The 56,157-nt window shown below is 61.5% G+C and carries 54 protein-coding genes (2 of these 54 running past the window's edge); 28 read left to right on the top strand and 26 right to left on the bottom strand.

The genetic code is table 11. The annotated features are described in order from the left end of the window. The 3 genes in view from SFY93_RS20465 to lptF are tightly spaced (at most 50 nt apart) and all read right to left on the bottom strand, a layout consistent with a single transcriptional unit that may run on beyond the window. Window positions 1–2,390, bottom strand: partial view of an LPS-assembly protein LptD gene (locus SFY93_RS20465; RefSeq protein WP_320444390.1) — the 5' portion only. 52 nt of this gene lie to the left of the window's left edge; only the first 2,390 of its 2,442 coding nucleotides appear in the window; its start codon is at window positions 2,388–2,390; its stop codon lies off the left edge, out of view. Window positions 2,391–2,440: 50 nt separating this feature from the next. Beyond that, window positions 2,441–3,538 carry an LPS export ABC transporter permease LptG gene (lptG, locus tag SFY93_RS20460; protein WP_175366134.1) on the bottom strand — a complete coding sequence of 366 codons (1,098 nt, stop codon included), beginning with the start codon at window positions 3,536–3,538 and terminating at the stop codon, window positions 2,441–2,443. After that, window positions 3,535–4,704: an LPS export ABC transporter permease LptF gene (gene lptF, locus SFY93_RS20455; RefSeq protein ID WP_320444389.1), complete on the bottom strand. Its 1,170-nt coding sequence runs from the start codon at window positions 4,702–4,704 to the stop codon at window positions 3,535–3,537. Before lptF ends, lptG begins: the two co-directional genes overlap by 4 nt. A 505-nt stretch (window positions 4,705–5,209) precedes the next feature. Between lptF and SFY93_RS20450 the strand changes: the two genes are divergently transcribed. The 3 genes from SFY93_RS20450 (at window position 5,210) to SFY93_RS20440 (ending at window position 7,852) form a co-directional block, all read left to right on the top strand. Next, on the top strand, window positions 5,210–6,712 hold the full coding sequence (locus SFY93_RS20450; RefSeq protein ID WP_320444388.1) for a leucyl aminopeptidase: 1,503 nt from the start codon (window positions 5,210–5,212) through the stop codon (window positions 6,710–6,712). Window positions 6,713–6,721: 9 nt separating this feature from the next. After that, window positions 6,722–7,174 (top strand): DNA polymerase III subunit chi, encoded by a 453-nt coding sequence (locus tag SFY93_RS20445; RefSeq protein ID WP_093758304.1) that lies wholly within the window; start codon window positions 6,722–6,724, stop codon window positions 7,172–7,174. An 84-nt stretch (window positions 7,175–7,258) separates the two neighbouring features. Next, window positions 7,259–7,852, top strand: a complete 594-nt coding sequence (locus tag SFY93_RS20440; protein WP_414716937.1) for a hypothetical protein — start codon at window positions 7,259–7,261, stop codon at window positions 7,850–7,852. 37 nt (window positions 7,853–7,889) lie between these two features. Here SFY93_RS20440 and SFY93_RS20435 read toward each other — a convergent pair whose 3' ends face one another. The 3 genes from SFY93_RS20435 to SFY93_RS20425 form a co-directional block, all read right to left on the bottom strand. Beyond that, on the bottom strand, window positions 7,890–9,752 hold the full coding sequence (locus SFY93_RS20435) for an ABC-F family ATP-binding cassette domain-containing protein (protein ID WP_320444386.1): 1,863 nt from the start codon (window positions 9,750–9,752) through the stop codon (window positions 7,890–7,892). A gap of 85 nt (window positions 9,753–9,837) precedes the next feature. After that, window positions 9,838–10,014 (bottom strand): hypothetical protein, encoded by a 177-nt coding sequence (locus SFY93_RS20430; protein WP_175366131.1) that lies wholly within the window; start codon window positions 10,012–10,014, stop codon window positions 9,838–9,840. Between the two features lie 180 nt (window positions 10,015–10,194). Further along, window positions 10,195–10,473 (bottom strand): sulfur globule protein precursor, encoded by a 279-nt coding sequence (locus tag SFY93_RS20425; RefSeq protein WP_320444385.1) that lies wholly within the window; start codon window positions 10,471–10,473, stop codon window positions 10,195–10,197. A gap of 279 nt (window positions 10,474–10,752) precedes the next feature. Between SFY93_RS20425 and ndk the strand changes: the two genes are divergently transcribed. Both ndk and SFY93_RS20415 read left to right on the top strand, forming a co-directional pair. Beyond that, on the top strand, window positions 10,753–11,175 hold the full coding sequence (gene ndk, locus SFY93_RS20420; RefSeq protein ID WP_068731078.1) for a nucleoside-diphosphate kinase: 423 nt from the start codon (window positions 10,753–10,755) through the stop codon (window positions 11,173–11,175). 83 nt (window positions 11,176–11,258) lie between these two features. After that, window positions 11,259–12,092, top strand: coding sequence for a TerC family protein (locus SFY93_RS20415; RefSeq protein ID WP_089263957.1), 834 nt, complete (start codon window positions 11,259–11,261; stop codon window positions 12,090–12,092). Window positions 12,093–12,167: 75 nt separating this feature from the next. On the opposite strand, the gene SFY93_RS20410 is transcribed toward SFY93_RS20415, so the two are convergent. Then, the gene (locus SFY93_RS20410; RefSeq protein ID WP_414716936.1) at window positions 12,168–13,334 is read right to left on the bottom strand and encodes an autotransporter outer membrane beta-barrel domain-containing protein; all 1,167 of its coding nucleotides are present in this window, start codon (window positions 13,332–13,334) and stop codon (window positions 12,168–12,170) included. Window positions 13,335–13,797: 463 nt separating this feature from the next. On the opposite strand from SFY93_RS20410, the gene SFY93_RS20405 reads away from it, so the two are divergent. Next, window positions 13,798–14,001 (top strand): cold-shock protein, encoded by a 204-nt coding sequence (locus tag SFY93_RS20405; RefSeq protein WP_089263958.1) that lies wholly within the window; start codon window positions 13,798–13,800, stop codon window positions 13,999–14,001. A 123-nt stretch (window positions 14,002–14,124) separates the two neighbouring features. On the opposite strand, the gene SFY93_RS20400 is transcribed toward SFY93_RS20405, so the two are convergent. Beyond that, the gene (locus SFY93_RS20400) at window positions 14,125–14,508 is read right to left on the bottom strand and encodes a hypothetical protein (RefSeq protein ID WP_320444383.1); all 384 of its coding nucleotides are present in this window, start codon (window positions 14,506–14,508) and stop codon (window positions 14,125–14,127) included. A 285-nt stretch (window positions 14,509–14,793) separates the two neighbouring features. Here SFY93_RS20400 and SFY93_RS20395 point away from each other — a divergent pair, with 285 nt between their 5' ends. Both SFY93_RS20395 and SFY93_RS20390 read left to right on the top strand, forming a co-directional pair. Then, the gene (locus SFY93_RS20395; RefSeq protein ID WP_320444382.1) at window positions 14,794–16,761 is read left to right on the top strand and encodes an adenylate/guanylate cyclase domain-containing protein; all 1,968 of its coding nucleotides are present in this window, start codon (window positions 14,794–14,796) and stop codon (window positions 16,759–16,761) included. Window positions 16,762–16,818: 57 nt separating this feature from the next. Further along, the gene (locus tag SFY93_RS20390) at window positions 16,819–17,400 is read left to right on the top strand and encodes a TetR/AcrR family transcriptional regulator (protein ID WP_320444381.1); all 582 of its coding nucleotides are present in this window, start codon (window positions 16,819–16,821) and stop codon (window positions 17,398–17,400) included. On the opposite strand, the gene SFY93_RS20385 is transcribed toward SFY93_RS20390, so the two are convergent. Together SFY93_RS20385 and SFY93_RS20380 are read right to left on the bottom strand one after the other, a co-directional pair. Next, on the bottom strand, window positions 17,401–18,351 hold the full coding sequence (locus tag SFY93_RS20385; RefSeq protein ID WP_320444380.1) for a fatty acid desaturase: 951 nt from the start codon (window positions 18,349–18,351) through the stop codon (window positions 17,401–17,403). Window positions 18,352–18,371: 20 nt separating this feature from the next. Then, complete coding sequence (locus SFY93_RS20380; RefSeq protein WP_320444379.1) at window positions 18,372–19,409, bottom strand: alpha/beta fold hydrolase; 1,038 nt, start codon at window positions 19,407–19,409, stop codon at window positions 18,372–18,374. A gap of 350 nt (window positions 19,410–19,759) precedes the next feature. On the opposite strand from SFY93_RS20380, the gene SFY93_RS20375 reads away from it, so the two are divergent. Together SFY93_RS20375 and SFY93_RS20370 are read left to right on the top strand one after the other, a co-directional pair. Then, the gene (locus SFY93_RS20375) at window positions 19,760–20,584 is read left to right on the top strand and encodes an alpha/beta fold hydrolase (RefSeq protein WP_320444378.1); all 825 of its coding nucleotides are present in this window, start codon (window positions 19,760–19,762) and stop codon (window positions 20,582–20,584) included. 265 nt (window positions 20,585–20,849) lie between these two features. After that, entirely contained in the window at window positions 20,850–22,826 is a 1,977-nt protein-coding gene (locus SFY93_RS20370) for a DNA/RNA non-specific endonuclease (protein ID WP_320444377.1), read from the top strand. A 44-nt stretch (window positions 22,827–22,870) separates the two neighbouring features. Here SFY93_RS20370 and purN read toward each other — a convergent pair whose 3' ends face one another. Further along, window positions 22,871–23,527 (bottom strand): phosphoribosylglycinamide formyltransferase, encoded by a 657-nt coding sequence (gene purN, locus SFY93_RS20365; RefSeq protein ID WP_414716935.1) that lies wholly within the window; start codon window positions 23,525–23,527, stop codon window positions 22,871–22,873. Between the two features lie 7 nt (window positions 23,528–23,534). Further along, window positions 23,535–24,608, bottom strand: coding sequence for a phosphoribosylformylglycinamidine cyclo-ligase (gene purM / locus SFY93_RS20360; protein WP_320444376.1), 1,074 nt, complete (start codon window positions 24,606–24,608; stop codon window positions 23,535–23,537). A gap of 168 nt (window positions 24,609–24,776) precedes the next feature. On the opposite strand from purM, the gene SFY93_RS20355 reads away from it, so the two are divergent. From SFY93_RS20355 to SFY93_RS20335, 5 genes are all read left to right on the top strand, one after another. Further along, window positions 24,777–25,331 carry a CDP-alcohol phosphatidyltransferase family protein gene (locus SFY93_RS20355; RefSeq protein WP_068731090.1) on the top strand — a complete coding sequence of 185 codons (555 nt, stop codon included), beginning with the start codon at window positions 24,777–24,779 and terminating at the stop codon, window positions 25,329–25,331. 46 nt (window positions 25,332–25,377) lie between these two features. Further along, complete coding sequence (locus SFY93_RS20350; RefSeq protein WP_320444375.1) at window positions 25,378–26,055, top strand: P-loop NTPase family protein; 678 nt, start codon at window positions 25,378–25,380, stop codon at window positions 26,053–26,055. Between the two features lie 157 nt (window positions 26,056–26,212). Next, the gene (locus SFY93_RS20345; RefSeq protein ID WP_320444374.1) at window positions 26,213–28,414 is read left to right on the top strand and encodes an RNA degradosome polyphosphate kinase; all 2,202 of its coding nucleotides are present in this window, start codon (window positions 26,213–26,215) and stop codon (window positions 28,412–28,414) included. 12 nt (window positions 28,415–28,426) lie between these two features. Next, the gene (ppx, locus tag SFY93_RS20340; RefSeq protein ID WP_093758318.1) at window positions 28,427–29,932 is read left to right on the top strand and encodes an exopolyphosphatase; all 1,506 of its coding nucleotides are present in this window, start codon (window positions 28,427–28,429) and stop codon (window positions 29,930–29,932) included. Between the two features lie 138 nt (window positions 29,933–30,070). After that, window positions 30,071–30,364, top strand: a complete 294-nt coding sequence (locus tag SFY93_RS20335; RefSeq protein ID WP_089263970.1) for a hypothetical protein — start codon at window positions 30,071–30,073, stop codon at window positions 30,362–30,364. A 93-nt stretch (window positions 30,365–30,457) separates the two neighbouring features. On the opposite strand, the gene rnd is transcribed toward SFY93_RS20335, so the two are convergent. The 3 genes from rnd to SFY93_RS20320 all read right to left on the bottom strand — a co-directional run bounded on the left by rnd (window position 30,458) and on the right by SFY93_RS20320 (window position 34,913). Then, window positions 30,458–31,606 (bottom strand): ribonuclease D, encoded by a 1,149-nt coding sequence (gene rnd, locus SFY93_RS20330; protein ID WP_320444373.1) that lies wholly within the window; start codon window positions 31,604–31,606, stop codon window positions 30,458–30,460. A gap of 101 nt (window positions 31,607–31,707) precedes the next feature. Next, entirely contained in the window at window positions 31,708–33,183 is a 1,476-nt protein-coding gene (locus SFY93_RS20325; protein WP_320444372.1) for a protein adenylyltransferase SelO, read from the bottom strand. A 50-nt stretch (window positions 33,184–33,233) separates the two neighbouring features. After that, window positions 33,234–34,913, bottom strand: a complete 1,680-nt coding sequence (locus tag SFY93_RS20320) for a methyl-accepting chemotaxis protein (RefSeq protein ID WP_320444371.1) — start codon at window positions 34,911–34,913, stop codon at window positions 33,234–33,236. Between the two features lie 509 nt (window positions 34,914–35,422). Between SFY93_RS20320 and aspS the strand changes: the two genes are divergently transcribed. The 3 genes from aspS to SFY93_RS20305 all read left to right on the top strand — a co-directional run bounded on the left by aspS (window position 35,423) and on the right by SFY93_RS20305 (window position 40,225). Next, window positions 35,423–37,195, top strand: a complete 1,773-nt coding sequence (gene aspS / locus SFY93_RS20315) for an aspartate--tRNA ligase (protein WP_320444370.1) — start codon at window positions 35,423–35,425, stop codon at window positions 37,193–37,195. A 67-nt stretch (window positions 37,196–37,262) separates the two neighbouring features. Further along, the gene (locus tag SFY93_RS20310; RefSeq protein WP_089263974.1) at window positions 37,263–39,572 is read left to right on the top strand and encodes an NADP-dependent malic enzyme; all 2,310 of its coding nucleotides are present in this window, start codon (window positions 37,263–37,265) and stop codon (window positions 39,570–39,572) included. A gap of 197 nt (window positions 39,573–39,769) precedes the next feature. Then, entirely contained in the window at window positions 39,770–40,225 is a 456-nt protein-coding gene (locus tag SFY93_RS20305) for a DoxX family protein (RefSeq protein ID WP_320444369.1), read from the top strand. A gap of 7 nt (window positions 40,226–40,232) precedes the next feature. Here the strand turns inward: SFY93_RS20305 and SFY93_RS20300 are convergent, their stop codons facing one another. The 4 genes from SFY93_RS20300 to SFY93_RS20285 all read right to left on the bottom strand — a co-directional run bounded on the left by SFY93_RS20300 (window position 40,233) and on the right by SFY93_RS20285 (window position 44,209). Beyond that, complete coding sequence (locus SFY93_RS20300; protein ID WP_320444368.1) at window positions 40,233–40,790, bottom strand: dihydrofolate reductase family protein; 558 nt, start codon at window positions 40,788–40,790, stop codon at window positions 40,233–40,235. Between the two features lie 22 nt (window positions 40,791–40,812). Continuing rightward, window positions 40,813–41,757, bottom strand: a complete 945-nt coding sequence (locus SFY93_RS20295; protein WP_320444367.1) for a polysaccharide deacetylase family protein — start codon at window positions 41,755–41,757, stop codon at window positions 40,813–40,815. 150 nt (window positions 41,758–41,907) lie between these two features. After that, window positions 41,908–42,483: a glutathione peroxidase gene (locus SFY93_RS20290; RefSeq protein WP_320444366.1), complete on the bottom strand. Its 576-nt coding sequence runs from the start codon at window positions 42,481–42,483 to the stop codon at window positions 41,908–41,910. A 97-nt stretch (window positions 42,484–42,580) separates the two neighbouring features. Continuing rightward, window positions 42,581–44,209 (bottom strand): L,D-transpeptidase, encoded by a 1,629-nt coding sequence (locus SFY93_RS20285; RefSeq protein WP_320444365.1) that lies wholly within the window; start codon window positions 44,207–44,209, stop codon window positions 42,581–42,583. 229 nt (window positions 44,210–44,438) lie between these two features. Here SFY93_RS20285 and SFY93_RS20280 point away from each other — a divergent pair, with 229 nt between their 5' ends. Next, window positions 44,439–44,954 (top strand): CreA family protein, encoded by a 516-nt coding sequence (locus SFY93_RS20280; RefSeq protein WP_414717153.1) that lies wholly within the window; start codon window positions 44,439–44,441, stop codon window positions 44,952–44,954. A 36-nt stretch (window positions 44,955–44,990) separates the two neighbouring features. Here the strand turns inward: SFY93_RS20280 and SFY93_RS20275 are convergent, their stop codons facing one another. Further along, window positions 44,991–45,233, bottom strand: coding sequence for a hypothetical protein (locus tag SFY93_RS20275; protein ID WP_320444363.1), 243 nt, complete (start codon window positions 45,231–45,233; stop codon window positions 44,991–44,993). 333 nt (window positions 45,234–45,566) lie between these two features. Between SFY93_RS20275 and SFY93_RS20270 the strand changes: the two genes are divergently transcribed. From SFY93_RS20270 to SFY93_RS20255, 4 genes are all read left to right on the top strand, one after another. Continuing rightward, window positions 45,567–45,728, top strand: a complete 162-nt coding sequence (locus SFY93_RS20270) for a hypothetical protein (protein ID WP_320444362.1) — start codon at window positions 45,567–45,569, stop codon at window positions 45,726–45,728. A 47-nt stretch (window positions 45,729–45,775) separates the two neighbouring features. Next, window positions 45,776–46,162 (top strand): hypothetical protein, encoded by a 387-nt coding sequence (locus tag SFY93_RS20265; RefSeq protein ID WP_320444361.1) that lies wholly within the window; start codon window positions 45,776–45,778, stop codon window positions 46,160–46,162. Between the two features lie 202 nt (window positions 46,163–46,364). Next, window positions 46,365–46,778 (top strand): nuclear transport factor 2 family protein, encoded by a 414-nt coding sequence (locus SFY93_RS20260; RefSeq protein WP_320447811.1) that lies wholly within the window; start codon window positions 46,365–46,367, stop codon window positions 46,776–46,778. Next, window positions 46,778–47,614, top strand: a complete 837-nt coding sequence (locus SFY93_RS20255; protein WP_320444360.1) for an SDR family NAD(P)-dependent oxidoreductase — start codon at window positions 46,778–46,780, stop codon at window positions 47,612–47,614. The genes SFY93_RS20260 and SFY93_RS20255 overlap by 1 nt, the downstream gene beginning before the upstream one ends. A 15-nt stretch (window positions 47,615–47,629) precedes the next feature. Here SFY93_RS20255 and SFY93_RS20250 read toward each other — a convergent pair whose 3' ends face one another. The 3 genes from SFY93_RS20250 to SFY93_RS20240 form a co-directional block, all read right to left on the bottom strand. Then, complete coding sequence (locus tag SFY93_RS20250) at window positions 47,630–47,875, bottom strand: DUF6719 family protein (RefSeq protein WP_231080496.1); 246 nt, start codon at window positions 47,873–47,875, stop codon at window positions 47,630–47,632. A gap of 13 nt (window positions 47,876–47,888) precedes the next feature. Further along, entirely contained in the window at window positions 47,889–48,041 is a 153-nt protein-coding gene (locus tag SFY93_RS20245) for a hypothetical protein (RefSeq protein ID WP_231080497.1), read from the bottom strand. 120 nt (window positions 48,042–48,161) lie between these two features. Next, window positions 48,162–49,655, bottom strand: a complete 1,494-nt coding sequence (locus SFY93_RS20240) for a MocR-like pyridoxine biosynthesis transcription factor PdxR (RefSeq protein WP_320444359.1) — start codon at window positions 49,653–49,655, stop codon at window positions 48,162–48,164. 73 nt (window positions 49,656–49,728) lie between these two features. On the opposite strand from SFY93_RS20240, the gene SFY93_RS20235 reads away from it, so the two are divergent. Then, window positions 49,729–50,484 carry a pyridoxamine 5'-phosphate oxidase family protein gene (locus SFY93_RS20235; protein WP_320444358.1) on the top strand — a complete coding sequence of 252 codons (756 nt, stop codon included), beginning with the start codon at window positions 49,729–49,731 and terminating at the stop codon, window positions 50,482–50,484. Window positions 50,485–50,682: 198 nt separating this feature from the next. Here SFY93_RS20235 and SFY93_RS20230 read toward each other — a convergent pair whose 3' ends face one another. Continuing rightward, window positions 50,683–51,468 carry a cobalamin-binding protein gene (locus SFY93_RS20230; protein ID WP_320447810.1) on the bottom strand — a complete coding sequence of 262 codons (786 nt, stop codon included), beginning with the start codon at window positions 51,466–51,468 and terminating at the stop codon, window positions 50,683–50,685. A 113-nt stretch (window positions 51,469–51,581) separates the two neighbouring features. Here SFY93_RS20230 and SFY93_RS20225 point away from each other — a divergent pair, with 113 nt between their 5' ends. Together SFY93_RS20225 and SFY93_RS20220 are read left to right on the top strand one after the other, a co-directional pair. Continuing rightward, window positions 51,582–51,980 (top strand): PaaI family thioesterase, encoded by a 399-nt coding sequence (locus tag SFY93_RS20225; protein WP_320444357.1) that lies wholly within the window; start codon window positions 51,582–51,584, stop codon window positions 51,978–51,980. A 171-nt stretch (window positions 51,981–52,151) separates the two neighbouring features. Beyond that, on the top strand, window positions 52,152–52,781 hold the full coding sequence (locus tag SFY93_RS20220; protein WP_320444356.1) for a GNAT family N-acetyltransferase: 630 nt from the start codon (window positions 52,152–52,154) through the stop codon (window positions 52,779–52,781). A 102-nt stretch (window positions 52,782–52,883) separates the two neighbouring features. Here SFY93_RS20220 and SFY93_RS20215 read toward each other — a convergent pair whose 3' ends face one another. Both SFY93_RS20215 and SFY93_RS20210 read right to left on the bottom strand, forming a co-directional pair. Beyond that, complete coding sequence (locus tag SFY93_RS20215) at window positions 52,884–53,183, bottom strand: hypothetical protein (RefSeq protein ID WP_320444355.1); 300 nt, start codon at window positions 53,181–53,183, stop codon at window positions 52,884–52,886. 126 nt (window positions 53,184–53,309) lie between these two features. Continuing rightward, window positions 53,310–53,993 carry a DUF2161 domain-containing phosphodiesterase gene (locus tag SFY93_RS20210; RefSeq protein WP_320444354.1) on the bottom strand — a complete coding sequence of 228 codons (684 nt, stop codon included), beginning with the start codon at window positions 53,991–53,993 and terminating at the stop codon, window positions 53,310–53,312. Between the two features lie 131 nt (window positions 53,994–54,124). Here SFY93_RS20210 and SFY93_RS20205 point away from each other — a divergent pair, with 131 nt between their 5' ends. Together SFY93_RS20205 and SFY93_RS20200 are read left to right on the top strand one after the other, a co-directional pair. Then, window positions 54,125–54,604 (top strand): MgtC/SapB family protein, encoded by a 480-nt coding sequence (locus tag SFY93_RS20205; protein ID WP_093758331.1) that lies wholly within the window; start codon window positions 54,125–54,127, stop codon window positions 54,602–54,604. Between the two features lie 264 nt (window positions 54,605–54,868). Continuing rightward, window positions 54,869–56,157 carry the 5' portion of a DEAD/DEAH box helicase gene (locus SFY93_RS20200; RefSeq protein WP_320444353.1) on the top strand. Its footprint extends 808 nt past the window's final position, so 1,289 of the gene's 2,097 nt are visible here — the first part of the coding sequence; its start codon is at window positions 54,869–54,871; its stop codon lies off the right edge, out of view.

Raw genomic sequence — 56,157 nt, 5'->3', positions numbered from 1 at the left:
AAGCCAAGCTGGAACATGAATGTATGGCTCAGAACGGGCGGCGTGCTCAGGTTACTCACGTAGTTGTAGGACGTGACATAATTGACGCCGAGCACGAAACAATCGTCCACATAGCCGGCACCGACCGTGTACTGGTTGATCTTGTTCGCCTCGAGATCCCAGCGTGCGCCACCGGTCACCACCCAGTTCGATGCCAGTTTGATCGAACCGGTGCCAAGGAGGCCTTCGCGGCGGGTGAGGTAGCCCAATTCCGCCTGCGGCGCGTAGTTGCCATACATCAGGCTGACCGACCAGCGATCGAAGCTTGCGCGACCCTCCGCCTCAAAGCGCGAGATGTTGCCGGTTGCTTCGTCGATCCGCGCGCGCGTGCTGACCGTGTAGGTCCGATTCGGCGAATAGGCGAGGCTGGCGACATAGTCTGATCGCGAGGTAGCCAGTCCGGAGTCCACGCCGGTGTTGGTCGTATCGGCGACTGCGAACGAGTTCAGGCCGAACAGTTGATAGGACTGACCGAACAAGACTTTGATGGAGCCGCCGCGATCGAACTGCGTAGTGGCCTGGACGCCGACATTCGCACGGCCGCCGCCTTCGACGCGATCATACCCGGAGAACTTGTTGACGCTGAACAGATTGCTCGCGTCGAAGCTCATGCTCTGCGCGTCTTCGTTCGGCAACTTACCGGCGTAGGTTTCGTTCGGACGAATGATCACCTGAGCGATGGGTTCGAGTGTCGTGGTGCCCCACGGCTGAACGTTGATGAACGGATAGCGATATTCGAGGCCCACGGTCGGCATCACCCGCAGCGCGGTCGTGTCGCCGGTCGGCAGGAAGTTGGAAACGCCGGGCTGGTTCGAGATCGAGGCATCGATTGCATCGACGCGCAGGATCGCGAACGGCGTGAAGATCTGGCCGAACGAGTCCGTATAGGAGCGGCGCCACTGAGCTTCACCAGTCACGCGGGTATAGGTGCCAGGAATGCCGTTCATCAAGCAATTGGTTGGCGTTCTCGCGAGCGGATCTGCGGAAGTCAGATTGCACAATACGTTAGTATTGGCGAGAGACGTGATCGGCGTGAATGAGGCCTGATCACGGCTCAGGCTGGTCATGTTGAACTTGTAACTGAACTCGCCGCCCAGAATGTTCTGGTTGAGCACATTGTTGTAATCGATCACCGGGTGAATGACCGGGACCTGGCTCTGATTGCCGGAGAAGCTCAGGTAGTAGATCGTGCGTGCATCGAAGAAGCTACGCTTGCCGACGCCCGTCAGATAGAGTTGCGAAACGGCTTCCGTCTGCAGATTCAAAAACGAGGCATAGGGATCCCGGTACATCGACAGCCGGTAGTCCTGCAGGAAGTTGTAATCGCTGAGTGCGACCGCGTCCCAGCCCCAGACCCATTTGTCGTTCAGCGCGAACTGGCCTTTGGACTCGACGCCGCCGCGCCAGTCTTTGTCGCCGACCGTGTTGGCGAAGGCGCTGCGATCCTGCTGATTGATGCCATAGGCACGGATCTGGTAGGCGCCATCCATCAGGCGCTGCCGGAACTCGCCTTGCATCAACAGGCCCTGCTTGCTGGTGTAGCGTGGCGAGATGGTTGCATCGTAATCAGGCGCGATTGCCCAATAGAACGGGGTTTCAACGCCGAAGCCTGTATTGGTGTTCTGCGTGAAGCCCGGCATCAGGAAGCCGGTCTTGCGCTTCACCGTCGGATCGGGCGTCGAAAAATACGGGATATAGGCGAGGGGAACGCCGAAAAACTCGATCCGGGCGTCCTCGAAATACATCATCTTTTCGGTCTGATCGTGGATGACACGGGCACCCTTGACCTGCCACAGCGGCGGCTTCTTCGGATCTTCCTTACAGGCGGCGCAGGCGGTGTAGACACCGTTCTGGAACACGGTGTAGTTGCCGGCGGTGCGCTCGGCGCGTGTCGCGGCCATGCGGGTCGCATCCGCGGTATCGACACGGAGCGAATCCACGAAACCGTCGCGGTAGTCGTCGCTGAGATCGAGCAGGTTGGCGTAGGTGATCTTGCCGTCGGCGTCCGTCATGCGGACATTGCCTTCGGCGTGCAGGCGCTTGGTCTTCTGGTCGTAGATGACCTTGTCGGCCTCGACCGAGGTGCCGTTGTAATACATCTGCACGCTGCCGACCGCGGCGACGCGCGAGTTGTTATAGTCGTAATTGACCTCGGTGGCCTGGACCAGCATCTGCCCGGTCTGGGCGGCAGGCGGCGGCTTCGGCCGGGTGGCGGGGCGATTGTAAGTGAAACTCTGGGCAGCCGCCGGGGTCGTCGCCGCGACGCCAAATGCAGTCACCAGACCCAAAACGGTTGCGAGCACCGGGGCCAGTACGCCAGACGTGCAGAAACGGTCACCGCGCATGGTCATGCGCAGCTTCCAATCAAATGCCTGCTCACGGAGGGCGGCAAACACAGCCACTATCCGTCCTCCTGGTACAACAAGGCCAAAAAGCCGGTGAGGCCGCCCACACACACAGGCAGCCACGCCGCAGCAATCGGATGCATCAACTCAGCCTTGCTCAAATCTTCCGTAACTTTCGACAGGACGTAGAGCAGAAAGCCTGCGCCCACGCCACTCAAAACCATCTTCTGGACACCGCCCATCCGAAAGAACCTCAGGCTCACGGAAGCAGCCAGCATCACCATCGCAACCAGCAAAAACGGCTGTGCGATAAGCTTATGATACTGCAAGCGATACCCCGCCGTCGCGAAACCCGAACTCTCTGAGGATTTGATATACGAAGGAAGTTGCCAAAATGACACTGTTTCGGGGGTCGAAAAACTGTTTCTGACCTGCAGCGGGGTCAGGGTCGTGGCCAGGTACATGCTGTCCTGCTCAACCACGGGCGAATCGAGGGTGTAGCGTCGCACTCCTTTGAACAACCAGCGGCCGGGCTCCAGCGACGCCTCGCGAGCTTCGATCCGTTCCTTGAACTGGGATTCGGTGTCGAACCGGAACACGGTCAGGCCGGTCAGGCGGACGCCCTGCTGCTCGCTGCGGGCGGCATTGATGATGGATTGGCCCTCGCGGTTGACCTGGTTGATCCAGAAGCCGGAGGCGTCCTGGACGCCGCCGCCCGGCGCATCGCCGAACATCTGGGCCTCCATCCGCTTCGATTCCTCGCGCAGGTTGGCCGACAGGGGATTGTAGCCCACAGTCGCCAGCACGCCCAGGATGAGAGCGCTGGCCAGTGCAGGGGAAATAAACTGCCAGGCCGAGACGCCGGCGGCGCGGGCGACCACGAGTTCGAGCCGCCGCGACAGGGCGAGATAACAAGTCATGGCGCCGATCAGGATGCAAAACGGCATCATCTTCTCGAGCAACTGGGGCACCCGGTACAGCGACGTCTGCGCCACCATCAGAGCGGAGGCCGAGGCCAGCCCGGAGGTGCGCCTGACCATCTCGATGTAGTCGACCAGCACCAGCAGCATGAAGATACTGGTGAACACGCCCAAGGCTGCCACCAGGAAGCGACCCGCGAAATACCTGCCGATGGTGTTGGTGATCATGCTCATGCGGCAGCTGGCCGTCGGAAGATGCGCAACAACCGCTCGTTGGATCTGTTGATTGCTTCCACTAGCTTCGCCGGCGGCTCCACCACAATCCCGGCTGAGATGATCCAGAAGCTGACGCCGATCGCTGTCGCCAGCAGGGCATATTGAAGCGGTGCGGCGAAGTCCGATTTCGCTGCCACGACGGAGCAGGCAAAGCCCGCCATGCGTAGGCCGAACACCGCGGCAATTGCGCTGCCCATCGAGAAGTTGCGGCTCTGCCGCGTCGTCCGTGGCGATCCCAGGAATGCAAAGGTCAAGGCGGCAAAGGCCAGCGGATAGATTGGCGCCATCAAGCGGTCGTGCATCTCGGCGCTGAACTGCCGCGGCACTTGCTTGTAAAGCGGGTCATCCACTGGCGGCACCATCAGTTCCCAGAGATATCGTTCACGAATTCCGTAGGTGACGTCCTGGCTGCGATTGGAGAACTTCGACATATCGAAAGCGTAGCGGCCGAACGCCACCATGGCGGGGTCGGTCTTGCCCGTCTCAAAGCGCTGTAAGTTGCCGTCTTCCAGGATCAGGAACGAGCCATCCTTGTTTTTCAGTACCGTGCCATGGTCGGCAATGATGGTGACGCGCTCTTTGGGATCGCGACGATCATCAACAAAAATCCCAACCAGTAATCCGCCGGGCTGACGCTCCCGGACGCGGATAGTCAGGTTCTGGTCGAGCTGCGCGAAGCGGCCTGGCTGCAGGATATTCGCCAGCACGTCGGCCGTGATCTCGGCGTCCCAGCGCTTCAGCCGGCGCATACCATCCGGTGCCAGATAAGAGCCAATGAAAGCCACGAGCAGCGATACGACCATTGTCGCGAACAGGAAGGGACGAAACAGCCGTCGCGGTGATAGGCCGGCGGCATTCATCACGATGATTTCGGAGTCGGTCGCGAGCTTGGTCAGGGTGTGGGACACCGCGATCATCAGGGCGATCGGAGCAATGATCAAAACGAGAACGGGAATCGCCAGGCTGGTGACGCCGAGGAAGGTCAGAATGGTCTGACCCTGGCTCGTCATCAGGTCGATTCCGCGCAACGCTTGCGTGATCCAGATCACGCCCGTCAGGCTGACCAGAACCACCGCAAACGACGCCAGCGTCGTGCGGAAAATATACCTGTCGATAGACCCCATCGGTCCGATCAATCCCCATTCCGGCCGTTAAAGCCGCCCGCATGCCCAATCCCGCGAGGGGACCCCCAAAAGGACATGCCGCGACCTTCACAAGCCCATCATCTCACTTAGCATCCCTTTGATTGGTCAACAAAATGGCCGGGGGATGGCTCGCTCAAGATATGGTTAATTATGTGCCTGATGTGTCCCTTGGGCCACTGAAATGCTTCGCAACCAGCGTGACGATGAGGAGACGGATCCGTCGGTGGGGGCCCATTCGTTGGCAAGACCGTCACCTGAGGCCAGAGTCGACACATTCGGACACAGGCAATGCCCGAATCGTGGGCTACGGGCGGTTTGGTTTCCCTCGGGGGAAACACAAGAAACTATCGATCCTTGGCGGTTTCGGTCAGAACCTGTCTTGACGGTTCACGCTGCGACGACAACAAAACACTTGAACCCCGCCGCACTGACCGGATTCCGCGCCGACCCCTGCGACAGCCCTGATCTTCTGGAGGAATTTACCATGTCCGACGCCGTCAAGGTCGGCTTCGTCCCGTTTGCCACTGCTGCGCGCGGTGCTCTTGTGGTGTTCTGCGACGAAACGCTGAAATTCGGTCCTGCCGCGACCAAGGCTCTCGGGGACGCCGCAGCAACTGTGAAGCGCGCGGCTACAACCAGCAAGTTCAAGGGCAAGAGCGCATCGACGCTCGACATCCTGGCCCCAGACGGCATCAAGGCGTCGCGTCTCATCGTGATCGGCACCGGCAAGCCGGCCGATCTGAGGGAGACCGATCTGCTGAAATTTGGCGGCGTGCTCGCCGGCAAGGTCGGCGGCAGCAATGAGGCGGTGACCGTCATCGCGGAGCTGGCTTCGGGTGCAATGACGCCGGAGCAGGCGGCATCGGTCGCCTCCGGCGTATTGCTGCGCGCTTACAAATTCGATCGTTACAAGACCAAGAAGAAGGATGCCGACGAGGCGTCCGGCAATGTCGCGGTTTCGTTGGCCGTGAGCGACGTCGCCGCAGCCAAGAAGGCCTTTGCGCCGGGCAATCATATCGTCAACGGCGTCGTGCTGGCCCGCGAGCTCGTGAATGAGCCGCCGAATGTGCTGTTTCCCGCCGAATTTGCGCGACGCGCCGGTGAATTAAAGAAGCTCGGCGTCACGGTCGAAGTGCTGGACGTCAAGGCGATGACCAAGCTTGGCATGGGCGCGCTGCTCGGCGTGTCCCAGGGATCAGTGCGTCCCGGCCGTATGGTGGTGATGCGCTGGAACGGTGGCAAGAAGGGCGAGCAGCCCGTCGCTTTCATCGGCAAGGGCGTGACCTTCGATACCGGTGGCATCTCGATCAAGCCGGCCGGCAGCATGGAAGACATGAAGGGCGATATGGGCGGCGCAGCCTGCGTCGTTGGCCTGATGCATGCACTCGCGGGCCGCAAGGCCAAGGTCAATGTGGTTGGCGCCATCGGCATCGTCGAAAACATGCCGGACGGCAACGCGCAGCGTCCGGGCGACATCGTGACGTCGATGTCCGGTCAGACCATCGAAATCATCAACACCGACGCTGAAGGCCGTCTCGTACTGGCCGATGTGCTCTGGTATGTGGCGAAGAAGTTCAAGCCGAAATTCATGGTCGATCTGGCGACGCTGACCGGTGCGATCATGGTCGCGCTCGGTACCGAATATGCTGGCATGTTTTCCAACAATGACGAACTCGCAGAGCGCCTGTCCACCGTCGGACAGACCACCGGCGAACGTGTCTGGCGGATGCCGCTCGGTCCGGAATACGACAAGCAGATCGACTCGCAGTTCGCCGACATGAAGAACACCGGCACGCGCAATGGCGGCTCGATCACTGCGGCGCAGTTCCTGCAGCGTTTCGTCGACGATACGCCGTGGGCGCATCTCGATATTGCCGGCACAGCCATGGGCGCGCCGAAGACCGAGATCAATCAGAGCTGGGGCTCGGGTTACGGCGTGCGGCTGCTGGATCGGCTTGTGGCCGACTATTACGAGGCGAAGAAGTAGTCTGACACGATGACCGAGGTCCTGTTCTATCACCTGCAGAACATGACGCTGGAGAGCGTGCTGCCGCCGCTGCTCGAGAAGTCGCTCGAGCGCGGCTGGCGTGTCGTCGTGCAATCCACATCAGAAGAACGCGCCGATGCGCTCGATGCGCATCTGTGGACCTATCGTGACGATTCATTTCTGCCGCACGCGACCTGGCGTGTGGCAGACGCGGCGGATCAGCCGATCATTCTCGCGATCGAAGAGGGCAATCCCAATCGGGCCCAGGTCCGGTTCCTTGTGGACAGCGCAGCGGTGCCGGCGGATGCCGACGGCTATGAGCGCATGGTGCTGGTATTCAACGGCGATGATGCCGATGCGCTCGCTGCAGCGCGCGCAGCCTGGACTGATTGTAAGGCGAGGGGCTTTACCGCCACTTACTGGCAGACCGATGAACGTGGCCGGTGGCAGCGTAAGAATTAGCTGGCGATTGGCGATCTGCTGCAATTAATGATAATTGTAGATTTCCTCACCGGTATCTACCGCTGTGTCATGGTGGTGCCGCAAATGAATGATGTTACAGGCGCTTATCGCCTGTCTTGGGGTTGCGTAATCGTGCGACAAGAAAAGCTTCATCGAAACGGTCTGCTCGTGCTGCTGCTTGCTGCGCCATTGCTTGCTGGCTGCGCCGGCGTGGGCGGTGACGCATTTTCCACGGACCTGCTGTCCAAGGATGCCGACTGGTTCTCCAAGCCAGGTCGCGTGTTCATCAAGAATGTTTCGATTGAGACGCCGCCGCTGTCGCCCGAGCAGGCCGTCAGTCCGCAGGATCTCATCAGCGCTGACGGTGCGTGCCCGGGCATGGCGCCGCGTGATGCCAACGCGCTTGCCGATGGGTCCGCAGGTGCGCCGGTTCAAACTGGCGTCGTGGCGCTCGGCCATACCGAATGCGACGTGGCGCGTGGTGCAGGCGCACCCGACAATGTCAGTCTATCGACCAGCCCGCGCGGCGATCGCGTTGCCGTGCTGACCTATCTGCGCGGTCCGCGCGCTGGCATCTATACGTTTACCGCCGGTCGTCTGACCGTAGTCGAACGCGGCCCGGAAGTTGAGCAGCCGAAGACCGCGCGTCCGAAGGCGAAGAAGCGCGCCGCGACCTGATCTTTTCGTGATGTCGAAGTAAGCGACGGCTGTGTTTTCAGCCGTTGGCTTCTTCATGCAGAGAACTCGCGCTCAGCCATTGCTCTTCGGCGCGTTGCAATGCGTCCGCCGCAGCGGCGCGCGCTTTGGTGAGTTGCATGGCCTGCTTCGGATCTTTCTTGAACAGGTCGGGCAATGCGAGTGCAGTATCGATCTTGGCGATGATGGCGGTGATCCGCTCCATCTCGGCTTCCGCTTCGGCGACCTGCTGCTTGAGCGGGACCTTCTTTTCTTTAGGCTTCGCCAGCTTTTCGCGGTCCGTGTTTGCGCGGTCGCGTGTCGGCGCGCGCATGCCGCGGGCTTGCATGACGACTTTGCGATAGTCGTCGAGATCGCCGTCGAAATTGGTGACGGTGCGGTCGGCCACGACCCAGAGCTGGTCAGCGCAGGCCTCGATCAGATAGCGATCATGGGAGACCATGATTACTGCGCCGGGGAATTCGTTGATCGCCTCGGCAAGTGCCGCGCGGCTGTCGATATCGAGATGGTTGGTTGGTTCGTCCAGAATGATCATGTTCGGACCGTAGAAAGTCGCGAGCCCCAGCAGGAGCCGCGCCTTTTCGCCGCCGGACAGACTTTTTACGATCGTATCCGCGGCCTTGCCGGAAAAGCCGATATTGCCGGCACGCGCGCGGATTTTTGATTCCGGCATGTCGGGCATTAGCTTGCGCACGTGATCATAGACGGAGTTGTCCATCACCAGCTCGTCGAGCTGATGCTGGGCGAAGTAAGCAATCGACAGTTTGTCGGCGCGGGTGATTGATCCTGAAAATGGCTTCAGCTTGTTTGCCAACAGCTTGACCAGCGTCGACTTGCCGTTGCCGTTGGAGCCGAGCAGGGCAATGCGATCCTCGGTATCGATGCGGAGTGTCACCTGATTGAGTACCGGCTTGCCGGGCTCATAGCCGACCGACACATTGTCCACCGCGAGAATCGGCGGCGACAGGATCTTTTCGGGCGCTGGGAAGACGATCTCGCGCACGTCTTGCGTTACTAGCGCCGAGATTGGCTTCATGCGCTCAAGCATCTTGACGCGCGATTGTGCCTGACGTGCCTTGGAGGCCTTGGCCTTGAAGCGATCGACGAAGTCCTGCAGCCGCTTGCGCTCGGCTTCCTGACGCTTGACGTTCTTGGCGTCGAGCGCCTCTTTGTTGGCGCGGAACTCTTCGTAATTTGAGTAAGTCCCGCGATAATGCACGAGCTTGCCACGGTCGAGATGCAGGATCTCGTTCACCGACGTATCGAGCAGGTCGCGGTCATGGCTGATGACGATGACCGTGCGCGGATAGTTGGCGAGATGATCCTCGAGCCACAGCGTGCCTTCGAGATCGAGATAGTTGGTCGGTTCGTCCAGCAGCAACAGGTCCGGCGCCGAGAACAACGTGGCCGCAAGCGCGACGCGCATGCGCCAGCCGCCGGAGAATTCGGAACAGGAGCGCAACTGGGCTTCAGCCGAAAAGCCAAGGCCGCTCAGAATCGCTGCGGCGCGAGCGGGCGCGGAATGCGCATCGATATCGACAAGGCGGGTCTGGATGTCGGAAATGCGCTCCGGATCGGAGGCGGTCTCAGCTTCCTTCAGCAGTGCGTCGCGCTCGAGATCGGCTTTCAAGACGACGGAGATCAGGCTTTCGGGGCCGTCCGGCGCCTCCTGGGCGAGGCTGCCGATACGCCAGCGGGGCGGAATCGAAATACTTCCGGTTTCGGTGGCCAGATCGCCGCGAATGGCGTGAAAAAGTGTCGATTTACCGACGCCGTTGCGGCCCACGAAACCCACGCGGGCTCCCGGCGCAATCTGTACCGTGCTCTCGTCAATGAGCAGGCGTCCGGCGATCCGGATCGAAATGTCTGTGATGGAAAGCATGCGGGGTTGTCACCGCTGCGACGCACAAAGGCAACCCCGATTTGCTCGCTGCTGGCGCGCGGAAGGTCAATTATGCCGTCAGCGGCTACCGCTTTTCGTCCTGCTGCCGCATCCGGTCGATTAACGTCTGGAGATGGGAGGGCAGGGTGTCGTCATCCGACCCGATATCACGGCGCAACCGCTCGCCGATGGCATTGCAGATCGCCACGCTGGTGGTGCGGTCGATGTGTTCTTCGCCATCATTGATGAACTGGTTCTGCATTGTCTTCCCGGCGCTCGTGGCAGTTGAATGACACTAAGGCAAGTCGTGCGGGCCGAAATTGTTTCAAGATTTATGGATTTGAGACTGTTTGAGTCAAAATTCGATGAATCGTCGATGGAACTGCCAAGAAAAAGCCCGGCCGAGGGAACGGCCGGGCGGTATTTCTCTGCTCGTGGAGCGTCAGTAGCAGCGATTGACCAGTCGCCAACGCGGTCCCCACGGGGTCGGAACGACCCGGCGGACGAGACATCCGCCGCCGCCATAGCCGTAAACCGGCCCGCCGACGAAGCGTGGTCCGCCCCAGCCGCGATGCCAGCCGCCGCCATGCCAGCCGCCGCCATGCCAGCCACCGCCGTGCCATCCGCCGTGGCCGCCCCAGGCGGAAGCCGAGGTCGGAGCCAGCGCCGCGGCGCCCAATGAGGCCGCTGCAACCAAAGTCAGTGCGATCTTGCGGAACATTCTCATCTCCTCTGGTACGGCGCGTGTTGCGCCTGCCGTGAACATGGCACCGGGGGCAAATGCCGTTGGCCGGGGTCATTGCAGGCAGTCTAGGAGGAGGAAGCTGAACCGGATCGCGCCAGCCCTGTCAGAAATGGTTCATGTGGATGACATCTAGGTAATTTCGAGCGCCGGATCTGCCAAAATGGGGCCTGCGACATTTGGACGGATCGCTTGCCGTTCCCGGATAGCGTCGATATAAGCCGCCATCTTCCAGCGACTGTTATTCAAGGATAAATCATGGCTATCGAGCGTACCTTTTCGATTCTGAAGCCCGACGCGACCGAGCGCAATCTGACCGGTGCGATCAACGCGCTGATCGAAAAGGCCGGCCTGCGGATCGTCGCGCAAAAGCGCATCCGCATGACCCGCGAACAGGCCGGCACCTTCTACGCCGTTCACAAGGAACGCCCCTTCTTCGGCGAACTGGTGGACTTCATGACCTCGGGTCCGGTTGTCGTGCAGGTGCTGGAAGGCGAGAACGCCGTCCTCAAGCATCGCGATGTGATGGGCGCAACCGATCCGTCGAAGGCTGCTGATGGCACCATCCGCAAGCTTCACGCCAAGTCGATCGGCGAGAACTCCGTGCACGGTTCGGACGCTCCGGAAACTGCAGCGATCGAGATCGCACAGTTCTTCTCGGGCAACGAGATCGTCGGCTAAACTTCCAGCCGAATTGACGACCGGTCGGCGCGCGGGGGCGCGCCGACCTTTCCAATCAAAACGAACAAACAAAGGGGCGCGCTGTGGACTGGTTGCTGCATATTCTCGATCCGGCGACGATCAAGTCGGTTTTCGTTCAGTTTCAGGTCGAAATGCAGCAGCCCGCATTTTGGGTAGCCGTCGGCAAGATCATCTGGATCAACGTTCTGCTGTCCGGCGACAACGCGCTCGTGATCGCACTGGCCTGCCGTGGTCTGGAACCGAAGCAGCGCATGTGGGGCATGATCCTCGGCGCCGCTGCCGCCGTGATCCTTCGTATCATCTTCACCGGCATCGTCGCCTCGCTGATGGCGCTGCCCTATCTCAAGCTGGTGGGCGGCCTCGCACTTATCGTCATCGCAGCCAAACTGCTGGTACCCGAACCGGAAGAAGAGGACGGCGTGAAGGCCGCCTCGCATCTGTGGGCCGCTGTGCAGATCGTGGTCGTAGCCGACATTGTCATGAGCCTCGACAACGTCATTGCAGTTGCTGCCGCTGCCAATGGCAGCGTGCCGCTGCTGATCCTCGGCCTTGCCATCAGCGTCCCGCTGATCGTCGCCGGCGCGGCGCTGATCATGGCGCTGCTGACCCGTCTGCCCGTTCTGGTCTGGCTCGGTGCGGCCCTGCTGGGCTGGGTCGCCGGCGAAGTGATCGCGACGGATCCTGCGGTCCTGCCGCTGATGCACAGCTTCTTCAGCGGTTCGGTCGGCACTGGCCTCGACAGCCTGATGTCATCGCTGGGCCTTGGCGTTCGTTTCACCAATGGGGGACATGGTGGCGAGATCGTCTGCGGTCTGATTGGTGTCGCTGTGGTGCTCGCTGTCGGAACGTTGTGGCGTCGTCGCAGCATGGCAGGGCACGCCGAGCAGGCGGCCTAACTCAATAAAAGAGCAAAGCGGGCGAGGGGCATTTGCCTTTCGCCCGCTTTTTTTGTTTCTGGAATCTGACGGTTTCTAGAACTTGAATTCGACGCCCAGCGTTCCCTGGTGGGACTGCGAATAGGCGCGGAACTTGCCGTCATAATTGAGATAGAGACGCGCGGTGTTGCTGAGGCTCAGCGACGCCGATGCGCCGGCGTCTGCGCCGTACTGGCTTTCGCCGATCCCCTGAACGGTGATGCTCTCGGCACCGAGGCTGACGGTGACGGCACTGAAGCTCTGATGCACATTGTCGACGAATTTGGCATAGCCCGACAGATCCAGAATCTTCTGATCGAATATCCAGTAACGCCCAACTTCAGCACCCATCAGGATGCGCGCGCGCTCGGCTGATGCGCCGCTTGCGTTGACAGGATTGAGGCCGCCAAGCTCCTGCATCGTGCCGGTTGTCGCGCGGGTGTATTCGAAGGCAGCCTTGGGCACGATCCGTGCCTGTTCGTAACTCCAGTAATAGCTCAGCTCGGTGAGCGCGCCGTCGATCCGCGCATTGTAGCCGGCGCTCGCGAGCCCCAGACCCGTGTCGCGGCGCGAGGTGATGTCGCCGAAGCCGTGCACCAATGCGATTGCCCAGGTCCAAGCGCCTTGGTCGACCGAAGCGTTGACTCCGATCTGTGTGAGGTCGAGCGTTGCAGACTGCAGCGCGAGCGGAACATCGATCGTGGTGTGGCTCTGGTCCACCGACAGCCCGACATTGACTCCCGGCATCAGCCGCGCGCCGATCCCGGCGACGCCGCCGATGGTCCGGCGCTTGTCGCCGACGAAATCCCCGAACGTGCTGGTATGCGCGCTAACGCCGTAGAATTCGGCCCAGCTTCGGAAGCGGGGCGTCTCGGTGGTCTCCGACGCACCGCCGCCGCCGGGATTGGCGCGCGACGCGCGGTTGAAGCCGTAGCTCGCCTGATCGCCGAGGCGCCGCAGGAACTGGCTACCGAGATCGCTGATGGCGACGCTGGCGGATTGCCCGGCATTGAAGTCGGTCGATGAGGGCACCGGTGCGGCTGGCAGCGGCGGTGTCGGCGGAGGTGTGGTTGGGGGCGGCGTGGTAGGCGGAGGCGCGACCTGGGCGGATGCAAGCGAAGGCGCAACGACAAGCGCGACGGCAAGGCCGAGTACAATGGTCCGGCGTTGCCGACTGGCAGCGGGGCTCCTGTCCGTTTGGGCGTATCGCGATGGATCGCGCATTGTCACTCGTTTCGAAATTGTCGCTGCAGTGCCGTTCGACTGCGGCAGAGCATACGCGATCCAATGAGCATTGCCGCTGCGCATTGAGCGCCTCCGGTGGCGATTGACGCGTATTGTTGTGCGATTGCCACAGCGGATTCGTGTCGCTTTTCATCACGTTATGGCCATTCACGCAGAGCGGGCCGACGATGTTTCAATCCGGCACGTCTGCTCATGGGTCCGGTCAGCGGCTTTCGATAGGTACGCTTGAACGCGGCCGGTGATATCAAAACCTCTGCCGTAAAAAGCCAAAGACTTGCGTAGCCAAAATTTTCATGTTGGAATTCTTGCGCAATCGGATTGAGGCCGTTCGACTGTGCGTTTTGCGAGCAGGACATTCAGCAGACACCGGGAAGCCCGCTTGTGGCGTGGTACGCATGATGCGTGGCCGCGTCTTTTTTGTATCTAGATCGGGAGACAGACGATGCAGAAGGGCACCGTCAAATGGTTCAACCCAACCAAGGGGTATGGCTTCATCAAGCCGACTGTCGGCGACAAGGATGTCTTCGTGCACATCTCCGCCGTGGAGCGCGCGGGCCTTAGCACCCTCAATGAAAATCAGACCATTGAATACGACCTGGTGGAAAATCGCGGCAAGGCGTCTGCCGAGAACCTCAAGGTCTCATAACTAAGTCTTGCTGTGCCGGCCCTGACATACATATGGGCCGGCCGACTGATGTAACTCCGGCCTAAGCCGGGCCTTTTGTAGCTCCGGTGCGGATCGTGCCGAGCGGGCGAGGTTATGCCCGAATTATCGCTTCGTTGGCTTCTTCGCCTTTTTGGCCGTTTTCTTGGCGGGGACAGCCTTCTTGGCGGCCTTGTCCTTTTCGGCGTTCTGAGCCTTCATCGCTTGCGCTGCTTCTGCGATCTGAAGTGCTTCAACGGCCTTACGCATCGATCGCGCATAGCTATCGGCGGCATTATCGGCGGACATCTGAAGGCGCTTGGCGGCGGCCATGCCTTGCTCCGTCGCGTCCTTCGCCAGTTGCTTGAAACGGTCCTTGGCGGTCTTGTCCTTGGCCTTGGCGGCCAGGCCCGCATAGCGATCGCGTTGTGCCTTGACGGCTGCCATGAGTGTCTTGTTTTGCTGCTTAGCAGTCTGCCGGATGATCACACCCAGATCCGCGCCCGTCATTCTTCATTTCCTTAAGTGACAGCCAGAATAGTCAATTATTTCAATTATGCAGTTGCCATTGAGGCATTGCAATCGTCGCAGCTCGTGGCGCTTGCCGGCGTACTGGACGAGGTGAGCTCATTGTCCGATGTCGTAAGCACGGATCGGGTTTCTTTACCGTAAAGATACTCGGCAATTGCGCTTGCGTGGCGGAATCATGATACCGCGAGACGTCCCGTCCGGCGCAGCCAGGTCTGGCCTGTCGATATGCGGTGCCAGATTGGCTGGCGTGTGGAGCATCCTGCGATGACGGTGCCGGCGAGATCGCGTTTCCGGATTGGCTTCAGGACGTCGATCATTGCCTTGTTCGTCGGCGTCGTCCTGACGGTCGGTCTGGCGCTGGTTTATCTCAGCTTCAGCAGGGTCAATACGATCATCCGGACCGCGGCTTCGTCGTATCTCAGCGTGGTCGCGCAGGCTGCGACCGATCGCATCGATGCGCAGCTCAAGAGCGTTCACGACAATCTGGATATCCTGCGCGGTATCACATCGGTCCAGTCCGCGGAGCTCAAGAATAACCCGCGGCTGAACATCCTGCTGGCGTCGATGCTCCGCAACAACAAGCAGCTCTTCAGCCTGTATATGGGGTATGAGGACGGCTCGTTCCTGGAAATGGACCTCATCGACCGAACGGGAGCTGGGGTGAAAGCGCGCTTCGGGGCGCCGGACGGGGCCAGATTTCGCCTGTTCACGATTGTGAAAGCAGGCGATTTTGGACCGCTTCAGACCACGACCTCCTATCTCGACGATGCGCTGCGGCCTTTGGCAAGTCTGCCCGGACCGGTCGATTTCGATCCTCGCGTTCGGCCGTGGTATCGCGGCGCCTTCGAGCCCAATGCCAGTCTGCTGACCGAGCCCTATATTTTCTATCAGACCGGTGACATCGGCTACACGCTGCGAATGCCCATTGTGGAGGGGCAGCGGGGTGTTGTGGCCGGCGATATCCTGCTCAGTGAAGCCGAGGCCATGCTGCGCAAGCAGCAGCTCGGGCATTCGGGCGTGGCCTACCTGTTTGATGATGCCGACCGGGTGCTGGCGCATCCCGAGATGTCCCGCTGGCTTGAAGCCACGAGTGTGCCGAACAAACTGTCGGAGCTGCCGCGACTGAGCGATGTCGATACGATCGGCGCTACTGCGGCCATCAAGGCGTGGCGCCAGACCGGCGTTGAGCAACAGTTCTTTGATGACGGAACCGGGCGTGCCTATGCAGCCGCATTCAGGCCCGTAGAGATGGCTGGATCGGCCAATCTTCGCGTTGGCTTCTTCGCGCCGCTCGATGAATTCTATGCCGAGATAGAGCAGGAGAAACGCACGCTCTTCATTCTCGCATTTTGCTTCGTCATCGCCGCCGTACCGATTGCGTTCTGGATCGGCAACAAGCTGTCGCTCTCCCTGCGAATTCTGGCGCGCGAGGTCGATCGCATCCAGAACTTCCGGTTTTCGTCGATGCCGCAACTGCGTTCGCCGATCCGCGAAATCGACGATCTCGGCCGATCGGTCTTCACCATGCGTACGCTGGTGCAGACATTCTCGAATTTCGTTCCCAAGCGTCTGGTTCAGCAACTGGTCGAAACCGGCACGGCCATGCAATTGGGCGGAGAGCGCCGCGAAGCGACCATCCTGTTCACGGATGTCGAGAATTTCACGGGAATGACGGAGAACGAAGATCCGACCCGGGTGATGCTCTACACGTCGCGCTATTTCGCTGCGATTTCGGACGTCATTGCTACGCATCAGGGCACGGTTGATAAATATATCGGCGATGCGGTTATGGGGCTGTGGAACGCACCCGTCGAGCACACCAACCATGTCGCGCAGGCTTGCGCCGCTGTGCTCGATTGCGTCGAAGCCAATCGGAAGCTCAATGAGGAATTCGAGCGTGAGGGCTGGCCCGTCTACAGGACCCGGTTTGGCCTGCATGTCGGCGATGTCATGATCGGCAATATCGGGTCACCCGACCGCATGAACTACACGGCGCTCGGCGCGACCGTAAATCTCGCGTCACGGCTCGAGACGCTGAACAAGGACTACGGAACCAGCGTCCTGGTCAGCGAAGCCGTCAAGGAGCGGGTGGACTCATTGTTTCTTTTCCGCAGCGTCGCCCGGATCAAGCCGAAAGGCTTTGCCGCCGAAGTGCAGATCTATGAGTTGCTCGGCACGCGAGACCAACATTCCGTCGCCGCGTCTGATCGCCACGCCAATTTCCCTGTTTGATCGATGGGGGCCGCGCTATAGTAGGCGTATGGCAGCCCATAGAGTGAAGTTGCGGAGATGATCGAGGTGATACCCGTGCGGCGGGGGCGCCCTCGATCGGTCGAGACCGAGGATGCGATCCTGGACAGCGCCTATCGCATAATGGCAGCGCAGGGGCTCGCTGCGACGACCATCGATGCGATTGCGCGGGATTCCGGCGTCTCCAAGATGACGATCTATAAATGGTGGCCGTCGCGCGAAGCGGTACTGATCGACGCATTTCTGCGGCAGGCGTCGACCATGCTACCGCTTTCCGAGAGCGGCGATCCGTTCACGCGCATCACGAAACATGCCGCCGCCTATGCCGTGGCGCTGAACAGCGATTTCGGCAAGGTACAGCTCGCTGTCATTGCCGAGTGCATCTCGCGGACCGGTTCAGCGAAGATCTTTTCCGAACGCTACCTTGGCATCCGCCGGGATATATCGCTGGCAATTATCAAAGACGGCCAGAAGGACGGCAGCATCGTTGCTGCGGAGCCAGCCGGCGATCTCTATGATCGGATCTATGGCACGCTATTTTATGAGTATGTCTTTGGATTTCGGCCGCTGACGGCCGACTATGCGCGCAAACTCGTCAAATCCGTGTTGTCGGGGCGATAGTCAGATGCCGTCTTGCCGCGCGCGGCGAAACCAGCGCCAGGTTTCGCGTGTGACGGCCCGGTAACCCCAACCGCGATGCGCGATGCGCTCGTCGATGATGGCATTGAGCCTGGGCAATGCGTGGAAGGGGACGGACGGGTAGGCGTGATGCTCGACATGGAATGGCATATTCCAGGTGAACCATTTCGTCAGCGCGTCGGTATAGGTCGTGCGGGTGTTCTCATAAGCGCTGCGGGTACGCTCGCAGCCGGTGTGTTCGGCATAGAGATAGGGCCGCAAGAATAGCTGACCGACATAGAGCGGGACGAGCCAGCACCACAGCAGCATCGTGCTGGAGAACGCGATGGAAGCGATCAGCAGCGCGAGATAGATGAGGGCATAGATGCGGGCTTCGCGCACCACCAAGCTCTGCTTGGATTCCGGGATCCACGGCGCCACGGCTTGTCCGGTCAGAGCACGGCGGACCAGCAGACGGATCCGATTGGTCAGTTGCACGATGCCGGTATAGGCGATGGCGAGTCTGGTGTCGGACGAGGGGATCGTCGCGGTGACGAGCTCCGGGTCGCGGTCGGGATCCTGTGTGAAGCGGTGATGATCCCAGTGAAACAGCGCATAGTGCTCATAGGGCAGAACGATCATCAGCGATGAGACATGGCCGAGGATCTCGTTGAGCCGCCGGTTGGTGAACACGGTCTTGTGCGCAGCCTCGTGCACCGCCATGAACAGGAAGGCGATGAGATAACCCTGGATGATGATCAGCGGGATCGCCCACACCACGCCGTAGCGGGTGGCGACCTGCCAGATCAGCGTTCCAACCAAAGCGATCAAGGCATAATGGCTGATCGAGCGAATGAGCCCCGGAAGATTGGCGCGAACCGACAGGTCCTTCAGCTGTGCGGGCGTTAGGGCGCGGGTTTCGATCTTGCCATGGCCAACTGCATCCATCGTCATCGGTTCGTCCCGTTCTCGGTTCAGGCGTTGGCGGCGAGCAGCGCCGAGACTCTCTTGTTGATGAAGGCGGCATCGACCGGGTTCTTGACCGGGTTGCCGGCGCGGTGTCCGTGCAGCGAGGGGATAGGGCACAGTTCGGCCGCGCGTGCGTTCGTCAGCAGGGGGAGTTCGTCTTCGTTGTCGCCGACCTGAAAATAATTGTCCGTCTGCCCAGGCATCAGCAGAACGCGTGCCTTGATAGCAGCCATGGCTTTCCGGAAGTCGGCACGGAATGCATCGCAGCGGCTGATATCGCCATTCTGCCAGGTCCGGAGCTGGGCCAGCAGATTATTAGCATCACGATGCGCAAAGGCGACATCCCATGATCGTGTCAGATAGTCTTCCAGCGAGGTGAAACCGGCCTCACGCCAGAGCTCATCGCGGTAGAAGCCGTGCGACATCGCCCAGCCGGCATAGACGCGTCCCATGGCGCGAAGACCGGCAGACGGCTTCGAGACAAAACGGCCATCGACAAAGGCAGGATCGGTGGTCAAAGCGGCCCGCACACTTTCGAGGAATACGGCGTTGAACGGCGAACAACGGGCGCTGCCGCAGACCACTGCGGCGCGTGCCACCATGTCCGGATAACGCGCGGCCCAGTGATAGGCCTGCATGCCGCCCATCGACCAGCCATAGACCAGTGCCAGACGGGTGATGCCGAATTGCTCGGTCAGCAGGCGATGCTGGATCGAAATAGCGTCATGATAGCTGATGTTCGGATAGGGGGCGCCAGCCAGAGCTTCCAGCGAATTCGATGGCGATGACGACAGCCCGTTTCCGAACAGATTGGGGATGACGATGAAGTAGCGGTCCGGATCGAGTGCGGCGCCCGGCGCGATCAGCCACTCAGTGTCGTAGTGTTGTGCGCCGAACGACGTCGGATAGAGGATGACGTTATCTTTGGCAGCATTGAGTGCGCCATAGGTCTTGTAGGCAAGCTGCAGGCGCGGGTGCCGCTGGCCGGATTGCAGCAGCACGTCACCCGCCTCGAAGATCTGGTAGTCGTTCGGCGTATTCATGTTGCAGCTCCGGAAGGTCCGTTGACGCTTGCCGAGGGTGCGACAAGCGATCCGCTCGACAAAATTTAATAACTGTACTATTGGTATATTAATTGGCGAAGAGCGCAATGCCGAAACTTCGGCATTGCCGCCTGAATAGCATGCAGCTGGTCGTCGCCCGTCGCCCGTCGCCCGTTGGCGGTTCGGCGACATCTTGTTTTGTATTCGAAACGTACAAGAGACTTGCGGCCCGTTAGTCTATTCACTGGCCTGTCATCGGCGCAGAGGCGGAAAGCGGCCAGGTTGTCCGCATAAGCCGCTGCGAATTCGAAGTCGCGCTTGCCCGCAACCCACTCAAAGGAGTCTGGATCATGGGAACCATCACCACCAAAGACGGCACCGAGATTTTCTACAAGGATTGGGGCACCGGGCAGCCGATCGTGTTTCATCACGGCTGGCCCCTGAGTGCGGACGACTGGGACAACCAGATGATGTTCTTCCTCAATCAGGGCTATCGCGTCATCGCGCATGACCGCCGTGGCCATGGTCGCTCCAGCCAGACCGCGACCGGCAACGAGATGGACACCTATGCCGCTGATGTCGCCGAACTCACCGATGCGCTCGACCTCAAGGACGCCGTGCATATCGGCCACTCCACCGGCGGTGGTGAAGTCGCGCGTTACGTCGCACGTGCCAAGAAGGGACGCGTTGCCAAGGCGGTGCTAGTCAGTGCGGTGCCGCCGATCATGCTCAAGACCGAGAAAAATCCCGACGGCCTGCCGCTCGAAGTGTTCGACGGCTTCCGTGCTGCGCTTGTTGCCAACCGCGCGCAGTTCTACGTCGATGTCCCGGCCGGGCCATTCTACGGCTTCAACCGGCCGGGCGCGAAAGTCTATCAGGGCGTGATCGACAACTGGTGGCGGCAGGGCATGATCGGCGGCGCCAAGGCGCACTATGATTGCATCAAGGCATTTTCGGAAACCGACTTCACCGAAGACCTGAAGGCGATCGATGTGCCGGTGCTCGTGTTGCACGGCGATGATGACCAGATCGTGCCTTATGCCGACGCTGCACCACTGACGGTGAAGCTGCTCAAGAACGGCACGCTGAAGACCTATCCGGGCTTCCCGCACGGCATGCTGACCACCCATGCGGATGTGATCAACCCGGATTTGCTGGCATTTGTTCGCAGCTAAACGAACCGGTGTGAACGACGCAGTACGTGTTGCGTCGTTCGCATTGTCTTTAACGGTCCTGCGACCGGCGCTCGCGAACTGAGCGGTCCCCCGTTGATGACCGGGATATGACAGTTCGGGGCGCCTGCCGAACAATAAATGCGTTGTCCTCGTTGCGGGAAAGTTACGATCAGGCCAATATGCAACCTTTGATAGCGCTCGCCGTGCCGACTTGGTACGGGCGCTTTGTTGGCGATGCTTTTTGGGCGGTTTGTGGGGACGCGCAATGGATTCCGGTCACGAAGCGAGTGAGTCTCAGAAAGACGTTGTTGCAACGACATCGACGGCACTGTCCGCACAGCTGGAGAAGATCATATCCAGGGCGGATTCGAGTTATGTGCCGCCTTCAGCGCGCGCCAAACGACGCAGCCGAGCCAAGGCAGATGATCGTTTTGCTATCCGCAAGAATTTCCTCGAGGCGCCGCGCAGCGATCCCAATGCGTTCGAGCGTATCATCGGCGAAAGCGATCTGCTGTCGATCAATTTTCTGGATCGGGGCAAGCGTGCAGCGGCGGCCGTGTGCCGGATCAGAGTGCCGAGTGACGGCGGGGCGTGGTACGGCACCGGTTTTTTGGTTGGACCACGACTGTTGCTCACCAATCATCACGTGCTTGGCGACGAAGACGAGGCGAGCCAGTGTGAGGCCGAGTTCGGCTACGAGCACGACATCGATGGCGTGTTGCGCGATCCGGTCTGCTTCAACCTGCGTCCGCATGAAATATTCTATACCAACGCCGAACTCGATATCACCTTTGTGGCGATTACGCCGTTGTCGGATGACGGCGTACCGCTCGACCGCTACGGTCGGCTCCCGCTGATCCCGCTGTCGGGCAAAGCAGTCGATGGCGAATGGGTCACGATCATTCAGCATCCGGGCAGCGAGCCGAAGCAGATCGCGATCCGCGCCAGCCAGATCGTCACGCTTGACCCAACCTCGGCTGTCGGGATCGACCTTAGTCAGTTCATCCATTATTCGACAGATACGCAACCGGGGTCTTCGGGCGCGCCCGTGCTGAATGACCAGTGGCAGGTGCTGGCGTTGCATCACAAGGCGGTTCCTGCGCCGAGCAAGCCCGGCGCAGTCGTCAAGGATCCGGTATGGATCGCCAATGAAGGCATTCGGATCAGTGCCATCTTTTCACTGCTCGAAAAGGAACGATTTGCAAAACGGCAGGCGGGGCTCGTTCTCGACAGGCTCGACAAGTCGCTCGGCCTCAGTCCGATGTCCCAGGGCATATCGGTTGGCGAGACGCTTCAGGAGGCTGACCGTAAGCCGCTTCAAGTGTCACGCTGGGCAGGTGTTCGTGGCTATGATGCGGGGTTTTTTAAGAGCAATCCCATCGATCTTGCGACGATCTATGCACCGCTGCTTGCCGCCGGCAAGGTTGCGCCATTGCTGGATGGCTCGGGATATGAACTGGCCTATCATCATTTTACGTCGGTGATCCATGAAGAGCGCAAGTTTCCACTGATCACGGCGGTCAATATAGCCGGGGGGAAACTCATCCATCCCGGCAAGCGAAAGGATACGTGGCGGCGCGACGCGCGGATCGCGGACGAGTACCAGCCGGACGGTGCCTTCTACGAAAAGGCCAAGGGTAACGATCCAGTTCAATTCAGCCGGGGGCATCAGGTCCGTCTGCTCGATCCATGCTGGAGCGCACTATCCGACGATGTGGAACGTCTTGAGGAAGCCCAAGCGGGTTCCGAGGATACGTTCCACTACACCAATGCAGCGCCGCAGGTGCAAAGCTACAACGATATCGACTGGGGCAATCTCGAGGACTATCTGCTGGATAAGGCGCAGACCTCCGAGAAGCGGTTGACGGTTTTTACTGGGCCGATCTATCGCGATGACGATCCCTATTATGGCAAAGGTCGCAAGGGCGGACCGTGGAAGGTGCCGCTCTCGTTTTGGAAAGTGGCGGTGTTGCAAAAGACGACAACCAAGATCGCCGCGGCGGCGTTCATCGTGGGGCAGACCCAGTATGTCCAGGCGCTGTATGAGGCCAAGGTGTTCTCCGGATTGAAGCCGTACACCGTCGATGAAATGCGCAAGCGCAGGATTCAAACCACGATCGTGGCGATCGAGGAGGCGACCGGTCTGGATTTCTCGGCGGTAAAGCCGTTCGATGCACACGGGACGCTGGAGTCGACGCGAAGAACCCGGTGGATCAACGATATGGACGACGTCGTAATCTGACCTGCGGGCTGCAGTGCGGGGCAGTGCGACCCCGGACGTCTCGCCTAGATCACCGTCGGCGAGATCAGCGTGTCGTCGCGGCTGGCGCTGGCGCCGGTACTGGTGGTGCAGGTGTCGCCGGTGATGCCAACGCCGTTGGTGGCCAACAGCCGCAACGCCTGCGGATAGATCTTGTGCTCGATGTCGAGCACGCGCGCGGCGAGGGTGTCGGGGGTGTCGTCATCGGCCACAGCCACGGCTCCCTGCATCACGATCGGGCCGGCATCGGTCTCTGGAATGACAAAATGCACCGTGGCGCCGGAAATCTTGACGCCGGCGCGCAACGCCTGACCGTGCGGATCGAGGCCGGGGAAGGACGGCAGCAACGACGGGTGGATGTTCAGCATCCGACCGTACCAGTGTCGCACGAATTCCGCCGTGAACAGGCGCATGAAGCCGCCGAGGCAGATCAGCTCGATCTTGTGCTCGTCGAGGGCCGACTGCAGCAGCTTCTCGAAGCCTGCGCGATCCTTGCCGAACGGCTTGCTCTCGATCACCAGCGTCTTGACGCCATTGGCCTGCGCAGTGGCGAGGCCGGGAGCGTCAACCCTGTTGGAAATCACCAGCGCAATCTCGGCCGGGAAGCCATCTGCTGCGGCGGCCTCGATCAATGCGGTCATGTTCGACCCGCGGCCGGAAATCAGGATGGCGACGCGACGCATCACGGCCTCACAGGTTGAGTTCGAGATGTCCGTCATAGACGACGCGCTCGTCGCCCTCAGCTTCGATGACGTCGCCGAGCAGCGACACGGTCTCGCCGCCCTCGCGCAGGATGTCCATCACCTGCTGCACGGCTTCGCGCTTGACGATGGCGATCATGCCGACGCCGCAGTTGAAGGTGCGCAGCAGCTCGAGTTCGGCGATATCGCCTTCCTTTGCCAGCCACTTGAACACCGGCAGGACGGTGAGGGAGGGCAGGTCGATGCGAACGCCGAGGTTCTTTGGCAGCACGCGCGGGATGTTGTCCGTGAAGCCGCCGCCAGTGATATGCGCGAGGCCCTTCACGGCGCCGGTCTCGCGGATCGCGCGCAAGCAGGATTTCACATAGAGCCGGGTCGGGGTCAGCAGTGCACCGCCAAGCGTCATCACCGGCGAGAACGGCGCTTTGTCGGCGTAAGAGAGGCCCGTGCGCTCGACAATCTTGCGGACCAGCGAGAAGCCGTTGGAATGGACGCCAGACGAGGCCATGCCGATAACGGCATCGCCCACGCCGATATCCTTGGTCGGCAGCAGCGTGCCGCGCTCCGCAGCACCCACCGAGAATCCGGCGAGGTCGTAGTCGCCGTCCTTGTAGAGGCCGGGCATTTCGGCGGTTTCGCCGCCGATCAGCGCGCAGCCGGATTCACGACAGCCCTCTGCGATGCCAGCAACAATTGAGGCGGTGGCTTCTGGGTCGAGCTTGCCGCATGCAAAGTAGTCGAGAAAGAACAGGGGCTCGGCGCCCTGGACCACGAGGTCGTTGACCGACATGGCGACGAGATCGATGCCTATGCCGTTATGGATGCCGGCCTCGATGGCGATCTTGACCTTGGTGCCAACGCCGTCGGTGGCGGCGACGAGAACCGGATCCTTGAAGCCGGCGGCCTTGAGGTCGAACAGTCCGCCGAAGCCGCCGATCTCGGCGTCAGCGCCGGCACGGGCGGTTGCGCGAACCATCGGCTTGATGAGGTCCACCAGACGGTTGCCGGCATCGATATCGACGCCCGCGTCCGCGTAAGTGAGGCCTTTTTTCTGGTCGGTCATGCCGGGTATCCTGCCGGAGCTGCGAAACTGTGTATTTTCGGCTGGTTACGTCGGAATCCCCGCCTGCGCAATGGCTCGTAAACGCTATCCCGATTACTATGTAGGCGGTAAGCCGGTCGGAGCCCCCAAGCTCGGATTGCGAAACAGGCCGGAGCCGGGAAGCGCCGCGTGAGTATCCCCAATTTAATCACCCTCGGGCGTATCCTGCTGGTGCCCGTGATCGTCTGGGCGATTGCCTCGAACCAGATGGAAATCGCCTTTGCAATCTTCGTGATTGCGGGGGTCAGCGATGCCGTGGACGGCTTTCTCGCCAAGCGTTTCAACATGGCCAGCGAACTCGGTGCGCTGCTCGACCCCTTGGCCGATAAGGCGCTGCTGGTCTCGATCTATGTCTCCCTGGGGATATGGGGGGCAGTTCCGCGTTGGATCGTGATTCTCGTGGTGTCGCGGGATATCATGATCGTGGGCGCCGTGATTGTGTCATGGTTGTTCGGCAAGCCGATCCCGATGAAGCCGCTGATGGTGTCGAAGCTCAATACGGTGGCGCAGGTGGCGTTCGCAGCCTTGGTCCTTGCTGCCCTCGGATTTGGTTTCAAATCCTCGCCTTACGATTTGATTTTAATGGGCTTTGTGACCGTCTTGACGCTGCTCTCTGTGTCCTTCTATCTCGTCGAGTGGATGCGACACATGAGCACCATCGAACCCGGTCAAGAGCCCCGGTAAACCGGTATTCGTGACGTTCGCCGGCGGAGCCGGCAGGAGTATTTGCGTGGTCGCCCGCGTCCAACCCCGTCAACTGGCGTTCGCGCTGCCCCATGCGGAGAGTCTGTCCCGCGACAACTTCCTTGAGGGCCCGGCCAATGCCGAGGCGCTGGGACTGATCGACTGCTGGCCGGACTGGCCGAACCGGGTCATGCTCCTTGTCGGCCCGGAAGGGTCCGGCAAGAGCCATCTGGCGGCGATCTGGGCCGAGGAGGCCGGGGGGCGCTCCACCATGGCGCACAGCCTGACGGCTGCGACGGTTCCGGCTGAGTTGGTGACCAACGCACTGGTGGTGGAGGATCTCAATGCCGGTGCCTTCGACGAGCGGGCGCTGTTCCACCTTCTTAATCTGGCACGTCAGGACAACGCCTATGTGCTGATTACGGCGCGGGTCGCCCCGGCCGCCATGGAGGTCGAGTTGCGCGATCTGCGGTCGCGGCTCCGTGCGATCCCGGTAGTCAATCTGCTGCCGCCGGATGACGGGTTGTTTCGGGCGCTGATCGTGAAGTTTTGCGCCGACCGCCAGCTCAGCATCGACGAGAGCGTGGTCAGCTATGTGGCCAGCCGCATCGAGCGGTCATTCGCCGCCGCCCGCCATACGGTGGAATTGCTGGATAGCGAGGCGCTCCGGCTTGGGCGGCCGGTGACCCGTGCATTGGCCGCGGAACTGCTGCGCGACGCCTGACTTAAGCCTTGGACGCTAAACGCGGCGCGTCAAACCGTGCCTTGACGGCGCGGCAGGCAGGTTCCTCAATGTCATCGAAGCGTCACGCAACTGACGCAATGTCCGCTGTGATTTGCCGGCACTATAGCGCTGCTTGAACTGGATGGATTGCTGCCTCATGGACTCCGCAGAAGAGATTGTTATTGAAGAGAAAAAGGGCGAAGCGAAGCCGGCAGAGGTGGTCGCGTCGGGTCCCGAGCGCTTCATCAATCGCGAGCTGTCCTGGTTGCATTTCAATCGCCGCGTCCTTGAGGAGTCCGTCAATCCGGGCCATCCGGCGCTGGAGCGCGTCCGCTTCCTGTCGATTTCCGCGAACAACCTTGATGAATTCTTCATGGTCCGCGTCGCCGGCATCAAGGCGCAGGTCCGTGAGGGAATCAGCGAGCGCAGCCCGGACGGCTTGACCCCGGCTGAGCAACTGGTGCTGATCAACAGCGCGGTCTCCAAGCTCGGCAGCGATCAGCAGGCGATCTGGCGCGACCAGCGCGGCATGCTGGCCGATGTGGGAATCGTGCTGCTCGACGGCAAGGAGGTCAGCAAGGCCGACCGGACCTGGATCGAGGATCATTTCCTCCACAACATTTTCCCGCTGCTGACGCCGCTGGCGATCGATCCGGCGCACCCGTTCCCGTTTATTCCGAGCCTCGGCTTCACCATCGCGCTGCATCTGTCGCGGGTGTCCGACGGCAAGACGATGAACGCGCTGATCCGCATGCCCGGCAAGATCGATCGCTTCATCCGCCTGCCGACCCCCGGCAAGGACGGCGCGGTCCGCCTTATCACGCTGGAACAGGCCACTGGCCTGTTCATCGCGCGTCTATTCCCGGGCTACACTGTTCAGGGGCAGGGTGCCTTCCGCATCATCCGCGACAGTGAACTTGAAGTCGAAGAAGAGGCCGAGGATCTGGTCCGGCTGTTCGAGACGGCGCTGAAGCGTCGCCGCAGAGGGTCGGTGATCCGCCTCGAAATCGAAGCCGGCATGCCGGCAGAACTCCGTGCCTTCGTGCAGCGCGCGCTGGCGACCTCGGATGACGAAATCCTGCTGGTCGACGGCATTCTCGCCATGAACGAGGTCTCGCAGCTCACGCGGCTCGATCGGCCCGATCTCGAATTCGTGCCCTATGTGCCGCGTCATCCGGAACGTGTCCGCGATCATGGCGGCGACATCTTTGCGGCGATCCGTCAGAAGGACCTGATTGTCCATCATCCCTATGAGTCCTTCGACGTCGTCGTGCAGTTCCTGCAGCAGGCTGCGCGCGATCCGGACGTGGTGGCGATCAAGCAGACGCTGTATCGCACCTCCAACAATTCGCCGATTGTCCGCACGCTGGTCGAGGCCGCCGAAGCCGGTAAGTCGGTAACGGCGCTCGTCGAGCTGCGTGCGCGGTTCGACGAAGAGGCCAATATCCGCTGGGCGCGCGATCTCGAACGCGCTGGTGTCCAAGTGGTCTATGGCTTCCTGGAATTGAAGACCCATGCCAAGCTGTCGCTGGTGGTGCGCCGCGAGGGCGGCTCGCTCACGACCTACGTGCACACCGGCACCGGCAACTATCATCCGGTCACCGCGCGCATCTACACCGATCTGTCATATTTCACATCCGACCCGATCATCGGTCGCGATGCCGCACGCGTGTTCAACTATATCACCGGTTATGCCGAGCCGAGCGACATCGAGAAGATGGCCGTATCGCCGCTGACCTTGCGCGGGCGCATGCTCGAACACATCCGCGGCGAAGCGGCATTCGCCCGCAGCGGCAAGCCGGGTGCGATCTGGCTCAAGATGAATTCGCTGGTCGATCCGGAAATCATCGATGCGCTCTATGAGGCGTCGAATGCCGGTGTATCCGTTGAACTGATCGTGCGTGGCATCTGCTGCCTGCGGCCGGGCGTGCCCGGCCTGTCTGAAAACATTCGCGTCAAGTCGATCATCGGCCGCTTCCTTGAACATGGTCGAATCTATTGCTTCGGTATGGGCAATGGCCTGCCGAGCCCGAAGGCGGCGATATACATATCGTCGGCTGACATGATGCCGCGCAATCTGGATCGCCGCGTCGAGGTTCTGTGTCCGCTGCAGAATCCCACCGTGCATACCCAGGTGCTCGAGCAGATCATGGTGGCCAATCTCAAGGATACGGAACAGAGCTGGCAATTGTTGCCGGACGGGTCGTCAACGCGTATGAAGGCAGCGAAGGGCGAGGAACCCTTCAATGTGCACAATTACTTCATGACGAATCCGAGTCTGTCTGGCCGTGGAAAGTCGCTTGAGAAATCATCCCCGCGCCGGCTCACCCGCCGTTCGGAGCGTCACCAATCCTCGTAAGGAACCAGCAACGTGGTAGCGCGTGCCAATCAACGCGCGACCAGCGTCGCCGTCATCGATATTGGCTCCAACTCGGTGCGTCTCGTTGTCTACGAGTCGCTGACGCGAAGCCTTGTTACGCTCTTCAATGAGAAGGCGCTGTGCGGTCTCGGCCGCGAAGTGCAGAGCACTGGACTGCTGGCCAAGGACGCTGTCGACAAGGCGCTGACGGCGCTGCGGCGCTTCCGTGCGCTGTGCAGGGTCATGAAGGTCGGTCGCGTCTACGCCATCGCGACCGCTGCGGCGCGCGATGCGAGCAATGGACCTGCCTTCATCACAGCAGCCGAGAAAATCTGCGGCTGCGAGATCCAGATCATATCGGGGCCGCGCGAAGCGAAGCTCTCAGCGCTGGGCGTGATTTCGGGCGTGCACAAGCCGGATGGCCTGGTTGGCGATCTCGGGGGCGGTTCGCTCGAACTGATCGATGTCAAAGGCAATGCGGTCCGGCAGGGCGTGACGCTGCCGCTCGGCAGTCTCGCATTGCAGGATGCCTCACAGAAATCACCGAAGAAGGCGGAGCGCATCGTCAGGCTGGCGCTGGCTGACGTCGCGCAGCTCAAAGCGGGCGTAGGTCGCAATTTCTATGCGGTCGGCGGCACCTGGCGTGCATTGGCGCGGCTGCACATCATCCAGAGCGGCTATCCGCTACGTGTGATGCATGGCTATTCGATCCCGGCCACCGAAGCGCTCGATTTCGTGCGCCGCTTGCGCCGGCTCGCAACGGCCAACATTCTTGCCAACATCGAAGCCATCGCCGAACAGCGTCAGCCGCTGCTCGTCTACGCGGCGCTCGTGCTTGAGTATGTCATTCGCACTGCCAAGCCGAAGACTATCGTGTTCTCGACCTATGGCGTCCGCGAAGGCTTGCTGTACGAAATGCTGCCGCAAGCGCAGCGCATGCAAGATGGTCTGGTCGGTGCCGCCCAGACCATGAACGAGTTGCTGTCGCGTTCGGCCCGCCACGCGCAGGAGCTGAGCGACTGGAGTGATCGGTTCGCCCGTGTCGCCAAGCTCAAAGAGACCGACGAGGATCGTCGGCTACGCCGGGTGGCGTGTCTGTTGTCCGATATCGGCTGGCGCGTCCATCCGGATCATCGCGGCGAGCAGACGCTCAGTCTGATCACGAACGGCAATTTCGGCTCGGTCGATCATCACGGTCGCGCATTCCTCGCGCTCTGTGTGTACTACCGCTACGCAGGATTCGGCGCCGAGAACGAGCCCCCGGAGCTGGTCCGTGCGCTTGTCTCGCCGGCACAGGTCGAACGCGCCCGTTTGCTCGGCGCGCTGTTCAGGGTCGCGCATCTCATTTCGGCGGCGCGCCCGGGCGTACTGCCCGCCACGCATTTCGCCACCAAGGATCGCAAGATGATGCTCGTTTTCGAGCATCGCATGGTCGATCTCGTTGCCGACCGCGTCGGCAGCCGCTTCAAGCAGCTGGCGCGACTGGTCGGGAAGTCTGGTTCGATCGTCAGGCGATAGCCACCGCCGCTCATTCTGAATGACACTACTGATTGCAGCGCGGCGTGACTCTCGGTTTCCGTGCGTATACTATTTTCCGGTGCGGCCGTTTTGGTCCACGCGGCAAGTACATACGATTTCCGGACCGGGAGAGTCGAAATGTCAGCCCTTCTGATCAACCTTATCGTTCAACTGATTGGCGGCGCGATTGGCGGAAATGTTGCCGGCGGTGCATCGAAGTCTGTCGATCTTGGTACAATCGGCAACACGATCGCAGGTGCAATAGGTGGCGGCGTTGGCGGTCAAATTCTCGGAATGCTGATTCCTATGCTTTCAAACGCATCGGCAACCACCGATATCGGTTCGCTAATCGGTCAGGTGGCCGGAGGCGGTGTCGCGGGTGCGGTGCTGACCGCAATCGTCGGAGCCATCAAGAACAGATCGGCGGCGTAAAGCGATCGTCATTGCGTCTCGCAGGGCGAGGTCTGGTACGCCCCGTCCTGCTGTTTGCGGCAGGCAATTAGAACGCTACCCTGGACGACGCGCCTACGCGCGATCCACCCGGATCACCCGACCTTTTTCCATCGCCAATGCAAGGCGGCCATGCTTGAGGGCCAGGGCGGCCTCGCCGAACAACTCGCGCCGCCAGCCGTGAAGGGCGCCGACATCGGCATTGTCGTCGGTGGCGATCTGCTCGAGATCGTCGACGGTGGCGATGACCTTGCTGGCGACGGCGTGACGCTCGGAGGTCATGCGCAGCAACACCTTCAGCAGCTCGACGGTGGCCGCGCCGTTGGAATTGCCGCGCGGCCTCTCGATCTTTGGCAATGTACTGGGATCGCGGGCGATGCCACGCTGGACGGCGGCGACAATGTCGCTGCCCCACTTGGAGCGATCAAAGCCCTTCGGCAGCGAACGCAGATTGGCAAGCTTCTCCAGTGAGGTCGGCGCGTGGGTCGCGATATCGCCGACGGCATCGTCCTTCAGCACGCGCGAGCGCGGTACATCGCGGCTCTGTGCTTCCTGTTCGCGCCAGGCAGCGACTTCCATCAGCACCGCGAGCTCTTTCGGCTTGCGGACGCGGGTCTTCAGCCGTTCCCAGGCGCGCTCAGGATGGAAATCATAGGTCTTTGGCGAGGTGAGAATTTCCATTTCCTCGCTGACCCAGTCGCTGCGGTCGCGCTTCTTCAGATCGGCATCGAGCTTGGCGAACACGTCGCGCAGATGGGTGACGTCGGAGACGGCGTAGTGCAACTGCTCTTCGGTCAGCGGACGGCGCGACCAATCGGTAAAGCGGTGGGTCTTGTCGGGGCGGTGGCCGGTGACGCGTTCGACGAGTTGGTCATAGGCAATGCTGTCGCCGTAGCCGAGCACCATGGCTGCGACCTGGGTGTCGAAGATCGGATGCGGCACCACGCCGGCGCGGTGCACGATGATTTCGATGTCCTGCCGCGCGGCATGGAAGACCTTCAGCACGGCCTCGTTGGCCATCAGGTCGAAGAACGACGTGAGGTCGATGCCCTCGGCAAGCGTGTCGATCACCACCGCGTCTTCCGCGCTGGCCATCTGGACCACGCAGAGCAGCGGGTAATAAGTGGTCTCGCGGAGGAATTCCGTATCGACCGTAATGACGGGGTGCTTGGCAAGTCGCTCGCACGCGGCGGTCAGCTGGGCAGTGGTCGTGATCAGTTCCATGGACGGTCCATAACGCTTTTACCAAGGCGTTCGGCCGAAAAACCTGTTGAGTCAAGGTGTTTCGGGCAGATTGGAGGTCTGCTCCGATAGAATGAGGGTGTTTAGGTGCCGCAGAAGGTCTTCAGTACGCGCTGATCCGGCTCCGGCGGCTCGGCGTAATCCGCCATCTCCGGTTGATCTTCATAGGGTTTCGCCAGCACGGCCAGCAATTTCTCGAACGGCGCGTAGTCGTTGGCCAGCGCCGCCTGGATCACCGCCTCGACGCGATGATTGCGGGGGATGAAGGCTGGATTGATCGTCTGCATGGCCTGATGGCGGGTACCGGCGTCCTGCGACTCCCGGCCGAGTCGTGCCCGCCAGTTCACGGCCCAGGCGTCAAACGCCGTCGGATCGATGAACAGTCCGCGCACGGCTTCGTCGTTGTCTGCGTCAACCGCGGCGGCGCCGAGGCGGCGGAAGGTCAGGGTGAAATCGGCCTGATTGGCTGTCATGGCGGTCAGCAGATCCTGCGCCAATGCGGCATCGTCCGGCTGGCTGGTGAACAGCCCGAGCTTCTGGCGGAGACCGGCCTGATAGGCCGTGTCGAAAATATCGGAGAATTCGCCCAATGCGGCCTGCGCAATCTCGATGGCGGTCTTCTCATCGCTGTCGATCAGCGGCAGCAGCGTCTCGGCGAAGCGCGTGAGATTCCACAGCGCGATGCGCGGCTGGTTCGCATAAGCGTAGCGGCCCATCTCGTCGATCGAGCTGTAGACGGTGGCGGGATCATAGGCGTCCATGAAGGCGCAGGGGCCGTAATCGATGGTCTCGCCGGATACCGAGCAGTTGTCGGTGTTCATCACGCCGTGGATGAAGCCGACATGCAGCCAGCGTGCGACAAGTTCGGCCTGACGGCGGATCACTGCATCGAGCAAGGCGCGAATGGGATGTTCGGCTTCGGCTGCGTCGGGATAGTGCCGGGCGATCACATGATCGGCGAGTTGTTTGACGCCGGCGATATCCTCGCGCGCAGCGAAAAACTGAAACGTGCCGACACGAATATGGCTTGAGGCGACGCGTGTCAGCACGGCGCCCGGCAGCATCGTCTCACGCTGAACCCGTTCGCCCGTGAGGACGGCGGCGAGGGAGCGCGTTGTGGGAATGCCCAGGGCCGCCATGGCTTCGCTGACGATATATTCCCGGATCACTGGACCAAGCGCAGCACGGCCATCGCCGCGGCGCGAGAACGGTGTCGGACCGGAACCCTTGAGCTGGATGTCGCGGCGCACGCCGTCGCGGTCAATGACCTCGCCGAGCAGGATCGCGCGCCCGTCGCCGAGCTGCGCCACGAAATGTCCGAACTGATGTCCCGCATAGGCCATCGCGAGGGGATCGGCGCCATCTGGCACGCGCTTGCCAGCGAGAACCTCGACGCCTTCGGGACTGGCCAGCCAGTCAGGATCGATGCGGAGTTGTTCGGTCAGTGCGCGGTTCAGCTTGATCAGCCGCGGTGCTGTCACCGGCGTCGGTGCAACGCGGGCGAAGAAATTCGCGGGCAGGGCAGCATAGCTGTTGTCGAACGGGAAGTGGACTGTCATGGCCCCAAGATGGGGGGCCATGACGTGTTAGGCAACCGCTGAAAGCGGTCTCAGGCGGCGCGAACCGTGTCGAGGAACCGGTCGACTTCGTCCTTCAGGCGATTGCTTTCGAGCGATAGCGACTGCGCTGCAGCCAGCACCTGCGTGGAGGCTGAACCGGTCTCGCTGGCGCCGCGATTGACCTCGGTGACTTCGCTGGCAACTTGGGTGCTGAGCTGCGCCGACTGCTGGACATTGCGCGCGATTTCCTGCGTCGCTGCGCCCTGTTCCTCAACCGCCGCTGCAATGGCCGACGAGACTTCGGAAATCAGTGTGATGGTCGAGCCGATCTCCTTGATGGTCTCGACGGTCTCCGCACTGGCCGCCTGCATGCCGGCGATCTGCATGCTGATTTCGTCGGTGGCCTTGGCGGTCTGCGACGCCAGCGCTTTCACTTCGGCGGCGACGACTGCGAAACCGCGGCCGGCTTCACCAGCGCGCGCAGCCTCGATGGTGGCATTGAGCGCCAGCAGATTGGTCTGTTCGGCAACAGCCGTGATGAGCTTAACGACGTCGTCGATCCGCGCGGTGGCCTGCGAGAGCTTGGCGATGCTCTCATTGGTCTTCTCGGCCTGCAGCACGGCGGTCGAGGCGATACGGTTCGATTCATGCACCTGACGCCCGATCTCGTTCACCGACGAGGTGATTTCCTCGGTGGCGGCAGCAACCGACTGAACGTTGTTCGACACGACGTGCGATGCGGATGCAGCCGAGCCCGAGAGGCTCATGGTGATATCCGATGTGCGCGTCAGCGTGGTGGCGGAGGCTTCGAGTTCGGTCGAGGCGGATGAGAGCGAACCAACCAGCTCGCTGATCATAGACTCGAAATTGCTGGTTGCCTTGGTGATGGTTTCCGCACGAGCGGCCTTGATGGCGGCTTCGGCGCCGGCCGCCTGATCCGCCGCACGCTTGGCGATGAGGGCGTCCTTGAAGATCTGCAACGCGCTGGCGATACGGCCGATCTCGGTGCTTTCGCCCTGATGCGGAATGACGGCCTCCAACTGACCATCGGTCAGCTGGCCCATTGGCTTCAGGATCGAGGCGATGCCGCCGGAGATGTCGCGCACCAGATACATGGCAGCGCCGAGACCGAGCACGACCGAGGCGCCGAGAATGACAACCATCATCCAGATCGCGTTGGTATAGGTGGCGTTGGCATTGCTGCCGGCCGCTTCGGCTCCCTTGTCGTTCAACTCGACGAGCTTGGCCAATGTGCCGTCCATGGCGCGGCCGGTCGGGACGACCTTCTTGGCGTTGATCTCTTTGGCGGCGTTCACGTCGCCCTTGTTGGCGAGGGCCTGGACGTCGTTGCCCGCGGCGATGAAAGCCTTCCATTCTGCGTCGAGCTTGTCGGCCAATTCGCGCTCTGCCGGCGATGACACCAGCGGGGCATAGGCCTTTGCTGCCTTTTCAAAGTCCGATTTGCGGGCGGCGAGGTTCTTGTCGACATCCGGACGGTCGGCATCGGCCACGATCAGGTGGTCGCGCAGCACTGCGCGATACCGCGCCGACTGAACGCGCATCTCACCGATCCAGCGGACGCTGGGGAGCCACTGCGTCTGGATATCCTGGGTTGCTGCGTTGATGGCTCGCATCTGCATGAAGGCGAGGGTGCCGATGCCCGCGATCACGACGAAAAGAAAAGCAACAATGACAAACAGCTTGGTACTGATCGAATATCTGGCGAGCACGAACATATTCCTCGGCGGTTCTAAGGCTGCGACGCCGGTCAGCCGAAATGGCGGCTGCCTTGGGTTGCGGCAGGGCAAGAAGCAGCAAGTTCCAGTTGAATCACCTGCCTTCAAAACGGGCGGGGGTTCACGGCAAGACAGTGAATGGTGGTCGTCAACGTTCAGTAAATTTTGACACAAATACCGCTTTAAGTAATTGAATCTGGTGCTGAAATACCGATGCGGCGTATCTGGGTGCCGATGGCGCGTGATCTGAGGTAACTGGTTATTGCGTGTGCAATCATGTAGTTCCCGCGTTGCGGGAGGTTTTCCGATCGCTCGATTGCATTTCGAAATGGTAGTCCGAAATTCATCGGTCGGAGGCCTGCGGTGATGCAGTCGCGGCCCGCAAATTCGGGCGATCTGATCGCCGAGCTTTGGTTGCCGCGTCGGATGCGGTCGGGTAAACCCTGCGCTTCGCGCCTGATCGCGAACCCGATTCCGCCCTCTGACGTATTTCCAGGATACCCATGCATCGCTACCGGTCTCACACCTGCGGCGCGCTCCGCGACAGCCATATCGACCAGACCGTTCGCCTGTCGGGGTGGTGCCATCGTATCCGCGACCATGGCGGCGTGCTCTTCATCGATCTGCGCGACCATTACGGCCTGACGCAATGCGTCGCCGACCCGGACTCGCCGGCGTTTAAGGTCGCCGAGACGCTGCGCTCGGAATGGGTCGTGAAGATCGACGGCAAGGTGCGTCGTCGTCCCGGCGGCACCGAGAATGCCGAACTGCCCACCGGCGATGTCGAGATCTATATCGATGCCATCGAGGTGCTCGGCCCCGCGGCCGAACTCCCGCTGCCGGTGTTTGGTGATCAGGACTATCCGGAAGACATCCGACTGAAATATCGCTTCCTCGACCTGCGCCGCGAGAAGCTGCACCAGAACATCATGACCCGCGGCGCCATCGTCGACTCGATGCGAAAGCGGATGAAGGAGCAGGGCTTCTTCGAATTCCAGACGCCGATCCTCACCGCGTCGTCGCCGGAAGGCGCACGCGACTTCCTGGTGCCGTCGCGCATCCATCCCGGCAAGTTCTACGCGCTGCCGCAGGCGCCGCAGCAGTACAAGCAGTTGCTGATGATGTCGGGCTTCGACCGCTACTTCCAGATCGCGCCATGTTTCCGCGACGAAGATCCGCGTGCCGATCGTCTACCGGGCGAATTCTACCAGCTCGATCTCGAAATGAGCTTCGTCGAGCAGGAAGACGTGTTCGCCGCGGTGCAGCCGGTCATCACCGGCGTGTTCGAGGAGTTCGCCAAGGGCAAGCCGGTCAACAAGGACTGGCCGAAGATTCCTTACGCAGAGTCACTCCGCAAATACGGCACCGACAAGCCGGATCTGCGCAACCCGATCGAGATGCAGAACACGGCGGAGCACTTCCGCGGCTCTGGCTTCAAGGTGTTCGCGCGCATGCTCGAAGACGACAAGAATCAGGTCTGGGCGATCCCCGGTCCCGGCGGCGGCAGCCGTGCATTCTGCGACCGCATGAATTCCTGGGCGCAAGGCGAAGGCCAGCCGGGCCTCGGTTACATCATGTGGCGTGAAGGCGGTGAGGGCGCTGGTCCCTTGGCCAACAATATCGGATCGGAGCGCACTGAAGCGATCCGTCAGCAGCTCGGCCTGAAGGCCGGCGATGCCGCGTTCTTCGTCGCGGGCGATCCCGAGAAATTCTACAAGTTTGCAGGTCTCGCACGCACCAAGGTCGGCGAAGAGCTCAACCTGATCGACAAGGAGCGCTTTGCGCTGGCCTGGATCGTCGATTTCCCGATGTACGAGTACAACGAGGACGACAAGAAGGTCGACTTCTCGCACAACCCATTCTCGATGCCGCAGGGTGGCATGGATGCGCTGGTCGGGCAGGATCCGCTGACCATCAAGGCGTTCCAGTATGACATCACCTGCAACGGCTATGAGATCGCGTCGGGTGGCATCCGTAATCACAAGCCGGAAGCCATGGTGAAGGCATTCGAGATCGCCGGTTATGGCGAGGAGACGGTGGTCGAGCGCTTTGGCGGCATGTATCGCGCCTTCCAGTACGGCGCACCGCCTCATGGCGGTATGGCGGCAGGCGTCGATCGTATCGTGATGCTGCTCTGCGGTACGAACAACCTGCGCGAGATCTCGCTCTTCCCGATGAACCAGCGTGCTGAAGATTTGTTGATGGGCGCGCCGTCAGAGGCTTCGCCGAAGCAGTTGCGTGAAGCGCATATCCGTCTCAATCTGCAGGACAAGTAGTCCGGCAAACCAACAAGAAGAAACGCCCTTCTACCTAACTTTTGTTTTATGACGCGCGGGAGCACGCATGTCTTCTTCATCTTCTGACGATCTCTCGCGCGCGGCGCTTGCCTATCACCGCCTTCCCAAGCCGGGTAAGCTCGAAATCCAGGCTACCAAGCCGCTTGCCAACCAGCGCGATCTGGCGCTGGCCTATTCGCCGGGCGTGGCCGCGCCGTGTCTCGCGATCGCAGCCGACCCCAATGAAGCGGCCTCGCTGACCTCGCGCGCCAATCTCGTGGCCGTCGTCTCCAACGGCACGGCTGTCCTCGGTCTCGGCAATATCGGTCCGCTGGCGTCGAAGCCGGTGATGGAAGGCAAGGCGGTCCTGTTCAAGAAGTTCGCCGGCATCGACGTGTTCGACATCGAGATCGCCGCCGACACCATCGAGCGCGTGGTCGAGGTCGTCTCGGCACTGGAGCCGACCTTCGGTGGCATCAACCTTGAGGACATCAAGGGTCCGGAATGTTTCGAGATCGAGGCGCAGCTTAAAGAGCGCATGAAGATCCCGGTGTTTCACGACGATCAGCATGGCACCGCCATCATCGTCGGCGCCGCAATCAAGAACGCGCTGCTGCTCAACGGCAAGAACATCAAGAACGTCAAGATCGTCTGCTCCGGCGCTGGCGCCGCGGCGATCGCCTGTCTCAATCTTCTGGTGTCACTGGGCGCGCAGAAGAAGAACATCTGGGTCTGCGATATCGACGGTGTCGTGCATGAGGGCCGCAACACCCTGATGGACCGCTGGAAGGCGGTCTATGCGCAGAAGACCGATGCGCGCGTGCTGGGCGATGTCATCGCCGGCGCCGATATTTTCTTGGGCGTCTCCGCTCCGGGCGTGCTGAAGCCCGAGATGGTCAAGGCGATGGCCGACAAGCCGCTGGTGATGGCGCTAGCCAATCCGACGCCGGAGATCATGCCGGACGAAGCGCGCAAGGCGCGCCCGGATGCGATGATCTGCACCGGCCGGTCGGACTTTCCGAACCAGGTCAACAACGTCCTTTGTTTCCCGTTCATCTTCCGCGGTGCACTCGATTGTGGTGCGACGGCGATCAATGAGGCGATGAAGATCGCTGCCGTCGATGCCATCGCGCAGCTTGCGCAAGACCCGCCGTCGGACGCCGTGACAGCCGGCTTCGACAACGAGACCCAGGGCTTCGGTCCGGGGTCGCTGATCCCGAGCCCGTTCGATCCACGCCTGATCCTGCGCATCGCGCCGGCCGTCGCCAAGGCGGCGATGGAATCCGGCGTGGCCTCGCGCCCGATCGCCAATTTCGAGGAATACACCGCGGGTCTTGAGCGTTTCGCGTTCCGCTCCGGTCTGGTGATGAAGCCGGTCTTCGCGAAGGCAAAGACCCAGCCGGTGCGCGTGATCTATGCCGAAGGCGAAGACGAGCGCGTGCTGCGCGCCGTGCAGGTGGTGCTGGAAGAGAAGCTGGCGCGTCCGATTCTCGTTGGCCGTCCGTCGGTCGTCGAAGCCCGCATCAAGCGGTTTGGTCTGGCGATCCAGGCCGGCCAGGATTTCGATCTGATCAATCCCGAGGACGATCCGCGTTATCGCTCTTACGTGCAGTCCTATATCGACGTAGCCGGCCGTCGCGGCGTGACGCCGGATGCGGCGCGCACGGTTGTCCGCACCAATGCGACGGTGATCGCCGCGCTCGCCGTGATCCGCGGCGAGGCGGATGCAATGATCTGCGGCGTCGAAGGCCGCTACATGAGCCATCTGCGCCATGTGCGCGAGATCATCGGCTTCCTGCCGGGCGTCAGCGATTTTGCAGCGCTGTCGCTGATGATCACCAGCAAGGGTGCGCACTTCATCGCTGATACGCAGGTGCGTCCGAATCCGAGCGCGGAAGAACTCGCGGAAATCGCGGCGCTCGCTGCCAACCACGTGCAGCGCTTCGCCATGAAGCCGAAGATCGCTTTCGTGTCGCATTCTGACTTTGGCAGCTACGATACGGACTCTTCGCGCAAGATGCGCCGCGCCGCAGCATTGCTGCGTGAGAAGCATCCGGAAATCGAGTCCGATGGCGAAATGCAGGGCGACACCGCGCTGTCGGAAGCGGCCCGTAAGATCGTGCTGCCGCATTCGAAACTCGAAGGCTCGGCGAATGTCCTCATCATGCCGACGCTCGATGCCGCCAATGTCGCCTATCAGATGATCAAGACGCTGGCCGATGCGCTCCCGGTCGGCCCGATCCTGATCGGTCCGGCGCGTCCGGCGCATATCCTGACGCCGGGGGTGACAGCGCGTGGTATCCTCAACATGACGGCGGTTGCGGCTGTCGAGGCGCAGGAGCGGGCTGGGCGTCCGCAGGCGAGCCTGTTCGGCTAGCGCGTTCAGTCAGCCTCGCGCTGGTTGGATGCTTCCCGGCCATTGCGCTTTTGGATAGTTCGCCGATCTGAAAGGCATCGCGACAAATGGATGACGGCAACGAGGTCATCCATTTGTTCGTTTGAAAAATTTGGTGGAATGATCATACTCGTCATGTATTTCGACAAGTATTCATTGCAGTCCAGCGAGGCCGACCAATGCCAGCGTTTATTACTTTCGGGCGCATTCTCTTTGCCGTGATCTTCATTGCGTCCGGCGCATCCAAATTTCTCGACCTCAGCGCAACAGCAGATGCGATCGCGAATAAGGTTATCCCGACGATCCCAGCGGTCGTGACGCCCTATGCGACGCAGCTCGAAGGGCTTGCGGGCATGGAACTGAAGCAGATTCTCGCAATCGCCGTTGCAACACTGGAACTGGTCGGCGGTATTCTCGTCGCACTGAATCTGGGCGCGCGCTTCTTCGCCCTGGTGCTGGTGCTGTTCGTGATGACCGCGACGTTCTACTTCCATGACTTCTGGAACCTGACCGGTCCCGAGGCCAAGAACCAGATGATCCACGCGCTGAAGAACCTGTCGCTGATCGGCGGCCTGTTCATGATCGCCGGTATCGGTCGCAGCACGCGGCTACCGGGCGGCTATAGCGAGGTGTAGTCCTCGTTCAGGACACCCGCCGCCAGGCCGTCACTGTAACTTCATGTGCGGCGTCGAGGATCTGAACCTCGCTCGCCTGCAAGCCGTGACAGGACAGAATGTCCTGCGGCGATCGTTCGGGGACGCCGGGGAAGCATCCCTCGCCGCCGGGCAGGCGGACATGTGGCGCCTGCGACAGCCAAAACACGTCGAGGCGATCAAAGAACATCTCGAATACGTTGGGGCCGCCGATGACGGCGACAGTGCCGGCATGAACGCCCGCATGCGCGCAAGCGTCTTCGAAAGATGCGCCGGCCGGATTCCACAGCGTGGCTTTGTTGTTTTCGGGATCGGGGCCTATGGCAGCGATGCTGCGGCTGACGATGATGCGCTTGCGCTTCGGTGAGTTCGGCTGATCCTCGAACGAATGCCTGCCGTGCACGATCAGGTCGGCACGGTCGAGACCTGCGGTGAAAAAGGCGAGGTCGCCGGGAAATTTGAGGGTATCGGGCATCACGCCACTGGCGTCGGCGAGCATGCCGTCCGCCGAGACGATGACGTAGCCGTTGAAACGAAATGCGGGCATCAGGGGCGTCGACGAGTCCTCATTATTCCGAGATCGTCTGGACGACGCTGTTCACAGGACGGCTGCTGACCGTCGGCAGCTTGGCGTCCTTGACGATCGCTTCATCATAGGACGCGATGGTCTGCACGGGCGCCTTGGCACGCATATGCACGACCTTGTAACCACCGGCCTTGAGCTTGCGCAGCAGGGTCGGTAACGCTTCGGCGGTGTGCTTCTGGAAGTCGTGCATCAGGATGATACCCTTGCCGAGCTTGTCGAGCTTGGTCATCACATTGGTGATGACCTGTTCGGACTTGCGCGTCTTGAAGTCGAACGAGTCGATGTCACAGGAGAAGATCGCCATGTTGCGGGTACCGAGATAGGTGACGATTTCCGGCGGGTGCTGCAGCGCCGGAGCGCGGAAGAACGGTGCGGGGGCTGAGCCGAGTGCCCACTTTACCGCGCTGAAGCCTTTCTCGATTTCATCGATACGCTGCTGCTGGGTCAGCTTCTTGTTGGTCAGCGCGATATGAGCCCAGGTGTGTCCGCCGACGGTATGGCCGGCCGCAGCGACCTGCTTGAGCACCTCCGGATAATAGGTGGCGTGCTTGCCGATCGGGAAGAACACCGCCTTGACGCATTCGTCGGCCAGCGTCTTCAACACGGTCGGCGTTGTAGTCTGCCATGGACCATCGTCGAAGGTCAGCACCACTTCCTTGTCGCGCAGGAAGTCGAGCTGCTTGAAATGTTCGAAGCCGAAGCCCGGACCGCCCGTCGTGTCGATCTCGACCACACGGCTGACGCCGAGCGCATCGGGATTGGCGCAGGTCGATTTGGCGGGGGCAGGTGCAGCCGCGGGCGCCGGTGGCGGCGCAGGCGTTGCCGCGGGGGCGGGGGCAGCAACACCGGCTTTGGGTGCCTGCGCCTGTGCGCCTGCTGCCCACAATGAAATAGCGCTCGCAAAAATCAGACCTGCCGCACTGCGCATCACGTCCCCCTTGACCTGCGACCAGCGTCGTCAGCGAGGTGGTCGGGCTGATCCAGATGGTCGTGACCGCAATTCTAGCGCGATTTCAGGCGGTACCGCTATGGCAACGGCCCTTATCCCCAGTCAGCGCTTGGATCGATATTGAACCGCTCAAGCCGCGGTCAGGGCGCGTCCGACTGCGGTCTTGATGCGTGTATCGGTCGGTTCGAATTCGGAGGCAAATGAGTCGACGAGGTAGCCATCGCGTCCGACCAGATATTTGTGAAAGTTCCACCGCGGCAGGTCGCGCGGCCGTGCCTCTGCCGCCCATTTATAGAACGGGTGTGCGTTCGGTCCCTTCACGACGGTCTTGGCCGCCATTGGGAAGCCGATGCCGAAATGCCCCTCGGCAATGTCGGCGATCTCCTTGGCCCCGCCAGGCTCCTGTCCGCCGAAATCGTTGGAGGGCACGCCGATAATCATCAAGCCGCGCTCGCGGAACTCGGTCCATAGCGTCTGAAGCCCGGCATATTGCGGGGTGAAGCCACATTGCGATGCAGTGTTGACCACCATGATCGGGCGGCCGGCATAGTCGGCAAGTTTGATGTCGCCACCCTTGAGGCCGGGAAACGCGAAGCCATAGGCGGTCATGCGGCTCACGGCGCCTTGCGCCGAGGCGTGACGCGCGACCGCCACAGCACTTGCCGCGCCCAATACCGTTGTCAGTATCTGTCTGCGATTGATCATCGCCATTCGTCGTAGCCCAGCCTGTGTCGCGAGCAGAGTAGCGTCATCTCCGAGATGACGCACTCAACAAGCTGTTACAGGGCCGGAGTGAACGAGGCTAGCGCAGCGGCACCACGAATTCGGTGCCCTGGCCGGTCTCGCCGCCGGCGGTAATGCCCTGATCGGACACCACGATGGAGCCGCCACTCGCGAGCGCTTCGGTAATCTGTGCCATGGCGTCCGCGGGGATCGTCAGGCGGTCAAGCGCTTCGGCGGCGCTATTCGGCAGCGGTCGGGTTTTCACTTCAACCGCGCCAGTGGATCTGCGGCGACGCGAAACATTGTCGTCCTCGTCGGCGCGACGCGGGACGGCAGGCAGCGAGACTGCGGTCCAGTGAAATGCCTTGGCATCACCCTTGTCGGTGCGGGCGGTAAAGATGTGAGTGCCGAGCGGGCGATCGCTGGGCTTGATGGCGATCGGCGTCTCGAACAGCGGCGCGAAATTCTGCCGCACATAGAGCTTGCCGTCCTTGCCGCTGACCAGCACGGCAATCTGGCCGGACCGCTTTGGCGTCGCATCGGCGGCAGGCGCCGCAGGCATCTCGGCCTTGGCTGAATCGGCGGGGCGCGTTTCGTCATTCTTGACGTCGGGCACACTGGCGGCGACCGGTGCGACATCAGCTTTTGCGATTTCCGCCTTCGGTGCTTCCGTCTTGGCAGGTTCAAGCTTGGCTGGCGCTTCCGCGACGGTCTCTGCGGATTTGATCTCGGGGGTCGGCAGTTCGACGACTTTGGCAATGGCGGCGTCGAGATCGCGGCGCGTCATGATCTCGGGCTCGGCGGCTTTGACGGCGGTTTCGACCTTTGCAGGTGTGGCGTCCGACATCACAGTCGCAGGCGCCGGTTTTGTCATCGCATTGCTGGCATCGGCGGTCTGGGTCTTGTCCTGAGTCTTGGCGCGGTCGGCGGCGGATGGCCTCAGACCGAGGTCTTGGGGCTTCGCATCTGCCGATGCCTTATCAGCCTTTGGCGATGTCTGGACGTCTTGAGGCGCCGCAGCCGCGACCGGACCCGGCGCGGCCTTCTGAGCGGCGAGCAGCGGATGCGAGATTTCCGCCGGGGAGATTTCGCCGGGCGCGATGATCACGCGGGCGCCCATGCGGGTCCAGCCCCAGATCCTGGTCGCAAAGGCCATCGGCATGCGGATGCAGCCGTGGGACGCCGGATAGCCTGGCAGCGCGCCGGCATGCAGAGCAATGCCCGACCAAGTGATACGCTGCATGTAGGGCATCGGCGCGCCGCTATAGATGTTGGAGCGGTGCCACTTGTTCTTCTGGATGATGCTGAACACGCCCATGGGCGTCGAATGGCCGCGCATGCCGGTGGAGACCGGCGTCTCCGCGAACAGGCCGTTGGCGTCGAATACCCGCAGGGACTGTCGCTCGATCGAGATGGCGATCACCAGCGGGCCGACCGGCTTTGCGTGTTCCTTGACCTGTTTCTCGAGTTTTGCGCCGAGGCGCTTCAGCTTTTTCTGGCGCTGCTGTGGTTGTGGCGCCGGCGGTTCGATCTCCCGCATGATCATCGGGTTTTCGTCGGTCCAGAACACCGCGGCCTCGGCAGGCGCCGCCACGGTCATGCCGGCCATAGCGACCAGCGCGATCCGCAGAAGGCCGCCGGAAAAAATCGTGCTGCCCAGAAAGCGGCTTTTGTCCCCTGGTTCACGCGACAATTGAAATACACCCACGTCCAATATCCTCGAATCCATCTGAAAACATTAGTCTCGCAGGCGCGAGATGGGTTCACCAGCATGAGTGATCTGGCTGCCGTTGAGTCGGGATCAGCCTAGCAAAAAAGCCTCACATTGAATTAACAGAGGGGCATCCTGGCTTCCGAATCCGGTTGGAATGCCTACATATTCTGGATCGGTCACGGAGAGTTGCATGACGTTTAATGGATCTGGCGGACTCACCAAGATGTTGCGGCGCGGCGTCCTGGCGCTTTCGGCGCTCGCGGTGTTGGCGGCTGTCCCGGCGCAGGCTGCGGACGAGCCGGATCTGATCTTCCGGCGCTCCACCGTGTTCAAATGGCTCAGCCCAAACGACAAGCTGGCGACTTACGGCGTCGATGACCCTGAGGTCGACGGTGTCGCCTGCCATTTCACGGTGCCTGAAAAGGGCGGCTTCAAGGGCTGGCTCGGTCTGGCCGAGGAGGTCTCGGACATCTCGCTGGCCTGCCGGCAGATCGGCCCCATCACGTTCAAGGCCAAGAGCGATCAGGGGGAGGACATGTTCCGGCAGCGCCGCAGTCTCTTCTTCAAGAAGATGCAGATCGTTCGCGGCTGTGACGCCAAGCGAAACGTGCTGGTCTACATGGTCTATTCGGACCGGATCATCGAGGGCTCGCCGAAGAACTCCACGTCATCAGTTCCGATCATGCCGTGGGGGCAGGCGGACGCTGCCGTGCAGAAGTGCGGCGACTTCATCAAATAAGCGAGCTATTGGCCGCTAGAACTTGGCCGTGCTTCGCTATTCAGCGGAATGGGAGACGACGCGTTTCGTGCGCAAGCGGTCCCATGACTGCTGCGGCTGTGGGTCGCGATAGCCTACGAGCTGGACCAGCTGCTGCGGATAGCACTCGTTGCCGTGCGAGCCGTAGCCCTGCTGCGACATGGCGCCTTGGCATTCGGCGCGCGGGCGAACCGTGGAGATCGGTGATCGTCCGGCGCTGATCGGGGTATCCTTGCCAACATCGTTGTTGCCAGTTCCCACGACTGCATTCCTTCTCTTCCAGGTGAACAGAAACGCGCAGTCGCCTGAAAAGGTTGCATACGCTCTCCTGAAGTCGCTTTAGCCGCGTTTAGGTTCAGTTTTGTTAAGGGCGTGCGACAGCCAGACGAACTTTCGAGACATCCTTTCCAAGGCGTTCTTTTCGAGCCGTTCGCATAGTAACCGCCCGGATTGTGTCGTCGGATGGGCGCGACGAAACAATTGAGCAGGCCGACGAAACCATTTTCCTCTTGGGCCGCAGACGTGACGAAACCGCCATTGGTTATCCATTTGCCAACGACGCGGCGGGCAGCGCTGCCGAACTGGAGACGTCAGATGCGCACCATCAGCTTCATCCTCGCTTTCGCCTTCATCCTGGTCGGTCCGTCGATGGCCGGTTCCACCGATGGTAATCTGCCGGGTATCGGCACCTTCGCTTTTACCGGTTCGCCTGTGATCAGCGCTGCTGCGCCGATGGTTGTGGCCTACGCACGCTGATTTCGATCGCGGGTGGACACCCGAGAAACAACAAGAAAAGTTTTGAAATGACCCGACCACGTGTTCTGACCGCCATTGTTGTCGCTGCCACCCTTGCAAGTTTCATCACGGGAAGTGCGGCGCAGGCGCAGATCTGGTCGTGGCGAAAATTGCCGGACCAGCGCGGCGAATTCGTCCGCCTGTGTTCGCCACATATGGTCGGGCGCTGGGCGCATCCGGAAGAGGTCTGCGGTTGCCTGCATGACCATGCTGTAGCAACGGTGGAAGACACCGATCTGCGCGAGGCGCTGCTGCGGGGCATCAGCGAGCGCGGCGTACCGACCATCGAGAAGGACTGGGTCCCGGCATCGAAGCAGTCGATGATCAGCGCGACCTTCACGCAGATCGCCAAGCCGACCCTGCAATGCATGTACGATCCGGCGCCGCTGGATTAGTACCGATCGATATCCAGCAATGGTTGATATCAAGTGATCGTTTTGTACTGCATCGTCGTACCGAAATGATCGCGGATTTCTGTCTTTCCCTCTCGTCATCCTGTCACGGCCGATGATAGCGTTTGGTTTCGCTGACCGTTGGGTCGGCGGGAACCGAGGGGTTTTTATGCGATTTGTCTCGATCGGCCTTGCTTGTGTATCAATGTTTCTCACCGGCGCGGCGTTGGCCGCAGACACCAGCAACCAGGAAGCCAACAAGAAAGTTGTCGTCGAATTCTACGAAAAGGGTCTCAACCAGAAGGACTTCGAGGCGGCATCCCGATATTTCGGTCCGCGTTATGTTCAGCATAATCCCAACGCGGCTGATGGCGTCGAGGGCTTCAAGGGCTTTATCGGGTTCCTGCGGGAGAAATTCCCGGACTCGCATAGCGAGATCAAGCAGGTCTTCGCCGACGGCGACTTTGTGATCCTGCATGTCCACGCCGTGCGCGAAAAGGGCACGCGCGGCAGTGCGATCATCGACATCTTCAAGCTTGAGAACGGCAAGATAGTCGAGCATTGGGATGCCGTTCAGCCGATCCCGGAAAAGTCCGCCAACACCAACGGCATGTTCTGATGGATATGGTCTGGCCCCAGCGCGATGATCGATTGAAAGGCAAGGTCGCCATCGTCACCGGCGCGGGGTCCCGCGGCGAAGGCATCGGCAACGGGCGCGCCGCGGCGGTGCTGCTGGCCCGGCACGGTGCGCGTGTTGCTCTGGTCGACACCGACGCAGACGCTGCCGAGGAAACGGCGCGTTTGATCGCCGCGGAAGGCGGCGTCACGCAGATCTATGACGGCGATGTCAGTGATCGCGCCTCATGCGAAGCAATCGTCGAACGCACCGTCGAAGGCTTCGGCCGGCTGGATATCCTCGTCAACAATGTCGGCCTCACGGGACCGCGCGGCGACGCCATCGAGGTCGATGATCTCGCCTGGGACAGTGCCATGCGCGTTAACGTCGCCTCGATGATGCTGATGGCGAAGTATGCCATTCCGGAAATGATGAAATCCGGCGGCGGCTCGATCGTCAATTTGGCATCGATTGCGGGCTTGCGCGGCGGCCATCCCAGCCTGCTGTATCCGACGTCGAAGTCGGCGGTGATCGGTCTGACGCGGGCGATGGCGGCACATCACGGCCGCGCCGGCATTCGCGTCAATTGCATCGCGCCTGGTACGGTCTATACGCCGATGGTGGCGTCGCGGGGCATGAGCGACGAGATGCGCAAGGCGCGCGCCGCGGGCACGCTGCTGGGCACCGAAGGGACCGGCTGGGATATCGGTTATGGTGTGTTGTTTCTGGCCAGCGATGAAGCGCGCTGGATCACGGGGATTACGCTGGCGATCGACGGCGGCGCGAGTGTGGGCCAGACCGGTTCACCGGTGCCGCCAAGCGAGCCACTGCGGCATTGATGAGCATGTCTTGGACTAGCGCGTCTTGGTGCCCGCGCGGGGAACGCATTTGCGAACACGCGTCACACCGGACGTGGTCAGCGTCGTGCCGGACACTTCCTTGATCTGGCCGGTGGGGCAAGAGCCGTCATCGACCAGAATGCGCTGGCCGAGGCGGACATCAACGATGTCCTGTTCGCGGTTGACCTGATCGATCGCCAGCGCCGGCGCTGCCAGCGCAAGCGAAGCCAGAATTCCTGATAGCCAAATTGCCGAGCGCATTGTGCGACCTTTGTTACTTGTTCTGGATCTTGAGGCCGTCGGGGCCGACATTGATCTGCAGCCCGCTGGGTTCTTTCTTGGTCTGGTAGAGATTGTAGCCGAGTACGCCGATGCCGACGACGAGCGCGCCGATGATCAGATAAAGCACGTTGCGATTGCCGGACATGAGGTCTCCGTTAGGCCGGGTCTGCCGGCGGGGCAGTTTGCCTGCGCGGATTGTAGGGATGCGCATCCGATTCTAGAAGCGCAGCGGTCGCGAGCCTCCAGTGCTGACCAGCCTTAAGTTCTAGCCCCCCGCGCGGGTTCCACGGGGCCCTGCCGCAGGCTTGCGGTGCGCGCGCAAACTCGCCGCCGAGGCTTTCGCCAGTTTTTCCGCCGATGTGACAAGCTGACGAATGGGATGGCCGGCGAAGCCGAGCACGAAGCCCGGCGCAGGGCGGGCGCGCAGATAGGTGTCAGCCAGCAACCAGCCCTCGACGCCGGCCGTGGCCTTGGCCTCTGCGGCGATCTCGAGCGGTGTCTTGGCTGCGAACTTCGCGACCAGATGCAGACCTTGCGACGGCACGGGAACCGTGAGTTGTCCGTCCGACGCATCCGTCAGCGTTGCTGCCAGCGCGTCGCGGGCCTCGCGATAGACGCTGCGCATCTTGCGCAGGTTGGCTGCGAAGGCGCCGGAGTTCAGCATGTCGGCCACCGCGCCTTCCATCAGCGTGCCGGGAAAGCGGTCCATCGCCGCGCGCGCCGTCGTGACCGGGCCGATCAGGCGCTCGGGCAGGGCGCAGTAGCCGATGCGCAGGCCTGGAAACAGTGTCTTCGCAAACGTGCCCATATAGATCACGCGCTGCAGGTGATCGATGCCGGCGAGCGACAGCAGCGGCGCGCCGTCATAGCGAAACTCGCTGTCGTAATCGTCCTCGATGATCCAGGCGCCGGCGTCCTTCGCCCAGTCGAGCAGTTCAAGCCGGCGCGGCATCGCCATCTGTACGCCGAGCGGAAACTGGTGCGACGGCGTGACATAGGCTGCGCGCGCAGATGGCGCTGTGGCGCGGCCCCTGGCGACGATCAGGCCAAACTCGTCGACCGGCACCGACACCGGCCGCGCGCCGCAATGTTCGATCGATTTTCGTGCGGCGGGGTAACCAGGGTCCTCGCACCAGATCTGTTCGCCCGGCTTGAGGGTGGCTGATAGCACGATGCGCAGTCCATGCTGTGTGCCCGATGTCAGCATGATCTGGTCGGGATCGCAGCGCAGTCCGCGCGCCGACAGAAGATGATTGGCGATGGCGGTGCGCAGCTCGAAGCTGCCGCGCGGATCGCCGTAATGCAGATGCTCGCTGCCGAAGGCGCGTAGGCGGCGGCCGGCGAACGCGCGGAAACGGCGGAGCGCCTGTTCGTCGATATGCGTGCAGCCGAGCGCAAGCGTGCCGCGCTGCGGCGGGTCGATGGCGATGGCCTTTGTCGGCTTGCTGTCGACACGCGTGGGAATGCGCGCGGCGACGAAGGTGCCGGAGCCAACGCGCGCAACGGCAAAGCCATCGGCGATCAGCCGCTCATAGGCATTGGTGACGGCGTTGCGCTGAAAGCCGGTTTGCTTCGCAAGGATACGCGATGGCGGCAGAGCTTCGCCGGGTTTGGCGACGCCGCCCGTGATGGCATGGCACAGCGCCTGATAGAGCCGATCCTGCGAGGACGATCCTTCGGTGATATGCGCGCCCGTGAGATCGAGCGGCAGTTCGGATTTCGGAATTGGCCTCGCCAAATTGGTCGGAATTTTTCGCATGGAATTGGCACTATCGCAGGCCAAATGGACGGATACAACACATTCCAACGCTTCCAATTGACAGGGAATTGCCGTGACAACACCCGAGCTGAAGACCACTGAAACGACGGGTATCGACACCACACCGTCCTATCCGCTCACGGCGCGCAATCGCGTGAAGCGACGCCATGACCGCGGCTTCTACGACCACGAGACCGTGCATAAAATCCTGGACGCATCGATGATGTGCCATGTCTCTTACGTCATCGATGGCCAGCCCTACTGCACGCCAACCTTCTTCTGGCGCGAAGGCACCAGGCTGTACTGGCACGGCAGCAGCGCCAGCCGCATGCTGAAGAACCAGACCGCGCAGCAGCGTGTTTGTCTCACGGTCGCGTTTCTCGACAGCCTCGTGCTGGCACGTTGCGGCTTCAATCATTCAGCGGACTACCGCGCGGTGATGGCATTCGGAAACGCCTATCTGGTGACCGATCCGGGTGAGAAGGAACAGGCTGGCATCGCGATGGTCGATCGTTTCTTCCCGGACCGCACGGCGAGCCTGCGCGAGACCACCGCGCAGGAGATGAAGGCGACGTCCTTTATCGCCATGGAGATCGAGGAGGCATCGGCCAAGATCCGCGCCAAGGGCGTCGCCGATGATGACGAGGATTACGAGCTGCCGATCTATGCCGAGCGCATTCCGGTGAGGACGATGATCGGTGCGCCGGAGCCGTGTCCGCGGCTGTTGCCCGGCGTCGAACGGCCAGCATCTTTGCAAGCATATTCGGAAGGCCGGCTGCTCGAAGATGCGCTGACCGATGCCTATTCTCTGCAGTACCCGAAGGGGTAAGGGCGGGGTAGCGTGGGGCGGCCTAATCGGGGCGATAAAATCGCAGTGGAACCTCGGTCATGCCCGGCCAAAGCGCGAAGCGCGGCTTCGCTAGATGTGCCGGGCATCCACGCCTTGGGCGACGAGTGAGTAAAGACGTGGATGGCCGGGACAAGCCCGGCCATGACGTGGTGAGAGGGCGGAGCACAACAGCTACGACTACTCTTCCCACAACGCTTTCACGATCGCATCCAGTCCATCCGTCAATGCCGCAGGTCCCGGCTGCAGGATCAGCGGCGATTTGATCTCATAGATGCGATTGTCGCGCACGGCCGGAATCTCGCTCCAGCCCGGTCGCTGCCGGATTTTATCGGGCACGACTTTCTTGCCGCACCACGAGGCGAGGATCACGTCCGGTGCTGCGGCAATCACGTTGTCGGGCATCACAATGCGATCCTTCGCGGCTTTCTGAAAACGCATCCGCGGAAAGGCGTCTTCGCCGCCGGCAATCTCGATCAGTTCGGACACCCAGCCGATCCCGGTAATCAGCGGATCGTCCCATTCCTCGAAATAGACGCGCGGCTTGTTCTGCCGCAAGCTGGCCGCAGCGTTGACGCTGGACAATCGCAGCTCGAATTGCGTCGCCAATTGCTCTGCGCGCTCACCTGCGCCGACCATGGCGCCGAGCGTTCGGATCATCGCCAGAATGCCGGCGATGTCGCGCTGGTTGAACACATGAACGGCGACGCCGGCGCGCGTCAGCTCTGCGGCGATCTCGGCCTGCAGATCCGAGAAGCACAGCACGAGGTCAGGATCGAGTGCCAGGATCTTCGGCACATCGGCCGAGATGAAGGCCGAGACCCGCGGCTTTTCGCGTCGCACTTGCGGCGGCCGCACGGCATAGCCGGAAACGCCGACGATGCGATCCTGTTCGCCGAGCAGATAAAGTGTCTCCACGGTCTCTTCGGTGAGACATACGATCCGGCGTGGCGGGAAGTGGCGCATCACGTCGATATGCCCGTTAACAAAGGGCTTGTCACGACATGCCGTTGTGTCGTGAAATTTCATCAAGCCCACATGATGATGGGCGAGACAAAGCGCAGGGAGTTGAGGCCAGCATGACGCCACTCGACAAGATCCACAGCCTCGCAATGCCGTTTTCCGTCTCGATGGGCGTGACCTTCACCGACGCCGATCTGGAGCGCGTCGTCGCAACGATGCTGGTGCGCGAGGACCTGTGCACGCTCGGTCACACCATTCATGGCGGCGCGGTGATGGCGCTCGCCGATGCGGTTGGTGCGGCGGCGACGGTCATCAATCTGCCGGAAGGCGCCAAAGGCACGACAACCATCGAGAGCAAGACCAATTTCACAGGTGGTGCAAAAGCAGGAAGCACTGTGCGCGCGATCGCAACGCCGATCCACCGGGGACGCAGAACGCAGGTATGGCAGACCCGGATCGAGACCGAGGATGGCAAGCTAGTGGGTGTCGTGACGCAGACCCAGCTTGTGTTGTAACCCGGTTCATTTCTTGTTAAGATTTTGGTAATCCTCGACAATTGCATGGCTCATCTGCGGTGAGCGCTGTCAGATGCGGCATCTGCGCCCTTGTATTTTATGGTGCGTCGCACAATATGAGGCGTCTAGGGAATCGACGCTTTCCTCGAGGGCAACTTGAGGATTTGGACAATGTTAGACGCAGCTACCACCATCGCCATTTCGACCCGCGCTCCGGCCCGTGGACATGTGCGTGTCCTTGCCGCCCGTGAGCTGCCGCTGTTCCGCGATCATCTTCTGCGGCTGGACCGCGAGAGCCGCCGCGATCGTTTCAACGGTTCGCTCGACGACGAATGGGTCGCGCGCTACGCCGAGAAGTCCGTCAATACCGGCACCGTCATTCTCGTTTACTTCGAGGATGGCATCGTGCGCGGCGCCGCTGAACTGCATCAGGCCGATCTGTCGCCGGACTCGCTGCCCGAGATTGCCTTCAGCGTTGAATCGATCGTGCGCCGCAAGGGTGTCGGCAGCATCCTGTTCACCAAGCTGATCGCAAAGGCGCGGTCGATGGGCTACGCCAAGCTGCGCATCACCACCGGCGCGCAGAACGACGCGATGCGGGCGCTGGCCAACAAGTTCGGCGCGCACCTGTCGTTCCGTCACGGCGAATCCACGGGTGTTATCGACCTGCGCGATCCCATGGGCGCAGGGCTCGTGGCCGAGCCGAAGACCACGGCGCTCGATGTGGCGCGTGCAATCGCCGATTATAACCGGGCCTATTGGGGTCTGTGGTTCAAGCTGGCCGGCTGGGGCAAGTCCTGAACAGGACGCAAGCTTGAGCGACGGTCGCTGCGACAAAGAAAAAGGCCTCGTGATGAACGAGGCCTTTTTTGTATCTGCGGGCGGCGCGCTCGCGCGCCGAAGTCAGATGCGCTTGTCGTTGCCGAATTTGCGCGTCACGCGGCGCTCCACCACCACCGAACGCTGGGCGCCTTGCTCGCCGGCAATGACGCGGCTCACGCGCAGTGTGCCGGTCGAGCGATTGGCCTTCTTCACTTCGGCCTGCACCGCGTCGAAGGGCATGCCCATCAGCGATGCGGCAATCTCCGCCTGCTGATCGAGATCCTCGGTGATACCCATCGCGGCGAAGATGGCTTCTTCCAGGGTCGGGGGATCGCGCCGTACGCGCCGCGTTCCGTATTTCGTGTTCCAGTCTTCGCTCATCGGTCGCCTCAGTGTTGATTTGCGATACCTAAGGGAGCAGTTGTTGCATTGCAATATGGAATTGCCGCGACAAAGCAGCCATGCAAACTTGTTCCCGGAAAATGAGAACGATTTTGATCAATAGCTTTATGACAAAGCTGGTTCCGGTGCGGTATCCCGCTGGGGTTGCGGCCAGCGTTTCAGGGCTGCGTGACCGGCATCGGTGAGCGCATAGGTGCCGCGTGCCGGACTTTCGAACCAGCCATAGACGTTGCGATGCAGGATCTTCTGCGCATCCGGATAATCCGGCGTGAGCTCGCGCACCTTGCGCGGACCGACAACGAGCATCGCTGCGCAGGCCAGCGCCTGCTGGCGATAGGCCGTCATGATCGGCGCGCGCGTGCTGCCGCCAAGGGCAGGATCGCCCAGACGCTTCTTGTGCTCGGTGATCAGGCGTGAGCGTTTTTTCGGATTGCGTCGCGGCGCGACGGTGGCGGGCGCGACCAGAACCTCGACGCCACCGGCATCGGTGATTCCCAGCATCCCGAATCCAAGCCGGCGGCACAGGTTGCGGTAGCGCGCATCGCTTTCACGGCCCTTGCCCTTGATCGAAAGCTTGGCCGCCACCCAGACTTCATCGCAGGCACCGGCGCGATCGACGGCCTGCAGGATCAATTCGAGATTGAAGCTGAGCTTGAGCTCGCCAATCACCACGATCGGCGGATCATCGCCATTCAGCGCCACGAGATCACAGCCGCCAATCTCACCTTTGACTGTAAAGCCAAGGCCTTCGAGGAAGCGTTTTACCGGGAGGTAGAGCGAGGTTTCCAAAAATTGAACGTCCTAGTCGAGGTCCATGAGACGATGCGCCGCTGCAACCGCGACTCACCGGCCGAGTTTATCCGGGTTGGCCCGCGGAGACACCCGAGGCGCCTTATCCCTTGTGCGATCGGAGACCCGCGGTGAAGACCCTTCTGGAAATGTCGGACAGCTTTCGTCTGTTGCCGCATCTAATCGCCATGTCGATCGCCTATGTTCTGGCGCTGCCCATCGGCTGGAATCGTGAGCGCGCCGAGCGCAGCGCCGGGCTGCGCACCTTTCCGCTGGTCGCGCTCGCCACTTGCGGCATCGTCCAGGCGACCGAGGGGTTTCTGAACGGTCATCCCGAAGGCACAGCGCGCATCATCGAAGGTCTGATGACCGGCATGGGGTTTATCGGCGGCGGCGCCATTTTGAAAGACAACGGCTCGGTGCGTGGTACCGCCACTGCAGCCAGTCTGTGGGCAACCGGCGCAACTGGCGCTGCCGTGGGCCTCGGCGCCTATGACGTGGCGGTCGTCATCTCGCTGTTCACCTTCCTGACTCTTTGGCTCCTGGTACCTTTCAAGCAGGAGGGGCCAAAGACGGAAGAGGACGTTAAAAAGCCTCCCAGCGAAATTTGAGTGACAAAATACCGGTGCTGGCGCAATTCTGTGAGGGTTAACCTCAATTCGCCCGATTTCGCCGGCACATGGCAGCAATGATTGGCCTTTTGCTGCGAAGCAGCGTAAAGCTCCGTCGATCCCGATACGCACCGGACTCCTGGACCCGACGTGACCGCCAACTGAAGGGCGGCAGATTCGTTTCCGTTTGGTCCCAAGTATTGATCCTGTGGATCTCAATGAGTCCGACCGCGACGCGGTCCGCTGCAACCAAGGTTTACATCTGTGTCATTTCTCTCGACTGGTCCGTCGCTCGCCCGCGCGTTGGCTGAGCGCAACTACAATGAATCCACCCCCGTCCAGGCCGCTGTCCTCGCTGACGATGCTGTCGGTCGTGATCTTCTCGTGTCTGCGCAGACTGGCTCCGGCAAGACCGTCGCTTATGGTCTGGCGATCGCCGAAAATCTGCTCGAAGGCGCGGAGAAGCTGCCGAAGGCTGGATCGCCGCTGGCGCTGATCGTCGCACCGACGCGCGAACTCGCGCTGCAGGTGCATGGCGAGCTGACCTGGCTCTATCAATATGCCGGCGCACGCGTCGTTTCCTGCGTGGGCGGTATGGATCCGCGCAAGGAGCAGCGCGAACTGGCCGCAGGCGCGCACATCGTTGTCGGTACGCCTGGACGTCTATGCGACCATCTGCGTCGCAATCGCCTCGACGTCTCCGAACTGAAGGCCGTGGTGCTCGATGAAGCCGACGAAATGCTCGACATGGGCTTTCGCGAGGACATGGAGTTCATCCTCAAGGCCACGCCGGCATCCCGCCGTACGCTGCTGTTCTCGGCGACGCTGCCGCGCGGCATCGCCAATCTCGCCAAGCAGTATCAGCAGCAGGCGTTCCGCGTCGAAGTCGCAGGCACCGAAGGCGGTCACTCCGACATCGAATATCGCGCGATCCGGATTTCGCCGAACGACGTCGAACACGCTGTCGTCAACGTGCTCCGCTATTTTGAATCGCCGAGCAGCATCGTGTTCTGCAACACCCGCAACGCGGTGAACCATCTGCAGACCGTCCTGCTGGAGCGCGGCTTCTCGGTCGTCGCTCTGTCGGGCGAACTGTCGCAGAACGAGCGTACTCACGCGCTGCAGGCGCTGCGCGATGGTCGCGCACGGGTTTGCGTCGCCACCGACGTGGCTGCGCGCGGTATCGATTTGCCCAATCTCGGTCTCGTCATTCACTCCGACCTGCCGAACGATCCGGAAGTGATGCAGCATCGTTCGGGTCGTACTGGGCGTGCCGGCCGCAAGGGCGTCAGTGTTCTCTTGGTGCCTCCATCGCGCCGTCGCCGCGCCGAGATGCTGCTCAATCTCGCTGGCACGGATGCCGTCTGGGGATCAGCGCCGACCGTCGAGGAAATCCGTGTGCTCGATCAGCAGCGCATGCTGCAGGACACGCTGTTCACTGAAGAGTCCACCGAGGACGATCTGACGCTGGCGCGCGCGATGCTCGCCGAGCGTTCGGCCGAGGAGATCGCAGCGGCGCTGGCGCGGCTGTATCGCTCGCGTCTGCCGTCGCC

Origin of the sequence: Tardiphaga sp. 42S5, assembly GCF_034044155.1 — a bacterium.
GTDB lineage: Bacteria > Pseudomonadota > Alphaproteobacteria > Rhizobiales > Xanthobacteraceae > Tardiphaga > Tardiphaga robiniae.
The sequence above is the reverse complement of the archived record's forward strand: the minus strand, read 5'-3'. Positions and strand labels throughout refer to the sequence as shown.

What these genes read in the sequence shown, in the direction of transcription:
- lptG (WP_175366134.1), bottom strand. Translation starts at nt 3,538, where the DNA reads ATGAGCATGATCACCAACACCATCGGCAGGTATTTCGCGGGTCGCTTC.
- lptF (WP_320444389.1), bottom strand. Translation starts at nt 4,704, where the DNA reads ATGGGGTCTATCGACAGGTATATTTTCCGCACGACGCTGGCGTCGTTT.
- SFY93_RS20450 (WP_320444388.1), top strand. Translation starts at nt 5,210, where the DNA reads ATGTCCGACGCCGTCAAGGTCGGCTTCGTCCCGTTTGCCACTGCTGCG.
- SFY93_RS20445 (WP_093758304.1), top strand. Translation starts at nt 6,722, where the DNA reads ATGACCGAGGTCCTGTTCTATCACCTGCAGAACATGACGCTGGAGAGC.
- SFY93_RS20440 (WP_414716937.1), top strand. Translation starts at nt 7,259, where the DNA reads ATGAATGATGTTACAGGCGCTTATCGCCTGTCTTGGGGTTGCGTAATC.
- SFY93_RS20435 (WP_320444386.1), bottom strand. Translation starts at nt 9,752, where the DNA reads ATGCTTTCCATCACAGACATTTCGATCCGGATCGCCGGACGCCTGCTC.
- SFY93_RS20430 (WP_175366131.1), bottom strand. Translation starts at nt 10,014, where the DNA reads ATGCAGAACCAGTTCATCAATGATGGCGAAGAACACATCGACCGCACC.
- SFY93_RS20425 (WP_320444385.1), bottom strand. Translation starts at nt 10,473, where the DNA reads ATGTTCCGCAAGATCGCACTGACTTTGGTTGCAGCGGCCTCATTGGGC.
- ndk (WP_068731078.1), top strand. Translation starts at nt 10,753, where the DNA reads ATGGCTATCGAGCGTACCTTTTCGATTCTGAAGCCCGACGCGACCGAG.
- SFY93_RS20410 (WP_414716936.1), bottom strand. Translation starts at nt 13,334, where the DNA reads ATGCGCGATCCATCGCGATACGCCCAAACGGACAGGAGCCCCGCTGCC.
- SFY93_RS20405 (WP_089263958.1), top strand. Translation starts at nt 13,798, where the DNA reads ATGCAGAAGGGCACCGTCAAATGGTTCAACCCAACCAAGGGGTATGGC.
- SFY93_RS20400 (WP_320444383.1), bottom strand. Translation starts at nt 14,508, where the DNA reads ATGACGGGCGCGGATCTGGGTGTGATCATCCGGCAGACTGCTAAGCAG.
- SFY93_RS20395 (WP_320444382.1), top strand. Translation starts at nt 14,794, where the DNA reads ATGACGGTGCCGGCGAGATCGCGTTTCCGGATTGGCTTCAGGACGTCG.
- SFY93_RS20390 (WP_320444381.1), top strand. Translation starts at nt 16,819, where the DNA reads ATGATCGAGGTGATACCCGTGCGGCGGGGGCGCCCTCGATCGGTCGAG.
- SFY93_RS20385 (WP_320444380.1), bottom strand. Translation starts at nt 18,351, where the DNA reads ATGACGATGGATGCAGTTGGCCATGGCAAGATCGAAACCCGCGCCCTA.
- SFY93_RS20380 (WP_320444379.1), bottom strand. Translation starts at nt 19,409, where the DNA reads ATGAATACGCCGAACGACTACCAGATCTTCGAGGCGGGTGACGTGCTG.
- SFY93_RS20375 (WP_320444378.1), top strand. Translation starts at nt 19,760, where the DNA reads ATGGGAACCATCACCACCAAAGACGGCACCGAGATTTTCTACAAGGAT.
- SFY93_RS20370 (WP_320444377.1), top strand. Translation starts at nt 20,850, where the DNA reads ATGGATTCCGGTCACGAAGCGAGTGAGTCTCAGAAAGACGTTGTTGCA.
- purN (WP_414716935.1), bottom strand. Translation starts at nt 23,527, where the DNA reads ATGCGTCGCGTCGCCATCCTGATTTCCGGCCGCGGGTCGAACATGACC.
- purM (WP_320444376.1), bottom strand. Translation starts at nt 24,608, where the DNA reads ATGACCGACCAGAAAAAAGGCCTCACTTACGCGGACGCGGGCGTCGAT.
- SFY93_RS20345 (WP_320444374.1), top strand. Translation starts at nt 26,213, where the DNA reads ATGGACTCCGCAGAAGAGATTGTTATTGAAGAGAAAAAGGGCGAAGCG.
- SFY93_RS20335 (WP_089263970.1), top strand. Translation starts at nt 30,071, where the DNA reads ATGTCAGCCCTTCTGATCAACCTTATCGTTCAACTGATTGGCGGCGCG.
- rnd (WP_320444373.1), bottom strand. Translation starts at nt 31,606, where the DNA reads ATGGAACTGATCACGACCACTGCCCAGCTGACCGCCGCGTGCGAGCGA.
- SFY93_RS20325 (WP_320444372.1), bottom strand. Translation starts at nt 33,183, where the DNA reads ATGACAGTCCACTTCCCGTTCGACAACAGCTATGCTGCCCTGCCCGCG.
- aspS (WP_320444370.1), top strand. Translation starts at nt 35,423, where the DNA reads ATGCATCGCTACCGGTCTCACACCTGCGGCGCGCTCCGCGACAGCCAT.
- SFY93_RS20310 (WP_089263974.1), top strand. Translation starts at nt 37,263, where the DNA reads ATGTCTTCTTCATCTTCTGACGATCTCTCGCGCGCGGCGCTTGCCTAT.
- SFY93_RS20305 (WP_320444369.1), top strand. Translation starts at nt 39,770, where the DNA reads ATGCCAGCGTTTATTACTTTCGGGCGCATTCTCTTTGCCGTGATCTTC.
- SFY93_RS20300 (WP_320444368.1), bottom strand. Translation starts at nt 40,790, where the DNA reads ATGCCCGCATTTCGTTTCAACGGCTACGTCATCGTCTCGGCGGACGGC.
- SFY93_RS20295 (WP_320444367.1), bottom strand. Translation starts at nt 41,757, where the DNA reads ATGCGCAGTGCGGCAGGTCTGATTTTTGCGAGCGCTATTTCATTGTGG.
- SFY93_RS20290 (WP_320444366.1), bottom strand. Translation starts at nt 42,483, where the DNA reads ATGATCAATCGCAGACAGATACTGACAACGGTATTGGGCGCGGCAAGT.
- SFY93_RS20280 (WP_414717153.1), top strand. Translation starts at nt 44,439, where the DNA reads ATGTTGCGGCGCGGCGTCCTGGCGCTTTCGGCGCTCGCGGTGTTGGCG.
- SFY93_RS20270 (WP_320444362.1), top strand. Translation starts at nt 45,567, where the DNA reads ATGCGCACCATCAGCTTCATCCTCGCTTTCGCCTTCATCCTGGTCGGT.
- SFY93_RS20265 (WP_320444361.1), top strand. Translation starts at nt 45,776, where the DNA reads ATGACCCGACCACGTGTTCTGACCGCCATTGTTGTCGCTGCCACCCTT.
- SFY93_RS20260 (WP_320447811.1), top strand. Translation starts at nt 46,365, where the DNA reads ATGTTTCTCACCGGCGCGGCGTTGGCCGCAGACACCAGCAACCAGGAA.
- SFY93_RS20255 (WP_320444360.1), top strand. Translation starts at nt 46,778, where the DNA reads ATGGATATGGTCTGGCCCCAGCGCGATGATCGATTGAAAGGCAAGGTC.
- SFY93_RS20250 (WP_231080496.1), bottom strand. Translation starts at nt 47,875, where the DNA reads ATGCGCTCGGCAATTTGGCTATCAGGAATTCTGGCTTCGCTTGCGCTG.
- SFY93_RS20245 (WP_231080497.1), bottom strand. Translation starts at nt 48,041, where the DNA reads ATGTCCGGCAATCGCAACGTGCTTTATCTGATCATCGGCGCGCTCGTC.
- SFY93_RS20240 (WP_320444359.1), bottom strand. Translation starts at nt 49,655, where the DNA reads ATGCGAAAAATTCCGACCAATTTGGCGAGGCCAATTCCGAAATCCGAA.
- SFY93_RS20230 (WP_320447810.1), bottom strand. Translation starts at nt 51,468, where the DNA reads ATGCGCCACTTCCCGCCACGCCGGATCGTATGTCTCACCGAAGAGACC.
- SFY93_RS20225 (WP_320444357.1), top strand. Translation starts at nt 51,582, where the DNA reads ATGACGCCACTCGACAAGATCCACAGCCTCGCAATGCCGTTTTCCGTC.
- SFY93_RS20220 (WP_320444356.1), top strand. Translation starts at nt 52,152, where the DNA reads ATGTTAGACGCAGCTACCACCATCGCCATTTCGACCCGCGCTCCGGCC.
- SFY93_RS20215 (WP_320444355.1), bottom strand. Translation starts at nt 53,183, where the DNA reads ATGAGCGAAGACTGGAACACGAAATACGGAACGCGGCGCGTACGGCGC.